The organism is Streptomyces qinglanensis (assembly GCF_900111245.1).
GTDB lineage: Bacteria > Actinomycetota > Actinomycetes > Streptomycetales > Streptomycetaceae > Streptomyces > Streptomyces qinglanensis.
The window spans coordinates 113,054-170,724 of record NZ_FOGO01000011.1; the positions used below are offsets into that span (position 1 = coordinate 113,054).

Here is a 57,671-nt window from a genome sequence, read left to right on the forward strand (position 1 = left end):
CGCCCTGCTCGTAGAGGGCGAAGCCGGCCGCCGTCCAGGCGCACTCGAAGTCGGCCAGCTCCCGGTGGGCGCGGTCCATGGCGGGCTCCGGGATGCCGTGCGCGACCGTCACGTGCGGGTGGTACGGGAAGTGCAGGACGCGGTCGAGCGGGCCCTGCGGGTCGCGGACCTGCTCCTGGAGCCGGGAGCAGGCCGTGGCGCCCTCGACGACCTGCACGAAGACCACCGGTGAGAGCGGCCGGAAGGTGCCGGTGCCGGAGAGCCGCACCGGGAAGGCCCGTCCGGCCAGCGCCACGGCCGCGAGGTGCGCCTCGATCTCGGGCCGGGCGGAGGCGGGCACCTCGGTGGGCGGCAGCAGCGTGATGTGGGTGGGGATGCCATGGGCGGCGGCGTCACCGAAAGAGGCCCGCTGCGCCTGGAGCAGTGTGCCGTACGGCTCCGGGACAGCGAGCGATACGCCGAGGGTGACGGTCGCTCCCGCGCCCATAGGTTCTCCCTTCACTGCCTGCCGGGCACGAGGCCCACCTTGTCGTACACGGTCCGCAGCGTCTCGCTCGCCACGGCCCTGGCCTTCTCCGCGCCGTCGGCCAGGATCTTGTCCAGCGCCGCCGGGTCGTCCATGAATTCCTGCGTCCGGGTGCGGAACGGTGTCACCCAGTCCGTGACGATCTCCGCGAGGTCCGTCTTCAGCGCACCGTAGCCCTTGCCCGCGTACTTATCCTCCAGTTCCTGGATTCCGGAACCGGTGAGCGTGGCGTAGATCGTCAGCAGGTTGCTGATGCCGGGCTTCTTGTCCTGGTCGAACCGGATGACGGTGTCGGTGTCGGTGACCGCGCTCTTGATCTTCTTCGCGGTGGTCTTCGGCTCGTCCAGCAGCTCGACGAGGCCCTTGGGGGTGGACGCCGACTTGCTCATCTTGACCCCGGGGTCCTGGAGGTCGTAGATCTTCGCCGTCTCCTTGAGGATGTATGCCTCGGGGACCGGGAAGGTGGCGCCGTACCGCCCGTTGAAGCGCTCGGCGATGGTGCGGGTCAGCTCCAGGTGCTGGCGCTGGTCCTCGCCGACCGGGACCTGGTGGGCCTGGTAGACCAGGATGTCCGCGACCATCAGCGCGGGGTAGGTGAACAGCCCGACGCTGGTGTGGTCGGTGCCCTGCTTGGCCGACTTGTCCTTGAACTGCGTCATGCGCGCGGCCTCGCCGAACCCGGTGAGGCACTCCACGATCCAGCTCAGCTGGGTGTGCTCGGGAACGTGGCTCTGCAGGAAGAGGGTGCACCGCTGCGGGTCCAGTCCGGCGGCCAGGAGCTGTGCTGCGGCCAGCCGGGAGTTGTCACGCAGGTCGGCCGGGTCCTTGGGGATCGTCAGGGCGTGCAGGTCGACGACCATGTAGAAGGCGTCGTGAGTCTCCTGGAGGGCCACCCACTGGCGCACGGCGCCGAGGTAGTTGCCGAGATGGAACGAACCGGCAGTGGGCTGGATACCGGACAGCACACGAGGACGATCATTGACCATGCCGCCATTCTCTCAGGTGTCCGGACCGGCCGGTGCCCCCGTCCCGGGTGACCTGGGGCACGGGAGCGGTCCGCGGGAGCATGCGGGCCCGGCACGGAGGCACGGAGGCACGGGGGCTCACGGCCCGGGCGGGGGCGCGCGGAGGAACTGATCGGGCGCTCCCACACCCACCGCCTGCCGAGGGACGATAGAAAGGTGCGGCCCCACCGGGCAGGTACGCCGGTATGCACGGAGGAACGGAGACGACGATGTCGACGCAGCCCACCCTCTCAAGCGCCTCGAGCGCGCAGAGCATCGCCACAGCGGAGGCTCACAGCGCGCACAATTACCATCCCCTCCCTGTCGTCATCGCCACCGCGGACGGCGCGTGGGTGACCGACGTCGAGGGCCGCCGCTATCTCGACATGCTGGCCGGTTACTCGGCGCTGAATTTCGGCCACCGCAACCCGCGCCTGATCGAGGCGGCCAAGGCCCAGCTCGACCGGGCCACCCTCACCTCCCGCGCCTTCCACAACGACCGCTTCGCGGACTTCGCCGCGCAGCTCGCGGAGCTGTGCGGCATGGAGATGGTGCTGCCCATGAACACCGGCGCCGAGGCGGTGGAGACCGCGGTCAAGACGGCGCGCAAGTGGGGCTACCAGGTCAAGGGGGTCCCCGACGGGCAGGCGAAGATCGTCGTCGCCGCCAACAACTTCCACGGCCGCACCACGACGATCATCAGCTTTTCCACCGACGAGGAGGCCCGAGCCGACTACGGACCGTACACGCCGGGCTTCGAGGTCGTCCCCTACGGCGATCTCGCGGCGCTGGAGGAGGCCGTCGACGCGCACACGGTGGCCGTCCTCCTGGAGCCGATCCAGGGCGAGGCGGGCGTTCTGGAGCCTCCGCCCGGGTACCTCGCCGGGGTCCGTGAGCTGACCCGCTCCCGCGGGGTGCTGTTCATCGCCGACGAGATCCAGTCCGGCCTCGGCCGCACCGGCGCCACCTTCGCCTGCGAGCAGGAGGGCGTCGTCCCCGACATGTACGTGCTGGGCAAGGCGCTGGGCGGCGGCGTGGTGCCCGTCTCGGCCGTCGTCTCCACCCGCGAGGTGCTGGGCGTCTTCCGCCCCGGCGAGCACGGCTCGACGTTCGGCGGCAACCCGCTGGCCTGCGCGGTGGCGCTGGAGGTCCTGGACATGCTGCGCAGCGGCGAGTACCAGCAGCGCGCCAAGGACCTGGGCGAGCACCTGCACCGGGAGCTTCGCGGGCTCCCGACCACGGCCGTCCGCGAGGTCCGCGGCCGCGGCCTGTGGGCGGGGGTCGACATCGACCCGTCGTACGGCACCGGCCGCGAGATCTCCGAACGGCTGCTGGCCCGCGGGGTCCTGGCCAAGGACACCCACGGCTCCACCATCCGGCTGGCCCCGCCGCTGTGCATCTCCCGGGAGGACCTGGACTGGGGCCTGGACCAGCTCAGGTCCGTGCTCACGAGCTGACCCCGCTGCCGCGGCCGACACGGCCCGCACGGCACGGCGCCGCCGCCCGGTCCCTCCGGGCGGCGGCGCCGTGTGCGTCGCGGGTGACCTGCTGGGTCACTCCTTGAACGTCGTGGTGTGGCAGATGTTGCCGGGGCCGTTCCAGCAGATCACCATCTTGTACGTCCACGGGTGGGTGATCTCGCGCTTCATGTAGTCGCACCCCGCGTCCCCGCCGTCGTCGACGGTGCCCATCAGCGCCCACGGCCCCTGGTCGATGTAGAGCCGCCCGGTGACGCCGTAGCCGTCCTTCTGCGTGTCGCAGATCTTGAACGTGTCCGGGTCGGGGTCCAGGTGTGCCATGTAGCCGACCTGGTGGCCGTCGATGTCGCTCAAGATGTTGTACGTGTCCCCGGCGGCGGCCGACCCGGTCACCCCGATGACCAGCCCCACAGCGGCACATGAGACAGCGAATGCACGGGCCACTCGTCTCCTGAGCACGTTCGAACTCCTCCCGGTCAGCTGAAATCTTGTCGGGAACACAACATCATCTACACGTGTGCGTCAAGAGTGTGCACAGACAGTGAAGACCGTCGGAGCCGACTCTCATCCCCGACACCGCAGACGACCCGAACTGCACCGGGAGGCACGGGACTTCGTGACTGCCCGACGGGCAGGGCCGCCACCTGCGGCGCTCCTACGGACCGCCCGACCCGCACGCCAGCGCCCCGCACAGGGCGTCCAGCGCGGCGGTGCAGGCGTGTTCGGGCGGGGTGCCGTAGCCGACCACCAGCGCCGGGTCCGGCGGCGGCTGGGCGGGGGCCGCCGGGTGCCGGAAGGCGGACAGCGGGTCGAGGGCGACCCCGGCGCGGTGCAGCGCGCGCAGGGCGTCCGCTTCCGTCGTGCCCGGCGGCAGACGGAGGAGGGCGTGCAGGCCCGCGGCGATACCGGTGGCACGCACCTCGGGGACGCGGGCGGCCAGTCGGCCGACGAGTCGGTCGCGGCGTGCGCGGTAGCGCTGCCGCATGGCGCGTACGTGACGGTCGTAGGCGCCGCGTTCCAGGAAGTCCGCGAGCGTGAGCTGGTCGAGGGCGCCGGTGGTCCACTCCGCAGGCGTCTTCGCCGCCAGCACCGCCTCCACGAGGTGGTCGGGCAGCACCATCCAGGCCAGCCGCAGAGCCGGCGCCAGGGCCTTGCTGGCGGTGCCCAGATGGACGACCCGGTCGGGGTCGAGCCCCTGCAAAGCCCCCACGGGCTCCCTGTCGTACCGGAACTCGCCGTCGTAGTCGTCCTCCAGCACCAGCCCGCCGGTCCGCCCGGCCCAGTCCACGACCGCCGCCCTGCGGTCGGGATGCAGCGGGACGCCGACCGGGTACTGGTGCGCGGGGGTCAGCAGCACGGCGCGGACGCCGGCGAAGCGCGGCTCGGAGTCCAGCAGCGGGGTGCGGGCGCCGTGCGCGTCCACCGGCAGCGGACGGGTGCGGCCCGGGGCGGACTCCAGCAGTTCGCGGTGGAAGGGCAGCCCGTACTCCTCGACGGCCAGCTCCCCCGGCACCGCGCGGGCCAGCAGCGCCAGCCCCTGCCCGAAACCGGCGCACACCACGATGCGTTCCGGCGCCGCGCGCACCCCGCGGGACCGGGCCAGGTAGTCGGCGAGGGCCCGCCGCAGCTCCGCGGTGCCGCGCGGATCGCCGTGCGAGAAGGCGGCCGCGGGCGCGGCGGTCAGCGCGCGGCGCGCCGAGGCCAGCCAGGCCGAGCGCGGGAACGCCGAGACATCCGGCGCCCCGGTGCGCAGATCGTGCCGGGGGCGCTCAGCGCAGCGCCGGTACCGCGAGAGCACACCGCTTCCGGCGCCGCCGGGCCGGTGCGGGGTGCGCGGGCGGCCGGGCGGCAGCGGCTCCGCGCGCTCCGCCACCCGGGTGCCCGACCCCTGCCGCGCCGACAGCCACCCCTCCGCGACGAGTTCGGCGTACGCGGCGGCGACCGTGTTGCGGGCCAGCCCGAGGTCGGCGGCGAGCGCGCGGGAGGACGGCAGCCGGGTGCCCGGGGTGAGCCGTCCGCTGCGGACCGCGTCGCGGAGGGCGGCCAGCAGGGCGGCGCGAGGCCGGTGCGTGCCGGAATCGCCGGTCGGGCCGAGGGCCAGGTCCAGGTGGAGGTCGCTGCCGGTGCGGGGCGCGCGGGATGCGCGAGACGCCCGGGAGCCGGCCCCGGAAGAAGAATTGGCCCACGAATCTGCCATGGAAGTGGACCATACACATGAACCACTTCCGCATAGGCTCGCAGCCATGACGACCACACCGCGGATGGACATCTGGCAGACCGCCCCCCGGATGATGAAGGGCATGTACGCCTTCCAGCAGGCCGCCTCGGCGGCGGGGCTCGAACCCGTGATCGGCGAGCTGGTCAAGATCCGCGCCTCGCAGATCAACCGCTGCGCCTACTGCCTGGACATGCACCTCGCCGACGCCCGCAAGGCGGGCGAGTCGCAACTGCGGCTGGACCTGCTCGCCGCCTGGGAGGAGAGCGGCGACCTGTTCACGGAGCGGGAGCAGGCCGCACTCGCCCTGACGGAGGCCGTCACCGAACTGACGGACGGCTTCGTGCCCGACGCGGTGTACGCGCGCGCCGCCGCGCACTTCGAGGAGGCCGAACTCGCGGCGCTGATCGGGCAGATCGTGGCCATCAACGCCTGGAACCGGTTCAACGTGACCGTGCGGGGCCTTCCGCAGAGCCTGCACGACAGCGGTCGGACCGCCTGATGCGCACCGCGGACCACGCTGCGGCTGCGGCCCGGCTCCGCCGCCTGCACCACGACCGGAAGCCGGGCGAGGCGCTGGTGCTGCCCGGCGCCTGGGACCCGGCCTCCGCCCGGATCTTCGCCCAGGCGGGGTTCTGCGCGCTGGCCACCCCCAGCGCCGGGGTGGCGGCCTCGCTCGGACACGAGGACGGCGCATGCCCCGCCGACGAGATGTTCGCAGCCGTCGCCCGGATCACCCGCGCCGTCACCATCCCGGTGAGCGCGGACATCGAACGGGGATACGGGCTGCCCCCGGCCGAGATCGCCGCGCGCCTCCGTGCCGCCGGAGCTGTCGGCTGCAACCTGGAGGACTCGGCGGACGGAGTGCTGCTGCCGACCGAGGAGCAGGCCGGCTTCCTGGCGGACGTACGGGCCGCGCTGGGCTCCGCACCCTTCCTGAACGCACGGATCGACGTCTACATCCGGGGCGCCGAGGAGCCGCTCGCGGAGGCGCTGGCACGGGGCAGCGCCTACGTCGCGGCGGGCGCGGACGGGGTGTATCCGATCGGCGCACCGACGGAGGACCTCGCGGTCCTCGCCCGCGCGCTGCCGGTGCCGGTCAACGCGCTGGCCCAGGAAGACGGCCCCCACCCCGCGGAGCTGGCCGCCGCCGGTGCGGCGCGGGTCACCTTCGGCGGCGGCCTCGCGGCCCGCGCCTACGCGGGCGTCCAGGCCCTCGCGGACCACCTGCTCGCCTCCTGACGCCGGGCGCCCCCTTGCGGGGGCGCCGCAACGGACGGTGTTGCGGCGGTCTCCTCTCGCGTCCGTCCCGATGCGCTGAGGACCACGGACGAAGTTGGCGCTTGCCGCACCCAACTCCTTCCGCAGCAGGCCCGAAAGGCTCCGGAGCGCGGCGCGGATGTCAGCCGCCGCAGCAGCTCTCGCGGAGTGCGAGGCGACGTTCCCGCGATGCGCACTCCGCCCACTGACATCGCGCAGGGGCTGTACAGCAGACCCGGATCGTTCCCCCCTCGGTATGCAACTCGCGTCTGTTGTCTGCGAGCAAAAATTTCCGAGCGGAATGTGTGCGCCCTCTGGATCTGAGTCGCCACGGTGTGGAACCGTCGCAGGCGCTTCCGGCCAGAGCGGTCGGGGGCTGATTCCCAGGGGGGAAGATGCTGTTACGTGCTTCAGGCACGTCCATGTGGCGTGCCCGAAAACAGTCCAGACGTTCCGTCACTGCCGCGATCGCCCTGCTGGCGGCTACCGCGACCGGCGCGGCGGCGCTTCCGGCCACCGCGAGTGCCGCGGCCCCGGCGAAGGGGGCGCCGGGTTCGGCGTGGGGCACGAGCCGGCCGGACGCAAAGGTCCCGCCGGTGAAGGTGGGAGAGACCGAACCGGCCGCCGACGAGGATGAGGCCGAGCCCTCCCCGGAGGTGGCGGCCTGGCGCACGGCGCAGCAGGAACGCGCCGATCGGCCGTCCGGCGCCACCGAGGAGAAGAAGACACGAAAGTCCGCAGCGGCCGCGTCGGACGTCGTACCGGAAGGACAGGGGGACGTTCCCTGGCACGGGATATCCGACTTCCGGATCACCGACTCCCTGGTGGCCCGGGTCAACTACTCGACCGGCAACCTGATGCTGGCGGCGACCGACTTCGACATCTCCGGCGTCGGCCGGAGACTGCAACTCACCCGCACGTACAACTCGCTCGACGCCCCCTGGGGCAGAATGTCGCAGCGCTGGTGGCAGGGGTATGAGCGCTACCTGCACCTCGCCGACGACGAGGTCGTCCTCTACGGCAAGACCGGCGAGAGTCTCCGTTTCGCCAAGGACGGCGACGCGTACACCACGCCCAAGGGCTACTCCGAGGATCTGGAGAAGAACTCGGACGGCACCTACACCCTCACCGACCGCAAGTCGGGCGTGAAGGACACCTACAACGAGTACGGCAGTCTGACGAAGATCACCGACAGGAACCACGGCGAGATCACCGTGGCCCAACACGACGAAGACGGCGAGAACAAGGGCTTCAAGCTCACCGGCAAGCGTTCGGGGCGCTGGATCGACCTGGTGAAGACGGACGCCTCGCAGTGGCAGGCCAAGGACCACACTGGCCGCACCGCCGTCTTCGACCTCAACAGCGCGGGCGACCTGGCCAAGACCACCGACACCGAGGGAAAGACCACCACCTTCGGCTACGACTCCTCCCGCCGTCTGACGAGGATCACCACGCCGGAGGGGCGGGTGACGGTCTTCACCTACGACGACCGGAACCGGGTCACCTCCATGCTGCGGGCCACCCACTTCAACGGTGACGAGCACGCGGGCCCCACCTACCGCTACAGCTACACCGCCGACGCCCCGGACAAGGCGGGCACCACAACCGTCACCGACCCGCTGGGCGACGCGACCGAGTACGAACACAACAGCGACGGCGAGGTCTCCGAGGTCACCGACCCGCTGGGGCACCACCGTTCCCGCACCTATGACGCCAACCGCAACCTGGCCACCGCCACCGACGCGATGGGCACCGGCGGCAACCCGGGCAACGTGACCGCCTACGGGTGGGACGGGCGCAACAACCCGACCTCGGCCACGCTGCCCACCGGCGCGACCAGTTCCCTGACCGGCTACCAGACCATCGCCGGGGCCGACCTGCCCGGCACGGTCGAGATGCCCGACGGCCAGGAGACGGAGTACTCCTACGACACCAAGGGCAACACCACCTCCGTCGCGGTATCCGGCGACGGCGGCGGCGAGCGCACCATGGACTACAACGAGACCGACCCGGACTGCGGGGGTTTCGAGGGCCAGGTGTGCTCGGTGACAGACGAGCGGGACAAGAAGACGAAGTTCTCCTACGACGACCACGGCAACCTGACCGAGGCCGACCCGCCCTCCCCGATGGGTGAGACGACCTACACCTATGACGAGAAGGGCCGCCCGGCCACCGTCACCGACGGCCGCGGCATCGAACTCACCTACAGCTACGACCAGCGCGACCGGGTCACCAAGGTCACCGGCCCCTCCAAGACGGTCACCTACCACTACGACGGGGACGGCAACCTGCGCCAGCGCGACGACAGCACCGGTGTGGTCAAGTACGCCTTCGACCCGCTGTCCCGTGAGACCGTGCGCACCCTCCAGGACGGCTCCCAGACGGTGCTGACCTACACCGCCGACGGCAACGTCGCCTCGTACGAGGACCCCGGCGGCACCACCCGGTACCGCTACGACGCTGCCAACCGCCTCACCGACCTGACCGCGCCCGACGGCAAGAAGACCACCTACGGGTACAACAACAACGACACCCGCACCTCCACCACCTACCCCGGTGGCACCGAGCAGGCCATCACGGTGGACAAGTCGAACCGTCCCACCCGGATCAAAGCCACCCACGGTGACACGACGCTGGTCGACCTGTCCTACACCTACAGCTACGCCTCGGGCGGCAAGACGGTCGACGGCACGAAGTTCCGCACCGTCACCGACGCCGTGGACGACCTGAAGCGCACCCACACCTACGACAGCGCGGGCCGCTTCTCCTACGCCGAGGAGACCAAGGACGGCGAGCGGAACAACTCCTGGCAGTACTGCTACGACCCGGCGGGCAACCTCACCTCACAAGGCATCACCGAAGGCTGCCCCCGCGGTACCACCTACGACTACAACGACGCCGGACAGATCACCCAGAAGAACGGCGACTACTCCGGCTGGTCCTACGACCGCGCCGGCAACGAAACCTCCGGCGCCCCCACCCCGCAGACCGCCCGCACCAAGGGCACCTGGTCGGAGTTCTCCCAGCTCACCTCCACCACCGTGAGCGGGAAGACCTACGACGGCCAGTACGCCTCCACGGACAACAGCGAGCGCGTCAAGATCGGTGCCACCTACTTCCACCACGGCCCCCTCGGCCTCTCAGCCACCAGCACCGGCGGCCAGGACACAGGATTCGTCCGCGAAGCGCCGGGCACGCTGAATTCCGTGACGAGGGGCGGGAAGAGCTACTACTACCTGACCGACGCGCTCGGTTCCACGGTGGCGATGGTCGACGAGCAGGGGAAGAAGACAGCCTCGTACTACTACAGCCCCCGCGGTGTCACCATCGCCGACGAAGACGACGGCAAGGGCCAGCCCTACCGCTTCGCCGGCACCTACCAGGACGCCACCGCGATGTACCACATGGGCGCCCGCTACTACGACCCCCGCATCGGCCGCTTCACCCAACCCGACCCCTCCGGCCAGGAAAAGAACCCCTACCTCTACGCCGAAGGCGACCCGGTCAACCGCATCGACCCTGGAGGGCTTCTCGATGTTCCAGGAGCCGTGGGCAAGTTTCAGGATGCAATGGACTTGGTCAGCATAGGAAAAGACCTGGCTTCCGGAGACTTCACAGAGGCAGCCAAGGGTTCTGCAAGTTTCACCGCTGGCTTCGTCGTCGGCACAGTGTGCACGGCAGCCACCGGCCCCGAGACGGGCTTCGTCTCATCCGTCGGCTGCTTTGCGGCCGGAGCCAACACCAGCGCCCTAGTGGAAAGCTGGCTATCCTAGAGAAGGGAAAGAAATGCCACGGCCGGACCTCCCGCCTTCAACACGGAGAGCAATGCTTCAAGTATTTCTGGCATTCGCACTCCTGTATGCCATCTGGTTCCTGGTTGCCGTGACCACCGGGGGTGACATTCTCTCTTCCCTCAGCGCACCTCTGATTCTGGTACCCCCGGGCCTCGGAATTGCCTGGGTGCGTTATCGGAACCTCAAACGCGACTGAGGAACCGGGGTGAGCAATTCCAGAGCAAGGCGGGCGAGAGCGTATATCTGATCTCGAATCAGGCACAGCAGGTCGACACTCGTGGTTGACCGACCTGGCCTGTGCCGGACCCGTCGGTCCCGGCCAGACCCAGGACTCACCAACGAGGAGAAATCGGGTGATCCAAACAGGAAGAGGAAGCCGAAGCTGCGCCGGTGTCGCCCCAACTCTTCAACCCGTCCTGGTCCCACCGGCAGTCCTGCTTGTCGCCACCGGACTCGTAGCCCTGGTTCTCGGACCGATCAGCCGGCAGAAGTGACAGAAGAAATGGGCGAGCCTCACGAGTTCCGGGGTCAGCCCGATGCGGCGATCGCTGGGGGACTTTCGACCGCGGAAGCACTCTTGGGCTGTGACGGACAGCATCTGGATTCTCCCCGCACCCAACGGGCCAGGAACTTGGTCCGGAGCACACGTGCGGAAAGGATCCGAGGGATGCGGCTAGGGGATTCTAAGGGGGCTCCGCCCCCTTAGCGGGGGGCCGAAAACAACAGGGGCGTGCCCCCACAACGCAAACGCACTCCGCGGAGGGGAACCGACCCCGCGAACACGCCCCCCGCGAAGGGAACGCACCGGCCCCCGCGACGACAAGCGTCGCGGGGGCCGGTAGTGCGTGCGGCAGCGGCGACAGCCGCGCCGCGGTGCGGGATCAGTCCTTGGGGATCCACTTCTCCCACGTGGACTTGTTGTCCTTGATCCACTTGGCTGCGGCGTCCTCGGGGTCCATCTTCTTCCCGGCGATCATTCCGGCGACCTCGTTCTGGTCCTTGGTGGACCAGTGGAAGTTCTTGATGAACTCGGCGGCCTTGCTGTCACCGGTCGCGAAGTCCTTGTTCATGAACTTCTCGAGCTGGTTGGTCTCGTAGCCGCACTTCGCCTCGGACGCGGGAACCTCGCAGCCCTTGGTGTACTTGGGGAGCGGAACCTCGACCAGGTCGATCTTCTCGTTCATCCACTGCGGCTCCCACCAGTAGGTGAGGAACGGCTTCTTGGCGTCGTAGAGCCGCTTCAGCTCCTTGAGCTGGGCCGCTTCGGCGCCGGAGGGGATGTGCTTGAACTTGAGCCCGAGGTTCTTGATGAGCTCCTTGTCGTGCTGCGAGTAGGACGGCGCGGCACCGATGAAGTGGCCCAGGTCGCCGCTCTCGGAGGTCTTGAAGTCCTTGTAGTGCTTGTTGAGGTTCTTGTAGCTCTTGAGGATGTCGGGGTGCTTGTCGGCGTAGTACTTCGGCACGAACCAGCCGATGTGGCCGACGACGCCGAGGTCGCCGCCGGAGACGACGGTCTTCTTCTCCTCGACGTACTTCTTCTGCTTCTTCGGGACGCCGTGCCAGTCCTCGAGGATGACGTCGGCCTTGCCGCTGTTGAGCGCGTCGAAGGCGACGGGCTCGTCCATCTGCTTGGCCTCGACCTTGACGTCGAGTTCGTCCTCGAGGAGCTTCTTGACGACGGCCGCGTTGGCGGTGGCGCCCACCCAGGACGGCTCGGCGAGGACGACCTTGTCGTCGCCGCCGCCGCTGGCCTTGGTGTCGGCGGCGCAGCCGGTGGTGAGGGCGAGCACGCCCAGCAGACCGACGCCGGCCACTCCGATGGTGCTTACGCGCTTGATTCTCATGCGAATTTCTCTTTCCTGTGGGACGGGATGGGGGGACCCGTCGGGGGGATCTCGGGGGACGGAGGTCTCAGTCGCGGCTGCGCTTGGCGGCCGGCTGGGACAGGCGGTCGAGCATGATGCCGAGGCAGACGATGGCGATGCCGGCGGGGAAGCCCTGCGAGAGGTCGCCCTTCGACAGGCCGCGGACCACCATGTAGCCGAGTGCGCCGCCGCCGATGAGGCCGGCGATGACGACCATCGACAGCACCAGCACGACGCCCTGGTTGAGGGCGACCAGGATGGATTTCCTGGCCAGCGGCAGCTGTACGCCGAACAACTGCTGCATGCCGGTGGCTCCCAGCGAGTTGGACGCCTCCATGGCGGCCGGGTCCACGTGCCGCAGTCCCTGCGCGGTGATGCGGATGACCGCGGGTGCCGCGTAGACGACCGCGGCGAGGATGCCGCCGGTACGGTTCTGGCCGACCAGCGCGATCACCGGGATCAGGTACACGAACTGCGGCATCGTCTGCATGGTGTCGAGCACCGGCCGCATGATCTTGTCCACCCGCTCGACGCGGGCGCACAGCACGCCGACGAGCACACCGACGACGACGGTCAGGACGAGGCCCGCGAGCACCTGCGAGAGGGTGTCCATGGCCACGTCCCACAGCCGCATCCAGCCGATCAGGGCCAGACAGACCACGCCGGTGAGCGCGGCGCGCCAGGTGCCGACGATCCAGCCGATCACGGCGACGAGCAGGGCCAGCGCCCACCAGGGGGTGGTCTGCAGGCCGTTGCGCAGCGGGTTGAGGACGATCTCGGTGAAGCCCTCGGCCCAGGTGATGGTGCCGCCGAGGAGGGGGATACCGGAGCCCAGGTGGTCGGTGAACCAGTTGACGGCCGTGTCGATGGAGTTGGTGAAGTCGACGACCCAGTTCTCGGGCCACTCGTCTCCGGCGACGGCCGTGCCGACCGCGGCGAACACGGCGGTCAGGGCGGCGATGCCGCCCCAGACGGCCAGCCGGAGCTGTGCTGCCGCGCGGGAGAAGCTCGTGGTGGCGACGTCGTCGAGCCGCTCACCGGCCGCGGCCGTCGTGCGGTCCAGCAGCACGGCCAGCAGCACGACCGCGACGCCCGCGACCAGCGCGTCGCCGATCTTCAGCGCGCCGAGCGCCTCGTAGACCTCGGAGCCCAGGCCGCCGGCGCCGATGAGCGAGGCGAGCACGACCATGGACAGGCACATCATGATCGTCTGGTTGAGGCCCAGCATCATCTGCTTGCGGGCCAGCGGCAGCCGGGCGGTCAGCAGCCGCTGCCGGGAGTCGGCGCCCAGCGAAGTGGCCGCCTCCAGCGCGGTCGGGTCGGCCTGACGCAGGCCGAGGGAGGTGAGGCGGGCCATCGGCGGCGCCGCGTAGATGACCGTCGCGATGAGCGCGGAGGGGACGCCGATGTCGAACATCAGCACCAGCGGCAGCAGGTAGGCGAACGCCGGCATGACCTGCATGGTGTCGAAGACGGGCCGCAGGATCTTCTCGAAGCGGTCCGAGACTCCGGAGGCCAGGCCGAGCAGGGCGCCGAGGAGGGCGGAGAGGATGATCGAGACGATCATCAGCGCCAGCGTCTCCATCGTCGGTTCCCACACGTCCAGCGCCCCGCACACCACGAAGACCGCGAGTGCCGTGCCGCCGGTGCGCAGCGCGCGGCGGGAGCGGTCGGCGCCGCCCGCGGCCCAGGCGATCAGGGTGCCGACGACGATGACGCCGACATAGCTCATCGACTCCAGCAGGCTCAGCAGCGTGTCGTAGGCGGCCTGCGCGAAGTTGCTGATGTGCAGCAGGAAGTACAGGAAGATCCAGTGCGAGTCGCGGTTGTCGACCAGCCAGTTGTCCAGGTCGTTGAGCGGCGACTCCACATCGGCGGTCAGCGAGCGCGGCCAGGTGCCGTCGCCGGTGACCAGTGCGCTGACCACGACGACCAGGGCCGCGACCAGCAGTGCGAGGGTCTTGGGGTTGCCGAGGAAGCGGGCGAGCGCCGAGGGCGGTGCGGCTTCCTGCGGGGCCTCGGCGGGCTCCTTGGAGGAGGGCGCGGGGTTCGCGGCCTCGCCCTTGGTGAGGGTCGGGGAACTCATATCAGTCCCCCGCCGGTATGGACCGCCTCCGCGGTGCTGTGACGTGTGGCGCTCATACCGCGGCCACCTCCCGTTCCGTGCCGTCCTCGGGAGCGGCGTCCTCGGGGTCGGCGTCCTTGTCGAGCCCGGCGACGACGATCAGCAGGCTCGCGTGGTCGACGACGCCGAGCAGCCGGCCGTCCTCGACGACGCGGCAGTGCTCGCCGGTGCGTGCGACGGTCTCGATCGCGGTCGAGACGAGGGTGTCGGGGGCGACCTCGGTGCCGGTCTTCGCCTCGGCGCCCTCGGCGGGGCGCATCGCGCGGCGCACCGAGATGACCTGCTCGCGGGGGACGTCGCGGACGAAGTCGCGGACGTAGTCGTCGGCCGGGTTGGCGACGATCTCCTCGGGGGTGCCGAGCTGGACGACCTCGCCGTCGCGCATCAGCGCGATGCGGTCGCCCAGGCGCAGCGCCTCGGACAGGTCGTGGGTGATGAAGACCATCGTGCGGCCCTCCTCGCGGTGCAGCCGGATGACCTCCTCCTGCATGTCGCGGCGGATCAGCGGGTCCAGCGCGCTGAACGGCTCGTCGAAGAGCAGCACCTCGGGGTCGACGGCCAGCGCGCGGGCCAGGCCGACGCGCTGCTGCTGGCCGCCGGAGAGCTGGCCGGGGCGGCGCTCGCCCAGGCCGTCCAGGCCGACCTTGGCGACCATCTCGGCGGCGCGTTCGCGCCGTTCGGCCTTGGCCATGCCCTGGATCTCCAGGCCGTAGGCGACGTTGTCCACGACGGTGCGGTGCGGGAGCAGACCGAAGTTCTGGAACACCATGGAGGCGCGGTGCCTGCGCAGCTCGCGCAGTGCGTCGGCGCCCATGCCGATGACGTCCTCGCCGTTGAACTCCAGCGAGCCGGCGGTGGGTTCGATCAGCCGGGTCAGGCAGCGCACCAGGGTGGACTTGCCGGAGCCGGAGAGGCCCATGACGACGAAGACCTCGCCCTGGTGCACGTCGAAGGAGACGTCGCGGACGGCGGCGGTGCAGCCGGTCCGCTCGCGCAGTTCGCTCTGCGACAGCTCGGCGTAGGAGGCGTCCCGGGGGATCCGGTCGGCCTTGGGGCCGAAGACCTTCCACAGGTTGCGGACGGAGATGGCGGGGCCCGCCTGGTCGCCGTGCTCGTGCGCGTTCTCGTGCTCGCCGGCTGCCGTGGCTTCAGCGGTCTCGGACATCAGGCAACACCTCCCGGTGCCGTAGTCGCTTGTTTGTCGGTCTGCGTGGGTCGGATGAGGTCGACCGCCTTCTCGCCGAGCATCAGCACCCCGATCATCGGGTTGACGGCGGGCATGGTCGGGAAGACGGAGGCGTCCGCGATGCGGATGCCCGTCAGGCCGCGGACGCGCAGCCGGGGGTCGACGACGGCGAGCGCGTCGTCCTCCGCACCCATCCGGCAGGTGCCCGCCGGGTGGTAGACGGTGTGCGCGGCCTTGCGCACCAGCTCGCTGATCTCCTCGTCGTCGGTCACCTCGGGGCCGGGGAAGACCTCCCGCTTGAGCCACTTGGCGAACGGCTCGGCCTGGGCGACCTTGCGGGCGAGCTTGATGCCGTCGACGAGCGTCTGGCCGTCGTAGTCGAAGCCGTTCGCGTCGGGCTCGAAGTACTTGAAGTCGAGCGCGGGCTTGACCTCGGGGTCGGCGGAGGTCAGATAGACGCGGCCGCGGCTGCGGGACTTGGGGATGTTGGGGGTCATCGACACGCCGTGCTCGGGGCGTTCGTAGCCCAGTCGCTCGGGGTTGTCGGTGAAGGGGATCTGGTAGAAGTGGAACATCAGGTCGGGGCCCTGGTGCTCCGGGTCCCGCTTGACGAACAGGCCCGCGTCGGAGTCCATCGCGGAGTTGTCCGGGATCGGTCCGTCGGTCTCCCACACGATCACCGACTCGGGGTGGTCGATGAGGTTCTCACCGACGCCCGGCAGGTCGTGGACGACCGGGATGCCCAGCTCCTGGAGGTCCTCCCGGCGGCCGACGCCCGAGTGCATCAGCAGCCGCGGCGTGTCCACGGCGCCCGCGCACACCAGCACCTCGCGGCCGGCGGTGAGCAGCCGCTCCTCCCCGTCCTTGCCGCGCACGTGCACGCCGCTGACGGTCTTGCCGTCGGCGCCGCCGATCTCCAGCTTGTACGCCCACGTCTCCAGCAGGATGTGCAGGTTGGGGCGGTCACCGGCCTCGATGTGCGGGTGCAGGTAGGCGACGGAGGCGGAGGAGCGCTTGTTGTCCTCCGGGTGGTAGGAGAGGTCGAAGAAGCCGACGCCCTCCTCGAAGGGCTGGTCGTTGAAGCCGACGACCTCGGGAAGGTCGAGGGCCTCCTTCGCGGCGTCGATCCAGTCCTGCGCGATCTCGTTCTGGTCCTTCTTGGCGACCCGCACCACGTTGTTGCGCAGCTTGCCGAAGTAGGGCTCCATGGCCTGGGAGCCCCAGCCGGTGGCGCCCGCGGCCTCCCACTCGTCCCAGTCGGAGGGCAGCGGCTTGAAGGAGATCAGGGTGTTGTGCGACGAGCAGCCGCCGAGCACCTTGGCGCGGCTGTGCAGGATGTGCGAGTTGCCGCGGGGCTGCTCGGTGGTCGTGTACTCGTAGTCGAGCTCCCCACCCAGCAGGCCCAGCCACTTGCGGAGGGTGAGGACCTCGGGCCGGTCGATGTCCGAGGGGCCGCCTTCGATCAGGGCGACGGTGACGTCCGGGTCCTCGGCGAGCCGCGAGGCGATCACCGATCCGGCCGTCCCACCTCCGACGATCACGTAGTCATAGCTGGGCATAGGGGTACTGCTCCTTGAGAACTTCCGGGGAGGGGACTGGCGGTCGGTACGGGTGCGCCGCGGCGGCTCGACCGGGCGAGCCGCCGTTGCGCTCTGTTCGGGTGTGCGCGGTGGGATGGGGCCGGTGGCCGGTCTCCTTCGTCGGCTCAGCCTGCGAACCAGCGGACCGGGGCAGGCCGCAGGTTCTCGTACACGTGCTTGGTCTCGCGGTACTCGGCCAGACCGTGGGGACCCAGCTCACGGCCGATGCCGGACTTGCCGAAGCCTCCCCACTCGGCCTGCGGCAGGTACGGGTGGAAGTCGTTGATCCAGACCGTGCCGTGGCGCAGTCGCGCGGCAACCCTGCGCGCGCGAGCGGTGTCGCCCGAGAAGACGGCGCCCGCGAGGCCGTACTCGGTGTCGTTGGCCAGCGTTACAGCTTCGTCCTCGGTGCTGAAGCTCTCTACCGTCAAGATTGGGCCAAAGGTCTCCTCGCGGATGACCCGCATCCCGCGGTGGCAGTTGTCCAGCACGGTCGGCGCGTAGAAGTAGCCGCTTTCGGGCCGCACCTCGGACGGCTGCGGGCGCTCCCCGCCGCACCGCAGCTCGGCGCCCTCGGCCAGGGCCGAGGCGACGTAGTCCTCGGTCTTCTCCAACTGCTGCTGGGAGACCAGGGGGCCGCACTCGACGCCGTCCTCGGTGCCCCGGCCGAGCTTGATGCGCTGCGCGCGGGAGACGAGCTCGGCGACGAAGCGGTCCTTGACGGACTCCTCGATGATCAGCCGCGCACCGGCCGAGCAGACCTGGCCGCTGTGGATGAAGGCGGCGTTCAGGGCCTGGTCGACGGCGGTGTCGAAGCCCTCCTCGGTGGCGCAGGCGTCGGCGAAGACCACGTTGGGGTTCTTGCCGCCGAGCTCCAGGGCGACCTTCTTGGCACCGGCGACGGCGGCGGCACCGGCCTTGGTGCCGCTGACGAGTCCGCCGGTGAAGGAGAAGAGGTCCACGTCCGGGTGCTCGGCCAGGCGCTGGCCGACGGGCAGGCCCGCGCCGGTGACGATGTTGGCGACCCCGGCCGGGGCACCGGCCTCGATCACCAGCTTGACCAGGTGGACGGTCGAGAGCGGGGTGACCTCGCTGGGCTTGATGACGAAGGTGTTGCCGGCCGCCAGCGCCGGGGCGACCTTCCAGCTCGCCTGGAGCAGGGGGTAGTTCCAGGGGGTGATCATGGCGCAGACGCCGACGGGTTCGTGCACGACCACGCTGTGCACATCCGGGCTGCCGGCGTCCACGACCCGGCCACCGGACTCGTTCATGACCAGGTCGGCGAAGTAGCGGAACGCGTTGGTGACGTCGTCCACGTCCACCCGGCCCTCTTCGAGGGTCTTGCCGGTGTCCCGGGACTCGGTCAGCGCGATGTCCTCCCGGTCCCGCTGGAGGAGGTCGGCGACGCGGCGCAGCAGCGCGGCGCGCTCCGCGGTGGGCGTGTGCGGCCAGGGGCCCTCGTCGAACGCGCGGCGGGCCGCGGCGACCGCCGCGTCGGTGTCCGATGCGTCGCCCTCGGCGACGACGGCGAGCGTGGTGGCATCCGCGGGGTCCAGCACCTCCCGCGTGCCGCCGGCTGCGGCCGTGCGCCACGCGCCATCGATATGAATGCTCTCCAGAACGGACACCTTCGGTACTGCCTTCCGTTACTTACTGCTTTCTCCGGGGTGACCCCGGTGCCCCGTTGGGGGCTTTTGCCACGGGCCTGGGCCAATGGCAATCGGGAACCCTGCCCCGTTCTTCCGGTTGCATGTCCAGAAACCGTCGCCAAGTGGCCTTCATCACGGGTCGAGGTGCGGCACCCCCCGGCGGACCGTACGGTGAGTACGTCTTTGTCCGTATTTGGCAGCCCGGCGTGCCGACACGGCGCCCCCGGACTCCCCTCCGGCGGATCGGAGCCAGCAATGCGTAAGCAGTACCGAACCTCACTGGTTGTAGCCGTTTGCGCTGCGGCGACGGCCTCCGGCGGACTCCTGGCCCCGGCTCATGCCGCCCCCACGGCCACACAGCGTGACGGACCGGATATCGAAGAGTTGTCGGGCGAGGAAATAGCGGAAAAAGCGTCGCACGAGCTGAATTCCGCACACTCCATGCGGCTCAGAATGAAAGCACCGGATCTCCGCCTCGACCTGACTCTCGACGAAAGGGCGAACTGCTCCGGAGAAGTCGGGGTCCCGGGCAAGGGCTCGATGCGGCTCATCAAGCGCGGCGGCACTGTCTGGATCAAACCGGACGCCGCGTTCTGGCGGGCGCAGCTCGGCCCGGAGAAGGGCGCGAAGGCGGCCGAGAAGTTCAAGGGGCACTACATCAAGAGCAGCGCGCAGGGCAGCGACAAGCTGGGCGGCGGGGGCCTGGCCACGGCCTGCGACCTGAACGCCTTCCGCGCCGCCTCCGGGGTGTCCGGCTCCTCCGGCCCCCGCTGGAAGCGGGGCCACGAAGGGGACGTGCACGGCCACCACGCCGTCCCCGTCACCCGCGCCCGGCAGCAGGCCCGCGTCACCATGCACGTCTCGACCGAGGGCAAGCCCTATCCGCTGCGCCTGGAGCGGAAGGCGGGCGGCAACCACGACGAGATCGATCTGGGCCGCTTCAACCGGCCCGTCTCCCGCGCCACCCCGCCCGCGGACCGCACCGTCTCCGTCGAGCAGCTCCGCCGGCACCTGGGCGGCTCCGGTCAGGACGAGCCCCCCTCGGAGTCGGTGTAGCCGCACCCGGGCGGCCGGGCGGCGGTGCCCGCGGCAGGGTCGGCGCCGGAGGCGATGCCGGGGCCGGCGGCGGGACCGAGGTCCTGCGCGGTCTCCCGCACACAGCGGCGCAGCCAGCGGTGGGCAGGGTCCTTCTCGTAGCGGGGATGCCACGCCTGTGCGATGGGGAGGGCCGGCAGCTCCAGCGGGATCTCGAAGGCGACCAGGCCGAGCCGGTCCAGTTGGGCTGCGCCCAGCCGCCGCCCGGTGCGGGCCACCAGATCGGTCTGCGCGACCACCATCAGGGCGGCGGCCAGCGTCGGGACCGAGGCGACCACCCGGCGCCGCAGCCCGCGCGCGGCCAGCAGTTCGTCGATCGGCCCGTGGAACCTGCCGCGGCGTGAGGCCGTCACGTGGTCCGCAGCGGCGAACCGTTCCGCGGTCAGCTCTCCGTCCAGCAGCGGATGCCCCCGGCGGACGACGCCGACGTTGGTGTCGGTGAAGACGTGTTCCACCCGGGTCTCCGGCGTCGGTGCGTCCACTACGCCCAGTTCCAGGTCGGCGACGCCCTCGCGCAGCGCCGTGGAGTCCCCGGGCCCCTCCGGGAGCAACCGCAGCGAGACGCCCGGCGCCTGCGCGCGCATCCGCTCCAGCAGCCGCATCCCGACCAGCGTCAGCAGCGCGTCGTCGGCCAGCAGCGTGAACGTGCGCTCCAGCGCTGCGGGTTCGAAGTCGCCGTCCGCTCCGGGAGTGAGGACCGCCTCGGCGCGCTCCACGATCCCCCGCACCTCCCCGGCCAGTTCCAGCGCACGCGGCGTGGGCACCATGTGCCGCCCGGACCGCACCAGCACCGGATCGTCCAGCGCCCGCCGCACGCGGGTCAGCGTGCGGCTCATGGCGGGTGTGGACAGGTGCAGGCGCCGCGCGGCTCCGGTGACGCTGCCCTCGGTGAGCAGCGCGTCGAGGGCGGTGAGCAGGTTGAGGTCCAACGACGGGGCCGAGCCGCGGGGCGGCGGGTAGCTGGATTGCACGCGAGGCAACTTTCCCTTGCAGAGGTTGCAATTGAAGTAATCCGGATGAGCTGCCTACCGTACTGGTGCACGCCGGACGCCCCCACCGGACGGTGCGCCGACAGCCGCCGCGGCCGCGCGGCAGGGCGCCCGCATCCGCGTCCGCGTCCGCGTTCCGCGCCCGGTTCCCTTCCTCTCTCTTCTCTCTTCTCTCTTCTCTCTCCTTCTGTCTTCTCGCTTCTTCTCTCTTCCTTCCTGCTTCCTGCCTTCCGCCTCTCCTCACGCCTCTTCGGGGGACACCCATGCCTGAACACACCCAGCGGCCCGCGGCCGCCCCGGCGCGCCACAGCACCGTGCTCGGACTGATGTCGGCGTGCGTCGTGCTCGCCGTCGCCCTGGTGGCCGCCGTCAACCTGGCGCTGCCCGATCTGCGCGCCGGCAGCCTGCACCCCAGTTCCGCGCAACTGCTGTGGATCGTCGACTCCTACCTGCTGCTCTTCGCCGGACTGCTCATCCCCGCCGGGGCGCTGGGCGACCGGCGCGGTCCCAAAGGCGCCCTGCTGTGCGGACTCGGCCTCTTCACCGCGGGCTGCCTGCTGACGGCACTCGCCCCGAACGTGACCGTCCTGGTCGCAGCGCGCGGGCTCGCCGGTGCCGGCGCGGCGCTGGTGATGCCCGCGACGCTGTCCCTCGCCGTGCGCACCGCACCGCACGGGCGCCGCGCGCACGCCGTCGCCGTATGGACCGGTGCGACCGGCGTCGCCGGGCTGCTGGGCAACCTCGGCGGCGGCCTCGTGCTCCAGTACCTGCCCTGGCAGGGCCTGTTCTGGGTCGCGGCCCCCGCCGCGCTGCTGCTGCTGGCGCTGACCGCCCGGCTGACCCCGCGGCTCGCCGCCGCTCCGGCCGGGCCGACCGATCCGGCGGGTACCGCACTGCTGGTGCTCGGCTCCCTGGCGCTGCTCACCGCGCTCATCGAGGGCCCCGGCCGCGGCTGGGACTCCCCTCCGGTGCTCGGCTCCTTCGCGCTGGCCGCACTGCTGCTGGGCGCTCTCGCGGCACACGGGATGCGGGCCCGGAACCCGCTGGTGGACCCGCGGCTCCTCCGGTCACGGCCGCTGCGGGCGGGCGTGCTGGGAGTGTCGGCCATCTTCTTCGGGATGTACGCCCTGTTCTTCGTCAACGCCCAGTACCTGCAGTACGCCAAGGGCTACTCCCCCGCCCTCGCCGGGCTCGCGATCGGGCCGCTCGCCGTCGCCATGCTGGTGGTCTCCCGCCTCAGTCCCCGCCTCTCCCTGCGGATCGGGCCACGCGCCACGGTTGCGGCCGGACTGGCCTGCCTGGCCGCCGGGCTCGGCCTGCTCTCCCTCGTCGACGGCGCGACGCCCTACCCGCCCTACGCCGGCATCCTCCTGGTACTGGCCGTCGGAATGGGGCTGGCGACGCCGTCGCTCTCGCTGACGGTGATCGGCTCGCTGCCCGCCGAGCGTGCCGGGCTCGGCTCCGGACTCAACGGCGCGGCCCGGGAGTTCGGCAGCGCCCTCGGCGTCGCCGCGATGGGCACCGTGCTGGCTTCCCGCACCGGCGGGTTCACGGACGGCATGTCCGCCGGGTTCCGGCTCGCGGCAGCCGTCGTCGCGGTGCTGGGCGCGGTCACCGTGGTCTGGCTGCGGCCCGTTCCCGGCAGGGCGGAGAGCGGCTCCGGCCCTGCCGGGAACGGACGGGAGGCGGCGGCGGACCGGGACGCGGGGAACGGACGGGACGCGGCGGCGGACGGTGACGCGGGGAACGGACGGGACGCGGGGCGGGGTCAGGACGCGGCGGAGGGGCGGACGGACGCGGAGCCGGGCGCCCGGTCCTCGTCGTCCGGAGCGCAGGCGGCGGCGACCGCCACCCCGTCCTCGTAGAGGTGGTACCGCACCACCAGTCCCTGCTCGACGGTCAGCCGCAGCGCGAAGGGGGCGAAGAACTCCTTGCCCGTCGCGCGGACCCGGCCGGCCAGGTTGCCGGTCACGACCGCCTCGTCCCCTTCCACGACGAGCGCCTCCAAGGGCCGCCCGCGGGGCGCCATCGGCTCCACCCCGGCGGCCAGCTCACGGAAGTGCGCGGCGACATCCGCACGAGTCGGCCGCGGACGCACCCAGGGCACCGTGGGGTTCTCGGCGATCATCCAGTCCACCTGCTCGGCGAACAGCGCGGCGACCCGCTCCGGGTCCCCGGCGCCGACACGGGAGAGGAATTCCTCGACCACGGCCCGCGTGTCCGGGGCGGGGGTTGTGGCGACGGAGTCTGCCGGGGTCGCCGGGCCGCTCTTCTGGTCGGCGACCGGGCCGGTCTTCGGGGCGGCTGCTGCGGGCGTGGGGACTGTCTGCGTTCCGGTCATGCCTCAATAGTGGCCGCCCGGTGCTGGGGACGCGATTACCTGCCGGGTCATCGACGGGCACCCGGGGGTGCCGGCTCCGGCGGCCGCCGCCCCGGCCGGGCCGTCACTCCTGGGCCCGCAGCAGGCCCTCGCCCGCGGCGGTGCGATGGTAGAGCACCGAGCGGCCCGCCCGGCGCCCCTGGATCAACCGGGCGTCCCGCAGCACCCTCAGGTGGCGGCCGACCGAGCCCAGCCCCTGCCCGGTGAGCGCGACGAGCTGCGTGGTGCTCTTCGGGGAGTCGAGGAGCACCAGGACCGCGGCCCGCGCGGGACCGAGCAGCGCACCCAACGCCTCCGGCACGGCCGGATGGCCGGAGTCGGCGAGCGCTCCGGAGCAGGGGTAGACCACGGCGTAGCGGGGCCGGACCCCGGTGGGCGGACGGGCCCGGCCCTCCGGCACGCCGACTGGGAGCGCCTCCCAGCTCACCCATCCGGTGTGCGGTGTGACGGGGACGAACATCAGCCGTGCGCCGTCCAGTTCGCGCGGCGGATAGTTCCGCGCGTTGATCTGGAGGCGGCTCCCGCCGAGCCAGCGCATGCCCGGCCGCATGTTGCCGAGCGCCGCGGCCCAGCCGGCCCGGCCGAGTTGGGCGGTGCGCGCCACCACGTCGGCCTCGATGATCCGGCGGCGCCGCGGCCAGTACGGCAGCACCGTCTCGCGCCACACCCACTCCAGGGTGTCGGCCGTGCGGAGCGGCAGGTCGTCGCGGTGCAGGACGCCGGGCAGCGGACCCGAGCCGCCCAGCGACACCAGCAGGTCGGTACGGGCCACCTCCGGCGGGGTCGCGCGCACGCACGCGAGTTCCTCCTCGAAGGACGCGGCGGCGGCACCCCGTGCGTCGGGGTCGGGCGGCGGGGTGAGGAAGTCCGCGTTCCAGGTGGGGCCGAGCGCGGCGCGGATGAGCTGTTCGGTGACCGGGTCGGCGGCCTGGCGGGCGCGGTAGGCGGGCCGGTGGGCAGCGAGCCAGGCGCGTTCGCCGGGGTGGGCCGCGCTGCCGCGCTCCAAGACCTTGAGGCCGGCGATCGTCTCCGCCAGCGGGGACACCACGAAGCGGCTGCCCGCCAAGGTGTCGGCGCTGACCTGCCACCATCCCATGTCCCCCGCCGCCCCCTGCCGATCCGCTCCGGCGACCCGATCCGGCGACCCGATCCCATCCGATCCGGGGACCCGATCCGCCGATCCGATCCGGTCCCGCCGTCGCCGTCGTCGTCCCTGTCGCCGCCGTCATCCCGTCGTCCCCGTCGCCGCCGTCGTCCCGTCGTCCCCGCCGCCGCCCGTCCCGAGCGGGCGTCCGCGTCGAGGTTTCGCTCTGCCGCGAAACAGTAACCGGCCGCCGCCGTCCTCCCGAGACTTCCCGGCATGCGCACCTACCGCGAACTCTTCCGGACTCCCGAGTTCCGTCCGCTCTTCCTCACCAGCACCTTCCAGGTGGCCGGACAGACGGTGAGCGGCCTGGCCCTGGGGACCCTGCTCTACACCGCCACCGGCTCCCCGCTGCTGTCCTCGCTCGCGATGTTCGGCCCCTCGCTGGCCCAGCTCATCGGCGCGACGACCCTGCTGTCGGCCGCCGACCGGCTGCCGCCCCGCACCGCGCTGGCCGGGCTGCTCCTGGCGTTCTCACTCGGTACCGCCGCGCAGACCCTTCCGGGGCTGCCCGTCGCGGGATCGTTCGCCCTGCTGCTGATACTCGGGATCCTGGCCTCCCTGGGCGGCGGGGTGCGCTACGGGCTGCTCTCCGAGATCCTCCCCCGGGACGGCTACCTCCTCGGCCGCTCCGTGCTCAACATGTCCAGCGGCATCATGCAGATCGGCGGTTTCGCCCTCGGCGGGCTGCTCGTCACCCTCCTCTCGGCGCGCGGCACCCTGCTGGTCGGGGCCGCGCTGTACCTGGCGGGGGCGGTGGCGGCGCGGCTCGGCTTCGGGCGGCGTCCGGCTCGCGCCGCGGGCCGCCCCTCCCCCGCCGAGACCTGGCGGACCAACTCCCGGCTGTGGTCCTCCCCCGCCCGCCGGGCCGTCTACCTCGGGTTGTGGGTGCCCAACGGTCTGGTGGTGGGGTGCGAGTCGCTCTTCGTGCCGTACGCGCCGCGGGAGGCCGGGCTGCTGTTCGCCTGCGGAGCGGTGGGCATGCTGGCCGGGGACACGGTCGTCGGCCGCTGCCTGCCGCGGTCCTGGCGGACAGCGCTGGCCGTGCCGATGCTCGCGCTGCTCGCCTCCCCCTATCTGCTGTTCGTGCTGCACCCCGCGGTGCCGTTCGCGGCGGGACTCGTGATGCCGGCGTCCTTCGGCTTCGGTGCCAGTCTGCTGCTCCAGGAGCGGCTGATGGAGCGGACGCCGGAAGAGCTCAGCGGCCACGCGCTGGGCCTGCACTCCTCCGGAATGCTGGCCATGCAGGGCGTGGGGGCGGCCCTCGCGGGGGCCGTCGCGGAACGGACCTCTCCCGCGACCGCCATGGCCCTGGTCGCCGCCCTCTCACTGACGGTGACGCTCTCTCTCGCTTCTGCGCTCCGCTCCCGCTCCGAGCAGCAGGCCGGGACCCCGCGCAAAGCGTGACCGGACCCCCACTCGCGAGGGATCTCGGGCCGCCTGCTCAGACCGGCTCGCCACCCACCCCCGAACGTCCCGCCGGAACCCCCACCAGCAGCACCGTCACCCGTCCCCGCACCCGCTCGCCGAGCACATTGGCGACGGCGTCGGTGATCGCGGATATCAATCCGGCGGGGGCTTCGGCGAAGTCGGGATGGTGGAAGAACCCCTCTCGGGAGCGCAGGGTGACGACCGGCGACGGCTCGTCGGTGACCTTCCCGCCCACGCCCCACCTTCCGCGGGGAATACCGAAGATCTCGACGCCGACCATCTCCCGGAACGGCTCCGGATAGACCGTCAGCGCGGCCTCCGTCAGCTCCTTGATGAGCTGCCCGCTCACGGGCGCGTCCTCCCCACCCAGTACTTCCTCGTGAACTTGCACCTCGAAGTGCGGCATGACGACCCTCCGATCGGCAAGGTGAAGTCCCGGATCGCTACCATCGCGAGACGAATCACCTTTGACAGCAAAACATCTTTGACAGCAAAGCTAATGGAGGTCCGTCGCCATGTCAATGGACGGTCACAGAGGGAGACGGGGGCAGGAAAAGGGGCGACGAGGGACCAACCAGGCGGCAACCCATGCAGCCCAGGAGGCCGACTCGGCGACCGGCGGGGGAAGCGGCGCCGGTGAAGGGGCCGACACCGGCGAAGGAGCCGAACGAGAGGCCGCTCAGACGGCTGTTCCGGAGGCAGCAGTTCCGGGGATATCGTCGAAGCCGGGAGCAGCGGCCACGCCCCCGGAGACAGGCGACCGGCAGGCGCCGATGGGCCGGCAGCGGGAGCTGGCCGAGGACGACGCCGTTCGCGCGCTCCTGTTGCTCATGCCGCGCATCGTCGGCCGGGTCAAGCGCATCCCCGTACCCGAGGAGCTGCAAGCCCTTGCGCTGGCTCCCCGTCATCTGTCCCTGCTCTCGTACCTCCTCTTCGACGGTCCGATGACCGTCAACGAGCTCGCCACCCGCCTGGAGGTCGCCCCCACCACGGTCAGCCTCCTGGTGAGCGAGCTGAGCCGGAAGGGCGTGCTGGAACGGCAGGAGGACGAGAACGACCGGCGCCGTCGTATCGTGAGCATCACTCCGGCCCACAAGCCCACCATCTCCCGCTGGCTGGCCCGCGGTGCCGGTGCCTGGCGCCAGGTGCTGGGCGACCTCTCCCCCGCCGAGCGCGCCCTGGTCGTCGCCACCCTGCGCGCATACGAGGACGCGATGGCCGAGGAGGACGGCAACGGCGAGGACTGACGCGGCCCGCGCGGGCCGCCGGGTGACGCGCACAAAGCGTCCGGAACGCGTCCCCGGAAAGCCCCGAGGGCCCGTGCGGATCAGCTGGATCCGCACGGGCCCTCGGGGCGGTGCGTGGCGGTGTCGCGGTCGGCTCAGACCAGGCCGAGGCCGCTGACCGCGTCCCGCTCCTCGGTCAGCTCCTGGACCGAGGCATCGATGCGGGTGCGGGAGAACTCGTTGATCTCCAGGCCCTGGACGATCTCGTAGGCGCCGTCCTTCGTGGTGACCGGGAAGGAGGAGATGATGCCCTCCGGCACGCCGTAGGAGCCGTCCGAGGGGATGCCCATGGAGGTCCAGTCGCCCTCGGCGGTGCCGTTGACCCAGGTGTGCACGTGGTCGACGGCGGCGTTCGCGGCGGAGGCGGCCGAGGAGGCGCCGCGGGCCTCGATGATGGCCGCGCCGCGCTTGGCGACGGTCGGGATGAACTCGTCGGCCAGCCACTTCTCGTCGTCCACGAGCTGGGCGGCGTTCTTGCCGGCGATCTCCGCGTGGAAGATGTCCGGGTACTGGGTGGCGGAGTGGTTGCCCCAGATCGTCAGCTTCTTGATGTCGGCGACGGTCGAACCGGTCTTCTTCGCGAGCTGGGTGAGGGCGCGGTTGTGGTCCAGGCGCGTCATGGCGGTGAACCGCTCGGCCGGAACGTCCGGCGCCGCCGAGCGGGCGATCAGCGCGTTGGTGTTGGCCGGGTTGCCGACCACCAGGACCTTGATGTCGTCGGCAGCGTGGTCGTTGATGGCCTTGCCCTGCGGCTTGAAGATGCCGCCGTTGGCCTCCAGCAGGTCGCCGCGCTCCATGCCCTTGGTGCGGGGCCGGGCGCCGACGAGCAGCGCCACGTTGGCGCCGTCGAAGGCGACGTTCGGGTCGTCGGCGATGTCGATGCCCTGGAGGAGCGGGAAGGCGCAGTCGTCCAGCTCCATGGCGGTGCCCTCGGCCGCCTTCAGCGCAGGGGTGATCTCCAGCAGGCGGAGCTTGACGGGGACGTCGGGGCCCAGCAACTGGCCGGAGGCGATCCGGAACAGCAGCGCGTAGCCGATCTGGCCTGCGGCGCCGGTGACGGTGACGGTGACGGGGCTGACGGGAGTGCGGGTCATGGCGTTCTCCGTAGTACCTGACGTGGCTGGCGGGTGGCCGGAAGTCTCTCTACGTCAAGAGACCCATCGGCCAGGCTATCCGACCCCCCGTCCCGCGCACCCCCGGGTCCGCTCAGCGCACCTTCTTGCCCGGCACCGTGCAGCCCTTGCCGCCCGCCGCCAGCGTCGCGCAGGCCCGCGCCTCGTCCTGCGTCCCGACGGAGACCATCTTGGTGTAGGCGTCGTTCGTGCTCGTCACCTCGTCGCTCTCCGCCTGGCCGCCCGGACCGCTGATCCGCAGCGCGTCCCCGGACTTCGCGCTGGTGATCCGGGCCCAGGACGCCTTGCACACCGTGCTGTGCCGGACTTCGACGAAGCTGCGGCCGACCCAGGCCGAGCTGCTGGTGGCGGCGTGCTTGCCGCCGCAGCCCATGGCCTCCGGGTCCTTGCCGGAGCAGTCCTCGCCCGAGCACTTCACCCCGGCGGGAAGCTGCGGCGCCGTCCGGCTGGGGGTGGGCTTCGGCTCCGCGGCCTCCTCCTCGCCGTCTTCGCCGGTGCCGAAGAAGAGGACGGCACCTGCGGCGACGACGAGGACGGCCACCAGGGAAGCGAGCAGCACGGTGACCCTGCGCCGTCCGCCCGACGCCTGCGCGGCGCGGTCGCCCTCGGCTCCCCGTACGGCGGCCGGCGCGGTGGCGCCCGGTACGCCGCCGCCCGCGGCCGACGGCTGTCCGGTGCCGCCCGGTGCGCCGCCGGTGCCCCGGTCGCCGACCGGGCCGGTGGGCCGCCCGCCGGTCGCGGGGGCGGGGGTGCCCCAGTCGGTCGCGTCCGACCGGTGGCGCCGCTCCCGCTCACGCGCCTTGTCCGCGCGCGCCCCGTCCAGGCGCGCCTCGTCCGGGCCCTGCCGGTCCCCTGCCGCCCTGTCGGCGCGCGCCTTCTCGCCCGCCGCGCGGATGGCGTCCGTGCGCAGGACCGCCGTCTCCACGTCCTGGCCGCCAGGGCCGCCGGGGCCGCCGGGGCCGCCGGGAGGATCTTGCGGGGTGCCGTCCCGGCCGGGCGTCGCGCCCTGGCCCGGTGTCGCGTTCCGGCCAGGCGTCGCGCCCTGGCCGGGGGCACCCCGCTGCGGGGGCACCCCGTGATCGGGCCCGAAGTCCTGGCGCGGCGGGGCGGACTGGTGCGGCGGGGCGGACTGGTGCGGCGGGCCGGACTGGCGCGGCGGGGCGGACTGGTGCGGCGACGCCGCTTGGTGCGGCACCGCGGGGGTGCCGCCGTCCGCGGCGGGCTCCTGCGCGGGAGGGCCGGCGTCGGGGGCGGCACCCTGCGCCGGGCCCCTGCCCCTGCGCCGCTTGCGCCCCTTTCCGGACGCCTGCTCCGATGGCTCGTCCAACGCGGCCCGCGCCTGGGCGATCTGAATGGCCTCCAGCGTGGTGTCGCGGCGCATCTCGCTCCGGCTCCACGCGCGTTCGGCCAGCTCCCACATGGTGCCGAGGTGCCGCACATCCGTCCCGGTCACCTCGGCGAGGGCCTGGGTGGCGCCGCGGGGCGGCAGCAGCCTGCCGTTCAGGTAACGCTCCCACGACGACTTGCTGTACCCGGTACGGTCGGCGAGGGTGGCGACACTCAACCCGCTGCGGTCGACGAGCCGCCGCAACTGGCTGGCGAACTCCCGGATCTGCGGGTCCAGATCCTCCGGTAGCGACCTCCAACGAGGCATGGCCTCCCCCTTGTCCGCGAGTGCGCTCTCAGCATTCCTTCCCCCGTGTCGCGCCACGGCCTCAGGTGCTCGTTCGCGCAAACGCCCCCTAGTCTGCCAGCCCGTCCGGACACCAACGGTCCACGCACCGCCTCCGGGTGACCCGTCCTGCCCGACGGCGCGTGCGGCACGTGCTCTCGGCACCGTACGGACGGCACCCTACGGACGGCACCGGAAGCCGCCTGCCGCCGGGCCGACAGTCGGGGCAACCGGCGGACCGGCCGGACCGGCGGACCGGTCGGACCGACAGATCGGCGGACCGGCGGACCGGCGGACCGGCGACGTGACGGTTCGCCCCACGAGGGTGCCGGGCGGACCGACCGTCGCGGGGGCGGGGCAGCGGCGCCACGCCCCCGACGGAGCGCCCGTCAGCGCACGGTGAAGTGCACGACGGTGTCCAGGAACGGCAGCGAGAGCCATGGCTTCGGCTGGGCCATCAGGGCCAGCAGCACGATGGCGAGGCCCAGCACGCCGTAGGTGATCATGTCGGTGAAGCGCGAACGCACCGCCAGCATGCCGACCGACGGCTTGCCCCAGCGCAGCAGCGCCCCGCCGACCAGGGACAGGCCGATGACGAGGGTGCCCGCGCGGAACTCCGCAATGGTCACCAGCAGTCCGGCCAGCACCCCGAGGCACACGGCCAGCAGCGGCCACTGCCGATACGGTGCCGGGCGGTGCCCTCCTATGGCGCGCCCTCCGCCCTCGGGACGCGCGGTGTCCCGGGTCAGCACCGGGAAGCGCCGCGACGCCTTCCTCGGTGGAGCCGCCTCCTGCCCCGCCATCGCGGAGTCTCCCTTCAGTCCGCCGTCCGCGGTGCCGTTCCCGGCCCTGTTCCCGGTCCCATTCCCGTCGCCGGTTCCGTCGTCGGTTCCGTCGTCGGTTCCGTCGTCGGTTCCGTCATCGGTTCCGTCATCGGTTCCGTCGTCGGTTCCGTCATCGGTCGCGGCGCCGGTTCCGTCAGCGCCCGCGCCACCGCTCCGGTCGCCGCTCGCGCCCTCGTCGCCACCGGTCCGGTCGCCCCTCCGGTCGGCGTGGCCACCGGTCAGGCCCTCGTCGCCGTCCGCGGCGGCGGTGCGGTCGCCCTCTTCCATGGCGGCATTCTCCCCTGCCGCGGCGCTCAGCCGGCCGCCGTCTCGGCCGCCTCCACCACGTTCACCAGCAGTTGCGCCCGGGTCATCGGGCCGACACCGCCCGGGTTGGGCGAGATCCAGCCGGCGACCTCGGCCACCCCGGGGTGCACGTCGCCCGCGATCTTGCCGTTCTCGTCCCGGCTGACCCCGACGTCCAGGACGGCGGCGCCCGGGCGGATGTCCTCCGGCTTGACCAGATGCGGCACCCCGGCCGCCGCGACCACGATGTCCGCCTGGCGCAGCAGCCCCGGCAGATCACGGGTCCCGGTGTGGCACTGCGTCACCGTGGCGTTCTCGCTCCGCCGGGTCAGCAGCAGCGGCAGCGGGCGGCCCGCGGTCACCCCGCGTCCGACCACCACCACGTGGGCGCCGTTCAACTCGACGCCGTAGCGGCGCAGCAGCACCACCATGCCCTGCGGGGTGCAGGGCAGCGGTGCCTGCTTGTTGAGCACCAGGCGGCCCAGGTTGGTCGGGTGCAGGCCGTCGGCGTCCTTGGCCGGGTCCATCAGCTCCAGCACCCGGTTGACGTCGATGCCCTTGGGCAGCGGGAGCTGGACGATGTAGCCGGTGCAGGCCGGGTCCTCGTTCAACTCGCGGACGACCGCCTCGATCTCCTCCTGGGTCGCCGTCGCGGGCAACTGCCGCTGGATGGAGTTGATGCCGATCTGCCGGCTGTCGCGGTGCTTGCCCGCGACGTACTTCTGGGAACCGACGTCCTCACCGACGAGCAGAGTGCCCAGGCCGGGCGTGACGCCCTTCGCCTTGAGCGCCTCGACACGGGTGGTCAGGTCGGACTTGATCGCGGCGGCGGTGGCCTTGCCATCGAGAATCTGGGCGGTCATGCGCCCCATCCTCGCGGATCCGGGGCCCTGGTCTCCACTCAGGTGCCGCCGACCCCGCCCAGCGGTGCGCAGCGGGGCCGCCGGGCCGTGCGCGAGGGTCCGTACCCGGGGTGCCGGGCGCGCGGGTCGCACCCGGGGTGCCGGGCGCGCGGTGCCGCCGTGCGCTCCCCGTCGCGCGCGGTGCGATCCGGCGTCACCCTTGTGGCGTCCTGTTGGCAACGGGACGGCAAAGGTCGGTTCATGTACCCCTCTGCTCCCCCTACGCTCCGTTGCGAATGCGCACGGAGGGTCAGTAGCGTGCAGGACGTGTTCAGCGTGATCATCGTCCCGGACGGGTGCCGGGGACTCGAGGGGCAGTACCGGCTGGAGCCGGGCCATACGCTGCGCTTCGGGCGCACGGCACCCACAGGCACCGGCCTGGCACTCTCCCACCCTGCCGTCGCATGCGCGGCGGGGGAGATCACCGCGACCGGCGCCTTCTGGATACTCACCAACTTCAGCAGCGATCAGACCTACCTCGTCGAGAATCCCGAGGGCGCGGGGGAGCACATCAGGGTCGCGCCCGGCCGCGCGGACGCCCCGGTCCCCTTCGAGTTCGCACGCGTCCGCCTGTGCGCGGGCGAGGCGGGGGCCGGGTGCGGGTTCGACGTCCTGGCGCCGCGCCACGACTACCTGGCGTCCGCCGACTCGCTCGTCGCCGGCGCACGGTCCCGTGCACAGCGCGCCGCCACCCTCCGTCCCGACGCCGCGCACGGCGAGGGGAACCGGCGCGCGGACCGGACCGAAGACCCGTCCGCGAGTATGACGGAGAACCCGGCCGGGGGCGGGGCAGGGGACCCGGCCGAGGACCGGACGCAGGACTGGCGCTTCGACCCCTTTCCGCGCCCCTACCCACTGGACCACTCCTGCCACTACTTCCTCGTCCTGGCGGCACTGTGCGAGGCGTCCCTGCGCGGGGACGCGGCGGCCCCGGTGCCGGATGTCGTGGAACTGACGGAGCGGCTGCGCCCGGTGTGGCCGGATGCCTCCCCGGCAGCCGTCGCCTGGAACATCGACTACCTCCGGCTGAAGCTGCGACTGCGCGCACCGGACGCCGCGGAGAGCGTCCGCGAGGCCCTGGTGCGGTTCGCGCTCCGGTTCGACCTCGTGCAGGAAGCGCATCTGGCGGTGCTGGACGGCGGGTTGGCCCACGCGGGTGCGGGGCGGGAGAGCCGGGCGGGGGCGGCCCCGGCATACTGAGCGTTGCGACTTCGCCACAGTCGGGGAAGTCGGCTGGACAGTCGGACAGTCGGACCAGCAACATTGGTTCACGGCGTCGGGCAGTGCAGGGAGGGCCGACGGTGCGGCGCCGTACCGGGGGGCAGCGACATTGCTGAGGGCAGGCCGTGATTCTCCGGAATTGCTCGGCCCCATCCGCTCCTCGACACCGTCGGAGGAACCAGCCCGTGAGCTACCCGCCGCCACCCGGCCAGCAACCCAACCCCTATGCGACGCCCCAGCAGGGCAGCCAGGGCGCTCCCTACGGATACCCGGGGCAGGGCGCCGGTCAGCCCGGCTACGCCCAGCCCGGTTACAACCAGCCCGGCTACGGCTACCCCGGCGGCGTGCCGCCGTACCCGGGCGGTCCCGGCGGAGGCATACAGCCGACCGTCAGCATGCCGGGCCAGGTCGTCACGGCCCGCGTGCTGCTGTTCGTGGCGGGCTCGTTTTGGGCGCTGCTGGCCGTGATCGTCTTCTTCGTCGGGCTGGTGGCCAACGACGCTGTCAGCGACATCCCCGGAGTGGACGCGGCGGGCGGTGCAGCGCTGGGCGCCGCGTTCATCGGACTCCTGATCTTCGGCGGCCTCGCGGCGCTGCACATCGTGCCCGCCTCGATGTTCGGGAAGGGCCGTATCGGCACCCGCGTCACCGCGATCATCGCCGCGTCGGTCAACGCCCTGCTGCCGCTGCTGCTTTGCTTCGGCGCCCTGGGCAGCGCCGTGGGCGGCGAGGACGCGGCGAGCATGTTCTTCTGGTACATCCTGTGGCTGGCCACCGCGGTCTTGACACTCGTCTTCTGCTGCCTGAGCCCGGCGAGTCAGTGGTTCAACCGGCCGCAGTACTGAGCCGACGGCCCGCCGCCCGCGGTGCGGCGGGCCGCACTCGCAGGCAGGAAAGGGCGCCTAGAGGCGTGAAAGGGGTCGGGCCCCGCACCGCGGTGCGGGGCCCGACCCCTTTCACGTGCCGGACCGGACCCTTGATGTACCGGACCGGACCCTTCGTGTGCCGGGTCCGGTCCGGATGCGGGGTACGGCGCCGGCGCCGGGTGCGGCGCTGGTGCCGGGCGCGGCGCTGGTGCCGGGTCCGGCGCGGCGCTCAGTGGAAGAAGTGCCGCGTCCCGGTGACGTACATGGTCACGCCCGCCTTGGCCGCGGCCTCGACCACCTGCTCGTCGCGGACCGAGCCGCCCGGCTGGACGACGGCGCGCACGCCCGCCGCGGTCAGCACCTCCAGCCCGTCGGGGAAGGGGAAGAACGCGTCCGACGCCGCGTAAGCGCCGCGCGCCCGCTCCTCACCCGCGCGCTGGACGGCGAGCCGGGCCGAGTCGACGCGGTTGACCTGGCCCATGCCGACGCCCACGGTCGCGCGGTCCTTGGCGAGCAGGATCGCGTTGGACTTCACGGCCCGGCAGGCCCGCCAGGCGAAAGCGAGCTCGGCCAGCTCGTCGGCGCCGAGCGCCTCCCCCGCGGCCAGCGTCCAGTGCGCCGGATCGTCACCGGCCGCCTGGAAGACGTCCCTGGCCTGGGCGAGGACACCGCCGTCGACCGGGCGGAACTCGACCGGCGCGGCCGGCGCCTGCGGACAGCGCAGCACGCGGATGTTCTTCTTGCGGGAGAGCGCCTCCAGAGCCCCGTCCTCGTAGTCGGGGGCGATCACGACCTCGGTGAAGATCTCCGCGACCTGCTCGGCCATCGCCCGCGACACCGGCCGGTTCACGGCGATCACGCCGCCGTACGCGGACAGCGGGTCGCAGGCGTGGGCCTTGCGGTGCGCCTCGGCGACATCCGCGCCCACCGCGATGCCGCAGGGGTTGGTGTGCTTGATGACGGCGACGCACGGGTCGGCGTGGTCATAGGCGGCGCGGCGCGCGGCGTCGGTGTCGACGTAGTTGTTGTACGACATCTCCTTGCCGTGCAACTGCTCCGCCTCGGCCAGTCCGCCGCCGCCCGATGTGTAGAGCGCGGCGGGCTGGTGCGGGTTCTCGCCGTACCGCAGCACGTTCTTGCGCTGGTAGGTGACGCCGACGAAGGACGGGAACGCGTCGTGCTCCCGGGCGGCCTCGCCCGTCCCCCCGGACTCGGCAGCCGCACCGGAATCGGCGGTCGCACCGGAATCGGCGGCGTCGGCGTAGCCGGAGAACCAGCCGGCCACCGCGACGTCGTACGCCGCGGTGTGCTGGAACGCCTCGCCCGCCAGCCGCTTCCGTGCCGCCAGGTCGAAGCCGCCCCCTTCGGCGGCCGCGAGCACCTCGCCGTAGCGGTCCGGATTGACCACGACTGCCACGGACGGATGGTTCTTGGCCGCGGCGCGGACCATCGAGGGCCCGCCGATGTCGATCTGCTCCACGCAGGCGTCGTCGGAGGCGCCCGAGGCGACGGTCTCCGCGAACGGGTAGAGGTTGACGACCACCAGCTCGAACGGCTCGACGCCCAGCTCGCCCAACTGCTCGCGGTGCGCCGCCAGCCGCTGGTCGGCGAGGATGCCCGCGTGCACGCGCGGGTGCAGCGTCTTGACCCGCCCGTCCAGGCACTCGGGGAAGCCGGTCAGCTCCTCGACAGGGGTGACCGGAACCCCGGCGTCCGCGATCCGCTTCGCCGTCGAACCGGTCGAGACGAGCTGCACCCCGGCGGCGTGCAGCCCCCGCGCCAGCTCCTCCAGCCCCGTCTTGTCGTACACACTGACCAGCGCGCGGCGGATCGGCCGCTTGGCGCCCAGCGCAGCATTCTCACTCATGACCCAGTCGTACCCTTCTCATGTTCGGCCCCTCGAGGGTGTAGCCGTGGCGGGCGATACGCCCCACCACCTCGACGAGCAGCCGTCGCTCGACTTCCTTGATCCGCTCGTGCAGGGCGGCACCCTCGTCGGTGTGGTCCTCGTCCCGGATCTCGACCGCGCGCTGCGCGATGACGGGACCGGTGTCGACGCCGTCGTCGACGAAGTGGACGGTGCATCCGGTCACCTTCGCGCCGTACGCGAGCGCGTCGCGTACGCCGTGGGCACCGGGAAAACTGGGGAGCAGCGCGGGGTGTGTGTTGAGGACCCGCCCGCCGAACCGCGCCAGGAACCGGCTGCCGACCACCTTCATGAAGCCCGCCGAGACCACCAGGTCCGGTGCGTGTGCCTCGGTCGCCCCGGTGAGGGCGGCATCCCACTCGGCGCGGTCGGCGAAGTCCTTGACCCGGCACACGAAGGTGGGGATCCCGGCCCGCTCGGCCCGTGCCAGCCCCTCGATGCCGCTCCGGTCGGCCCCGACGGCGACGATCTCGTACGGGGTGCCGACCGCGGGGTCGGCCGCAGCGTCGAGCAGCGCCTGGAGGTTCGTGCCGGAACCGGACACCAGGACGACGAGGCGCACAGGGGCGACGGGTCGGAAGGACTGCGCGTCCACGGCGGGGCTCTCTCTCACGGGGAGACGGATTTGTGCGGTCGTACAAGTACGTGGACCCGAGGATTCCGGGGAACTCTACGAAGCGTCCGACCGTCGGCAACGATACCGGCACTCGGAACGGCCCCCACGGGACGGGGGCGCATGCGGAAGGTAGCGTCAGGGACACGGTCTCCTTGGGTTCCCGCGGGGGCTCAGGGGCCGCAGGGCCGTGGAAGCGACGCGGAAGCGATGAGGAAGACACACACCAGATGACCGACCGACGCCGCCGTGCGGCCGCATCCGACAGCACCTCCCGCGAGGACAACCCCTTCGCGCCGCCGCCGGAGGGGCAGCCGGACCGGCCGTGGGAGCCGCGGGTGCCGCGCGAGCGCGACACCGGTGAGTCACCGGGGGCTCGCGGGACCGGTGGGCCGGGTTCGGCGCCCTCTGGATCGTCCGGATCGTCCGGCCAGGGGCCGGGCACGGGCGGCGGCTCGGCTGACGGCAGCTCGGCTGACGGCAGCTCGACCGGCTCGACGGACGGCTCGACCGGGGGCGGACCGCAGGGCGGAGACCGCGAAGGCACCGGGGACTCGAACGGTGAGCAGCAGTCGTCGGGCTGGGGCAGTCAGTGGAGCGCCCGGCAGCCGGGGCGGCAGAGCGGCGGGTTCGGCGGCGGCCCCGGCAAGGCGGACAGCGGCAGCGGGAACGGCCGGACCAACGGCGACCAGGGGCCGTCCGGACCGGGCGGTTCCGGCGGCCCGGACGGCCCCGGCGGCACTCGCGGGATGCGTTGGGACCCCACCGACCCCCTGCAACGCCACGCCCGCTACTCCCTGCACGCCGGGATCTGGGGCCTGTTCTTCGCGCTGCTGAGCGTGCCGCAGGTCGCCCTGCTGCTCGGGGCGCTCTCGCTGTACTGGGGCAGCAACGCGCTGCGCGGCAAACTGCCCGCTTCCGCAACGAAGGCGGGGGGCAAGTCCGCCACAAAGGCCACGAAGAAGGACAAGGGCGGCAGGACCGGGCGCAAGGGTGCTGCGGCCACCGCGGAGGACGTGGCCGGCACGGCACGCGGCGCGGAGCAGAACGGCACCGCCGAAGACGCCGACGGCAAGCCCCGGGTACCGCTGGCCGTCACGCCCGCCCAGGCGGACAAGGCCAAGCGGACAGCGGCCATCAGCGGCCTGGTCACCGCGAGCCTGACGCTGGTGATCGTCGGGGCCACCTTCGCGTTCCAGTTCGTGTACAGCGACTTCTACGCCTGCCAGAACGACGCACTCACCCAGTCGTCCCGGGATGACTGCACCCGGCATCTGCCCGAGGAGCTGCGGCCGTTCCTGGAGGACCGCTGACCCCGGCCGACACCGCGGCACCGGGCACCCCCGGCATCTCCACGGTGCGGACGGGCGAACCCCGTTACCCTGCGGATCACTTCGCCGGGACCGCCTGAACCGTCTCGTCCGGGCGGGCCGAGGCGTCGGCGGAGGGCGAGAGGTCGTCCCGGGGCGAGGTGCCTGCGGGGGACGCGACGTCCGGGCCGGGATCCGGCGCGGATCCGGGCTTCCGGTCGGCATCGGTACGCGGTGCGAACGGGGGCGGGCTGCGCCGTTCCCGTTCCGTCTCACCCGTTCCGGAGCGTTCGAGGCCGCGGTCTCCGTCGAAGTCGTCGGGCGCGAAATCGGGCATCAGGCCGCCGGAGGCGGCCTTCATCACGGACCAGCGTGCGCGGCGGACCTCGTCGGTGTGCCAGGCGGGGTCCGGGCCGTGGCCCTGGGCGGCGAGCACGGCAGCCTGCACGGCCTGCGCCGCGGCGGCTGTCGCCCTGCGCGCGCGGTACCGCGTCCACCAGCCGACCCACAGCGCGGTCGGCAGCCCGACGGCGGTCGTCCAGGCGCACGCCGCGCCTCCGGCCTGCCACCAGTACGGCCCCACATGAGCGAGCGTCCCGTTGCCGAGGGGGCCGCTCGCACTCGCGGTGAGCAGCGCCGTGACGGCCCCGCACAGCACGGCGGCGAGCAGCACGGTCACGACGGTGGCGCGCCAGCCCGGTGCGCCGCGCAGCGCTCTCCCGGGTCCGGGCCCGAGTCCGGGGCCGGCGCCGGGTCGGGGTTCGGGGCCGGGTCGGAGTTCGGGGCCGGGTCGGGGTTCGGGGCCGAGACCGAGTCGGGCCCCGGGTCCGGGTCCGACAGCCACTTCGGAACGCCCCACCCACCAGCCGCACAGCAGACCGCCCAGCAGGGGGACCAGGCCCGTCAGGCACCACTGGGGAACGCTGCCGGAGCCCTCCTCCGGCACGGCGGCCAGCAGCGGGAACGGCGGGAGCAGCGGGGCCGCCGTCGTGCCGAGCGGGCCCGCGACGCTGTCGGCGCCCAGCGTGAAGCCGGGACCCAGGGCGTAGGACGTCGCCCACAGCGCCGCGTTGGGCAGCAGCGCGACCGTGAGCAGCAGCAGCCCGAGGTGGCCCGATGCGCTTCCGGCGAGCTGCGGAAACGCGCCGAACGCCGCGCGGGCGTTCCAGACCAGAGCAGCCGCCAGAAGTGCCGCACCACCGGCGCACAGCACCACGGTGGCCGTACCGGCAGCCTGTACGGCCACGACAGCCCGCTCCCGGGTGACGAGGCGGAGGGCGCCGCGCACCCGGGAGCGGGCCGGATCCGGCAGCCGCGCGAGAAGTGCGGCCCAGCTCCTGGCGAGCGCGTGGGGCGGCAGGCAGCGGACCGCGCAGAACCCGGTCACCAGCACGGCGAACAGCGGCAGACGGCAGGCGGCGCTGACGGGGTCCGCCTCGAACGGACCGCCGGAGGCGGAGGCCAGCACGGCGGCGGTGACCAGGAGATAGCCGCCCGACACCCACACCGCCACCTCCGGTGGCCCGTAGTCGTCGTCCGTGCTCGGCCGGGTATCCATCGCCTCCCGCGTCGCGCGCCACAGCAGCCAAACGGGTACCGCCGTCAGCAGGAGGGGTGTCACCCCCACGGGTGCCACCGGGCCGGTCAGTGTCTCCTGCCGCACGAGCTGCGCGCCGTGCGCCAGCAGCCACAGGTCCGCCGCCGTACGCAGGGCTTCGTCCGCACCTCCGACGGGATACGGCGAGACGGTCCACAGCAGCAGGACGACGACGACGGACAGGCCGAGCCCGAGCCCGGCGGCCACCGCACCGCCCAGCAGCCATCCGCTGGTGAGGGGCAGGAGACGGGGGTGGCGGCGGCCCGAGGAGAGCGACGGACCGCGGTGCGTCAGGGGGCTCACAGCGCCATGCTGCCAAGAACACCCGTTTTGCCCTAGTAGCAGGCATTTTGTCGCTGTGTCGCACAAGCTAAGTGGTATGCCTCTCTCCCCCTCCTCCGACGACGCCCCGAACACGGCCCGGCCCCGCTCCTCGGAAGCTCCCGACGCGCCCTCCCTCCGAGGCGCACCGGCTGCGGAGACTCCGGCGGAAGCGCGGCCCGGGGCTCCGGCGGATGCTCGGACGGACGCCCGGACGGAAGGCCGGACGGAGAGGACCCCGGCGAAGGGCGGGGAGAGGAGCGCGGAGAAGGCGGCGCACCGGACGAGGAACCGGAAGACCCGGCAGACCCGGAAGAGCCGGCAGAGCCGGGAGAGCCGGGAGAGCCGGGAGAGCCGGAAGCAGGAGAAGCGCTCCCCCGGCGGCCGGGCGACGACTGCCGCCGCGGCGCACCCGGCCGCTGAACGCCGCCCCGAGGGGGAGCCCGGTGCGGCCGAGGCAGCGCAGCCCCCAGTGTCGGCACGGGACCCGAAGGCGTCGGGGCACGCCGCGAAGGCCGCACCGGCTCCGGACGCGCCGACCCAGGGTCCGACGGCGGCTGCACCGGACCCGGAAGCCGCCGTGCTGCCCTCGGAGTCGTCGAAGGCTCCGCCCGCACCCGAACCCACGGACGAACCCGAACCCGAACCCGGCCCCGGGCCCGAACCAGCGACCACACCGGGTCCCGCCGACCCCGCACCTACGGCCACGGCCGAGGTGGCCCCGGCCGAGCAGGAGCGGGCACCGGAGCAGACAGAGACGACGGCACCGGCACAGGAGCAGGCACAGACACCGCAGCCGCAGGCACAGACGCAGACGGAGCCGCAGGCACAGACACAGACACAGACGCCGCAGACACAGACGCCGCAGACACAGACACAGGGCGGGGACGAAGGGGAACTCGTCACACCGACCCCGCGGACCGAGCCCCAGCCGCAGACCGGCTCGCCGCGGGTTCCGGCTCCGGCGCCGCGGAGCGATCCGGAACCGCGGGTCGAGGTGGTGGCGGAGGTGCCCGGTCCGGTGCAGGACTTCGTCCGGTCGGCCCGGCGGACCGCGGTGCTGCCGGACGATCCGGTCGCCGCGTTCGACGAGCTGTACCTGTGGCAGGCGCGTGCGCTCACCCGCCAGGCCCTGCTGCTGTGCGGGCACCGCCGGGTGGCGGAACGGGCCGTGCGCTGGGCGTTCCACCAGGCGTGGCAGCACTGGCCGAAGGTGTTGGCAGGGGGCGATCCGACCCGGACGGTGCGGGCGACGGTGTACGAGTACGCGCTCTCACCCTGGCATCAGTTCCATCCGAGACACCGCAGACCTGAGGTGTGCCGGGGTTCGTCGGTCGACAGCGCGGTACTGGAGTCGTTCCTGGAGCTGCCGCGCAGCTACCGGGCCGCGCTGCTGCTGCACTACGGGCTGGGGCTGAGCCTGACCGAGACGGCCGCCGAGGCGGAGTGCAGCACCGAGGCGGCGGCCGGGCGGATCGCGCACGGGCGGGCGGCGCTGGAGGAGAACTGGCCTCCGCTGGCACGGTCGCCGCGTCGGCAGCGGGGCGCCGTGCTGGCCCGTACCCTGCGCGAGCTGGCCGCCGCGCAGCCGGTGCGCCCGGTCCCCGCCCAACTGGTGCGGGGCGGCAGCGCGCGGACGACGCGGCTGTGGACGCGCGCTTCGGTCGGTCTGACGGCGGCGGTGGCCGCGGCGACCGCGTTCACCCTGCTGACGACCCAGACCGGCGACAGCGCCCCGGCGCAGGAGCGGGAGCGGGCACCGCGGGGGACGTTCGCCCCGGCGACGCTCCCGGGCGGGCCGGAAACGGGGGCGGGGATGGGGGCGGGGATGGGAGCGGGACCGGGGGCGGGAGCAGGGGCGGGGGCGGAGACACGCACGCACTCCGCTCCCACGAGTGAGCGGGACAGCGCGGGCTCCTCCGTCCGGACACCGGCCGGCGGAGCAGGGCAGGCGTACCTTCCCCAACTCCGGTCCACCAACACCCGGGGGCATCTGCACGACTTCCCGTAGCCCGGGACCGGCGGGCCCTGCGTTCCGGACGGACGGGGCCGGACACGCCGACGGGCCCGCACCCCGGAGGGTGCGGGCCCGTCGAGCGGCTGGAGCCGGGCAGCCGGCCCGCTGCCGGACGCCGAGGCGCCGGACACCGAACCGTTGCCCGCCGGCCGTCCCCGCCGAGGCGTCGGACGCCGGTCCGCTCAGGTACGCGGCGCCGGTCCACCCAGGCGTCAGGCCCGCCCGAGCATCAGGCCCGCCCGAGCGTCAGGCACGCCCGAGCGTCAGGCACGCTCAGGCGTCAGGCGCTGAGGCGCTCCCGCGCGAGCCGCGCGGTCTCGGACGGGGTCTTGCCGACCTTCACGCCCGCGGCCTCCAGGGCCTCCTTCTTCGCCTGCGCGGTGCCGGAGGAGCCGGAGACGATGGCGCCCGCGTGGCCCATGGTCTTGCCTTCCGGCGCGGTGAAGCCCGCGACGTAGCCGACGACCGGCTTGGTCACGTTCTCCTTGATGAAGTCGGCCGCACGCTCCTCGGCGTCGCCGCCGATCTCACCGATCATCACGATCAGGTCGGTGTCCGGGTCGGCCTCGAACGCCTTGAGGGCGTCGATGTGGGTGGTGCCGATGACCGGGTCACCGCCGATGCCCACGCAGGTCGAGAAGCCGATGTCCCGCAGCTCGTACATCATCTGGTACGTCAGCGTGCCGGACTTGGAGACCAGGCCGATGCGGCCCGGCTTGGTGATGTCGGACGGGATGATGCCCGCGTTCGACTGGCCGGGGGTGATCAGGCCGGGGCAGTTCGGGCCGACGATCCGCGTCTTGTTGCCCTTCTGGGCCGCGTAGTCCCAGAAGTAGGCGGTGTCGTGGACGGCGATGCCCTCGGTGATCACGACGGCGAGGCCGATGCCCGCGTCGACGGCCTCGATGACGGCGTCCTTGCTGAACTTCGGCGGGACGAAGATCACGGTGACGTCGGCGCCGGTGGCCTCCATGGCCTCCTTGACGCCGCCGAAGACGGGCACCTCGGTGCCGTCGAAGTCAACGGTGGTGCCCGCCTTGCGGGGGTTCACACCGCCGACGATGTTGGTGCCGGAGGCCAGCATCCGCTTGGTGTGCTTCTGGCCCTCCGAGCCGGTCATCCCCTGGACGATGACCTTGCTCTCCTTGGTGAGGAAGATAGCCATGGTGTGTCGGTGTCCTCGTTCGGTCTCGTCCGGGCTTACTTGGCGGCCAGCTCGGCGGCCTTGTCGGCCGCGCCGTCCATGGTGTCCACCTGCTGCACGAGCGGGTGCGCTGCGTCGGTCAGGATCTTGCGACCCAGCTCCGCGTTGTTGCCGTCGAGGCGGACGACGAGCGGCTTGCTGACGTCCTCGCCCTTGGACTTGAGCAGCTCCAGCGCCTGCACGATGCCGTTGGCGACGGCGTCGCAGGCGGTGATGCCGCCGAAGACGTTCACGAAGACGGACTTGACGTCCGGGTCACCGAGGATGATCTCCAGGCCGTTGGCCATCACCTCGGCGGAGGCGCCGCCGCCGATGTCGAGGAAGTTGGCCGGCTTGACGTTGCTGTGCGCCTCGCCCGCGTAGGCGACGACGTCGAGGGTGGACATGACCAGCCCCGCGCCGTTGCCGATGATCCCGACCTGGCCGTCGAGCTTGACGTAGTTGAGGTTCTTGGCCTTGGCCGCGGCCTCCAGCGGGTTGGCCGCCGCCTTGTCCTCCAGGGCCTCGTGCTCGGGCTGGCGGAAGTCGGCGTTGGCGTCCAGCGACACCTTGCCGTCCAGCGCGATGACCTTGCCCTCGGCGGTCTTGACCAGCGGGTTGACCTCGACCAGGAGGGCGTCCTCCTTGACGAAGACGTCCCACAGCTTGATCAGCACGTTGCTGATCTGGTCGACCAGCTCGGCCGGGAACTTCGCGGCCTCGGCGATCTCGCGGGCCTTGGCCTCGGTCACGCCCTCGATGGCGTCCACCGGGATCTTGGCCAGCGCCTCCGGCTTGGTGGCCGCGACCTCCTCGATCTCCACGCCGCCCTCGACGGAGGCCATGGCCAGGAAGGTGCGGTTGGTGCGGTCCAGCAGGAAGGAGACGTAGTACTCCTCCTGGATGTCCGCGGTCTGGGCGAGCATCACCTTGTGGACCGTGTGGCCCTTGATGTCCATGCCCAGGATCTGGCCGGCCTTCTCGACCGCGTCCGCCGGGTCGGAGGCCAGCTTGACGCCGCCGGCCTTGCCGCGGCCGCCGGTCTTGACCTGCGCCTTGACGACCGCCCGGCCGCCGAGCCGCTCGGTCACCTCGCGCGCCGCCTCGGATGTCTCGATGACTTCACCGGCCAGCACCGGTACGTCATGCTTGGCGAAGAGGTCCCTCGCCTGGTACTCGAACAGGTCCACGCGCGTCCGTCCCCTTAATCAGTGGTCTCGCGGTCGATGTCAGCGTGGGCGTGCCGCAGGGCCGCGGCGTCCACGGGTCGCGCGGCATGTCCGCCTTGCAGGTTAGCCCTGCGTGCGTGCGGTGCCTAAATCGCACCTCACACATCCGCGGTGACAACGGTCACAGCGCACACCCGGAAGGTGTGCGGGGCACCGATCGCCACCGGTCCCGCACACCCGGGAAAGCTCGGGGACACCCGGGGACGCCCGGCGACACCCGGGGACACCCCGGGGCGGGCTACTCCGGTACCGGCAGCGGACGTTTCTCTATCGCCGCCGCCATCACCTCCGGGAAATGGTCGGGTGTACAGGCGAAGGCAGGCGCGCCCAGCGCCGCGAGCGCGGCCGCATGATCCCGGTCGTAGGAGGGCGCGCCCTCGTCGGAGAGGGCGAGGAGGGTGACGAACCGAACACCGGACGCCTGCATCGCGGCGACCCGCTTGAGCATCTCCTGCCGTATCCCTCCCTCGTACAGATCGCTGATCAGTACGACGACCGTCTCCGCCGGTCGGCTGATCCGGGACTGGCAGTAGGCCAGCGCCCGGTTGATGTCGGTGCCCCCGCCCAACTGGGTACCGAAGAGCACGTCGACGGGATCGTCGAGGGCTTCGGTCAGATCCACCACGCTGGTGTCGAAGACGACGAGCCGGGTGTCGAGCGTCCGCATCGACGCCAGCACCGCGCCGAACACGGAGGCGTAGACGACGGAGGACGCCATCGACCCGGACTGGTCGATGCAGAGGATGACCTCCTTCTTGACGGACTGCGCCGCCCGCCCGTACCCGATCAGCCGCTCGGGGACGACCGTTCCGTACTCGGGCAGGTAGTTCTTGAGGTTGGCGCGGATGGTGCGGTTCCAGTCGATGTCCCGGTGCCGGGGGCGGTTGATCTTCGCGGAGCGGTCGAGCGCACCGGTCAGGGTCGAGCGGGTGCGGGCGGCGAGCCGCTTCTCCAGCTCCGCGACCACCTTGCGCACCACGGCACGCGCGGTCTCCCGACTGGTCTCGGGCATCGCCTTGTTCAACGACAGCAGAGTGCCCACCAGGTGCACGTCCGGTTCGATCGCCTCCAGCATCTCCGGCTCCAGCAGCAGCGCGGAGAGCCCGAGCCGGTCGATCGCGTCCCGCTGCATCACCTGGACGACGGAGCTGGGGAAGTAGGTGCGGATGTCACCCAGCCAGCGCGAGATCCGCGGGGCTGAGGCACCGAGCCCGCCCGAGGTCCCGGCACCGGTGCCGCCGCCGGCCGGACCGCTGCCCCCTGACCCGCCGTAGACCGCCTCCAGAGCCCCGTCCATCCCACTGTCGGCAGCGCCCAGCGCGCAGCCGGTGCCGTCCGCCGCGCCCCCGCCCAGCACCAGCCGCCAGCGCCGCAGCCGCTCGTCCGCCTCGACTCCGGTGAGCTGCGCCCCGCCGGACTCCGCCGCCTCTTCGCGGACCGTCATACCCGCGCCCCCTCCCGCTCGTGGCTCCCGTTCGCCGCACCTGTGCCGTCCCCGGCGGACGCCGTGCCGAGCAGCAGCCGCACCGTCTCCAGCACGGCGTCGGCCCGCCGCACCTCCAGCCCGGCACCGAACCCGGGCAGCCCCGCGCTCTCGCCGCTCCCCCGGCGGCTGCCCTCCCCCGCGGGACCGCGGCGCACCAGTTCACCGAGCGTGCGCCGTACTCCCGCCTCGTACTCCGCGAATGTCCGCCGCAGCAGCGGCAGCACATCCGTGAACGCGTCCGCCGGCACGCCCGTCAGCCAGCGGTCCACGAGGGCCAGCAGCCGCTCGTCGTGGACCAGCAGCATCCCGCCGCCCGCGAGGAACCCCTCGATCCACGCCGCGGCCTCCGCCGGAGGCGTTCCCGGCGACAGCGCCAGGCCCACCAGCCGTTCCGCCTCGGCGTCCGCCAACTGGCCGTCGTCCAGCAGCAGCCGTGCGCAGCGGCCCCGCAGCAGGCCGGGGACCCGGTCCCGGCCTGCGAGGGTGCGCAGCACCGTCCGCCACCGGTCCAGCAGATTCCCGGCCGCCCCGCCCTCGGTGTCCGGCGCCGCCGCGCCGCCCGCGTCCGGTGCCGCCGCGCCGTCCGCTGTCGGCACGTCGCGGGCGAGCAGGTTCACCGCCTGGTGGGCGGCGTCGAGATGGCCGCGCATCTCGCAGGCGCCCTCGTCGTCCAGCCCCGCGCAGGCAGGCGGCAGGCCGACCCGGACACGCTCGGCCATCCCACCGGCCACCTCCGCCAGCGCTCCCGCGTCGGTGCCCCGGACATCGCCGTAGCGCAGTGTGCGCACCAGCGCCGGAAGGGCGCGTGCCAGGTGGCCGACGTCGGACTCCAGCGCGGCCCGGTCGGCCAGCACCCGCATCACCACCGGAAGCGCGTCCGGCAGCCGGGCCAGCAGACACAGTTCGGCCAGGGCGGTGATCTCGGCCAGCGCGGTGCCGGGTTCGACCGCCCGGGACCGCGCCTTGGCGGTGGCCGCCTCGCGCACGGTCGTGCCCCAGATCCCCGCTTCGGCCACCCGCACGGACAGCTCCGGCTCCCAGCGCAGCCGCCAGCTCTCCCGGAACGTGCCGGTGCTGCCGCTCCGGGAGCGGGCGGGCTCGCCCCAGCCGATGCCGAGCAGCCGGAGCCGGTGCAGCAGCCGGCTGCGTGCCGCGTCGGTCTCCTTGCGCAGATCCAGGTCGAGCTCGCGCTCTGCTGCGGACGGCTTCAGCCGCACCGCGCGCTGGCAGCGGGCGAGGTCGCGCTGGAGGGGGACGGCCGGGCCTCCCTCGGGCACCTCGCCCAGCACGTCTCCCACCACGAGCCGGTCCCGGATCAGCTCCAGCGGCACGTCGGAGCCCTCGCACAGGACGGACCGCACCGCGTCCGTCGTCTCCGTCAGCCCGGCCAGCGGGCGGCCGCGCAGCGTGGCCAGCGTCTCGGCGAGCCGTACGGCCTCGATGAGGTGCGCGGAGGAGACCTGGTGGTCCTGCGCCCGCAGCAGCCCGGCCACGTCGGTCATCCACCGCTCCACCGGCCGGTCCGGGGCGGTGAAGAGGTGGCGGTACCACCCGGGCGAGGCGATGCCCGCGCCGTACCCGGACCGGCGTGCCAGCCGCCGGTGCGTCCAGGGCACCCAGGTGACTTCGGCTTTCACCTTGGGCAGCCCCTTGAGGGCCCGCCGGTCGGCGGTGACCGTCGCGGCCTGGGTGAGCGCCGGTACGTGCCAGGCGCCGCAGACCACGGCGGTGGCCGCGTCCCCGAACTCCTTGCGGGCCTCGCGCAGCCGCAGCCGCATGTGCGCCTCGCGGACGAGGTCGCGCTGGTGGCCGCCCGCGCCGTGCACCGCGCGCAGTTCGGCCATCGCCTCGCCGAGCGCCACGAACGGCTCGTACGGGTCGGCACCGGGAGCTGCGCCGCGCCGGTGCTCGACGGCGTCCTCCCACCAGCGCTCCGGATCGTCGTACCCGGCCGCCTCGGCGAGCGCCGCCAGCGGGTCCAGTCGCACTCCGCTCCCGCCCTCGGACGCGGATTCGGGACCCGAATCGGGATCGGGGCCCGAATCGGAGCCGGGACCCGAATCGGGATCGCGATCGGCGTCCCCGGCGGCACCACCCCCGTCGGTGCCGCCGGGGACCGTCTCCTGCTCGCCCTCGCTCATGGCGAGCGTGTGGGCGGCGGGCAGGTCGATGAAGCGGACGGGGACCCCGCGCCGCACGGCCCAGCGGATCGCCACCCATTCCGGTGAGAACTCCGCCAGCGGCCAGAAGGCGGCCCGGCCCGGCTCGTCGACGGCGTGGGCCAGCAGCGCCACCGGCGGGACCATGCCGTCGTCCCCCGCCGCCGCGGCCACCGCGTCGGCCTCGGGAGGGCCCTCGATCAGGACGACGCCCGGCTCGTACGCGTCCAGCACGGCACCCACCGCCCGGGCCGAACCGGGGCCGTGGTGCCGGACCCCCAGCAGCAGCGGACCTGCCGCGCCCCCTGCGACACCCGTCATGCGGACACCTCTCGGCAGGCCCGGTAGAAGTCCTTCCAGCCGTCCCGCTCGCGGACGACGGCCTCGAGGTACTCCTGCCACACCACCTGGTCGGCGGACGGGTCGCGGACCACGGCACCGAGGATGCCGGCGGCCACGTCCCCGGCGCGCAGCACTCCGTCCCCGAAGTGCGCCGCCAGCGCGAGCCCGCCGGTCACGACGGAGATGGCCTCGGCCGTGGAGAGCGTCCCGGAGGGGGACTTGAGCTTCGTGCGGCCGTCGCCCGTCACTCCTTCGCGCAGCTCGCGGAAGACGGTGACCACCCTGCGGATCTCGTCGAACCCCTCGGGCGCGGGCGGCAGGTCGAGGGAGCGGCCGAGCTGGCCGACCCGGCGCGCCACGATGTCCACCTCCGCCTCGGCGGTCTCCGGCAGCGGCAGCACCACGGTGTTGAAGCGACGGCGCAGCGCGCTGGACAGCTCGTTGACCCCCCGGTCCCGGTCGTTGGCCGTCGCGATCAGGTTGAAGCCGGCGACCGCCTGCACCTCTTCGCCCAGTTCGGGGACGGGCAGGGTCTTCTCCGAGAGCACGGTGATCAGCGTGTCCTGCACGTCGGCCGGAATCCGGGTCAGCTCCTCGACCCGTGCCGTCATGCCCTCGGCCATGGCGCGCATCACCGGACTCGGCACCAGAGCCTCGCGGCTGGGGCCCTGGGCGAGCAGTTGCGCGTAGTTCCATCCGTAGCGGATCGCTTCCTCCGCGGTGCCCGCCGTGCCCTGGACCAGCAGCGTCGAGTCTCCGCTGACGGCCGCCGCCAGGTGCTCGGACACCCACGTCTTGGCCGTGCCGGGCACGCCGAGCAGGAGCAGCGCGCGGTCCGTGGCCAGGGTGCTGACCGCGACCTCGACGATGCGGCGCGGGCCGATGTATTTGGGGGTGATGACAGTGCCGCCGGGGAGCTCGCCACCGAGCAGGTAGGTGGCCACGGCCCACGGGGACAGCCGCCAGCGGGCGGGCCGCGGGCGGTCGTCGGCCGCGGCGAGGGCCGCCAGCTCCTCGGCGAAGGCTGTCTCGGCGTGCGGCCGCAGGGCGGCGGCGGGAGCGGCCGGGCCGGAGGCCGGCTCTCCCGCGGACTCGGCAGCCGGATCCGCGACATGGCTCTCGGTCACAATTCCCCCTCGAAGCAGACCGGTTCTGGAAAAAGACAAGGGAATGGCCAAGGAAGGGAACCCCCGCGCCGCAGCGCCTCGGCCGATCCGTGAACCACTCTGCACCCCGGCACTGACAATCGCTCTGACCTGCACCTTCGCCCGCTCGACGGGGGGTTGTCAGTGGCGCCGCCTACCGTCTTCGGCATGGGTGGACAGGCGGTCCGCTGGACGGCGGAGCAGGTAAGGGCGCTGGCGCCTGACGACGCGTCACGTCGCGCGGGAAGCAAACTCTCGGCACCCGGGCCGTGGACGGAGGCCGGGTGGGGCAACGGCGCGCTCTGGGGGCAGTGCAAGGGCAGTGGAAGCAAGCCGTACCAGACGGTGGTGGATCTCGACGGCGGCCAGGGGCCCGGGTACCGGTGCTCCTGCCCCAGCAGGAAGTTCCCGTGCAAGCACGCGCTCGGTCTGCTCCTGCTGTGGGCGGGCGGCGAGGCGGTGGTCGCGGAGGGGGGCGATCCGCCGGAGTGGGCCGACGGCTGGCTCGGCGACCGCAGGCGGCGTGCGGAGCGGAAGGCCGCACGCGGCCCGGCCGGTGCGCCGGAGGGGACGAACGCCGGGCAGGCGGCGGCAGGCACGGGGAACGGTGCGGACGAGCGGGCACGGGCCGAGGCCGCGCACCGCCGCGCGGCGCAGCGCGCCGAGCGGATCACGGCCGGTACCCAGGAGCTGGAGCAGCGGCTGGCCGACCTGCTGCGCGGCGGACTGGCGGGCGCGGAGCAGCGGGGGTACGCGCCGTGGGAGGAGATGGCGGCCCGGATGGTCGACGCCCAGGCTCCGGGCCTGGCGGCCCGGATACGCGAGTTGGGTGCGATACCCGGCTCCGGCGAGGGGTGGCCAGGACGGCTGCTGGCCGAGTGCGCGCTGCTCCACCTGCTGGCCGTCGGCTGGCGGCGGGCCGCGGAGCTGCCCGCGCCGCTGGCCGACACCGTCCGCACCCGGGTGGGTCTGACCTTGGAGGCGGCCGACCTGCTTTCGGACAAGCAGGCGCTGGTCCGGGACAAGTGGCTGGTCCTGGCCCAGCGGGACGCCGACGAGGGGCGCCTGACAGTCCGCCGCGTGTGGCTGTACGGCCGGTCGGCAGGACGGCACGCCCTGCTGCTCTCCTACGGCGCGGGCGGCCGCGCTCCGGAGCTGGCGCTGCCGGTGGGTGCGGCATTGGACGCGGAGCTGGCCTACTACCCGGGCTCCGGTTCGCTGCGGGCCGCCCTCGGCCCGCGGTACGGCGCACCGCTGCCGGGCTTCCAACCCCCGGGCACAGGCGTCCGGGAGGCGCTGGAGGGCTATGCGCGGATGCTCCGGGAGGATCCATGGGCCGAGGGCCGGCCGTGCGTGCTGGAGCGCGTGGTGCCCGTGCCGCCCTCCGACGCCGGCACGGCGGGCGGCACGGCGGGGGCGAGCCGCGGCGGTGCCGGGCCGGGTGCCGCCGGTTGGCACCTTGCCGCGGCCGACGAGGAGGTCGCACTGCCGGTGGCGCCGGGCACCGGTGCGGCGGCCCTGTGGCGACTGCTCGCGCTCTCCGCGGAGGGTCCGGTCACGGTCTTCGGTGAGTGCGGCCACCGCGGCTTCGCCCCGCACACGGCCTGGCACCAGGGCCGGGTCGTCCCGCTGTGAGGGAGGGACAGGCATGCCTCGGTCGGAGCGGCGCAGGGGCCGCCCGGCCGGGGCGGAACGGGACCCGCGTGGTCGGTGCAGTGCCGGGACCCGCGTGGTCGGTGCAGTGCCGGGATCCGCGTGGTCGGTGCAGTGCGGATCAGGACCGTCCGGTCGGAGCGGAGCGGGGCCACCCGGTCGGGGAGGGGAGCAGGGCCGCAAGGCCGGAGCGGAGCCGGGGCTCCGGGTCGGGATGGGCGGCGAACGGCAGGCGGACGAGCGGCAGGCGCGACGGGAGGGGCGGACATGACGGTCGGCACAGGGACGGGACGGCACCCCCGCGAGGCGCAGCCGTCGAACGGCGGCGCCCGCGAGGAACAGGAGGACCACGGGCACGTGGAGTACCGGGAGGATCGGGAGAAGCGGGGGAACCACGAGGAGCGGGAAGACCGGGGGAACCGCAAGGAGCGGGAGGAGCAGGAGGGCTGGGGGGAGTTGGTGGCCGCGGCGCTGCTGGGAGCCGAGCGGCGGCGGCCGCCGGGCGGGAGCGTGACGGCGCTGCTGGACGCCGCGGCCACCGAGACGGTACGCCGCCGGGCCGGTGCGCGTCCCGCCGTTCCCGGGCAGCGGCCCGCGCACGCGCCGGCGGACGGGCGGCCACCGCTGCCCGGCGCGGCCGAACGGCGGCTGGCGGCGCTGCTCGCGGATCGGGCACCGGGCGGAGCGGGGGCGGCGTCCGGGCGGCGCGGTGCGGGTCCGGATCTGGGCGAACTGCTGCCGCAGTGGCTGGCGGAGGCGAATGCCCACGGCTACCGGGCGCCGACCGCCCTGCTGCCCGCCCTGCTGGACGCGGCACGGGCCCGTACCGACCTGCGGGCCGAGACGCTGGCGTTCGCCGGTCCGCGAGCGCTGTGGCTGGCCCGGTACAACGCGGACTGGAAGTTCGCGCTGCGCGACGGTGTCCGCCGCCGGGCACCGGACGGCCGGCCGGACGAGACCGAAAAGGTCTGGCAGGAGGGCCTGTTCGCCGAGCGGGTCGCGTTGCTCACGGCCGTTCGCAGGCGCGATCCGGACGCCGCGACGGCGCTGCTCGCCTCCACCTGGCAGACCGAACGGGCCGAGGACCGGCTGATGTTCCTGGACTCGCTGCGCGAGGGACTCCGTCTCTCGGACGAGCCTTTTCTGGAGCGCGCGCTGGCCGATCGCAGCCGAACCGTACGGGCGACGGCGGCCGAGCTGCTGACGGCGCTGCCCGGCTCCGCGCTGGCTGCCCGGATGGCGGACCGCGCCCGCGGCTGCGTGACCCCGGACCGGACGGGTGGCAGCGGCGGCATCGCGGTGACGGCTCCGAGCGCGTGCGATGCGGATATGCAGCGCGACGGGATCGCGCCCAAGCCCCCGTCGGGCCGGGGCGAACGGGCCTGGTGGCTGGGCCAACTGGTGGAGGCGGCCCCGCTGGAGGTGTGGGGCGAGCAGTTGGGCGGGGCGACTCCGGCCGAGATCATCGCGCTGCCGGTCGCCGACGGGTGGCGGGACGATCTGCACGCGGCGTGGTGCGGTGCCGCCGTGCGGCAGCGGAACGCCCCGTGGGCGCGTGCCCTCATCGGTGAGCCGACCGATCCGTTCGCCGAAGGGCCCGGCGATCCGGCCAAGCTGCTGTCGGTGCTGCCAGAGGAGGAGCGCGGTGCGTGGGCCGCGCGGTTCGTGGCGGCGCACGGGCTGTCGGAAGCCTTCCGGGTGCTGGGGATGTGCGGGGTGCCGTGGCCGCTGCCGCTGGGGCGGGCGGTGGTGGACGCGCTGGAGATCGCCCGGGACGCGGGCAGCTACCCGTGGAGCTTCAGCGGGGTGATGGGGCTGGCCGAGCGCTGTCTGGACCCGTCGGACACCGAGCGGCTGGCGCCGCTCGCCGCGGTGCCCGACGAGAAGGAAGGGGAGTCCCCAGGTGCGGGCGCGTACTGGGCGGAGTCCTTCCAGCGGCTCCTGGCCACCCTGCGGCTGCGTTCCGTGATGCTCGCGGAGCTGCGGAACGAGGTGCCGGACAGCGGGCCGGAACTGCCCGCGCCGAACGGCTGACGGAGATGTCCCCGGCGGTGGCCGGGTCTTCCCGGGATGCGCCGCCGCGGCTCCGAGGCCGCTGTCCCCGCGGCCGGGGGCCGGGGGCACCGGGGCCCGCGAGTACGGGGTCCCCGAGGTCCGGCGGTCCCAGGCCGAGCGGCCCGGGAGCCCGGCGGTCCCAGGGTCGGGTGGGGATCTCGGAGGCCGGGTGCGGGGGCGCAGGTCCCGATGGGCCGACTGCCGATTCCGGGGGCCGCCCCTCCGGTCGGACGGCGAGCGGCGGGCGGCGGGCGGCCAGGGGCCGCCGGTGGTCTCAGGCTGCGACCGGGCCCACGTGGGTGCGGATCCAGTCGACGACCTCGGTGGTGCTGGCGCCCGGGGTGAAGATCTCGGCGACACCCTGCTCCTTGAGCAGCGGAATGTCGTCCTCGGGGATGATGCCGCCGCCGAACACCTTGATGTCGGTGGCGTCCCGCTCGCGCAGCAACTCCAGTACGCGGGCGAACAGCGTGTTGTGCGCGCCGGAGAGGATGGAGAGGCCGATGGCGTTCGCGTCCTCCTGGATGGCGGTGTCCACGACCTGCTCCGGTGTCTGGTGCAGCCCGGTGTAGATGACCTCCATACCGGCGTCGCGCAGAGCCCGGGCGATGACCTTGGCACCGCGGTCATGGCCGTCGAGTCCCGGCTTGGCGACCACCACGCGGATCGGACCCGTCACATCCATCACTGCCTCCCTCAAGGACGACCTCCAGGCCGGAACGGGCCCCGGGGTGTGAACGCACGTTATCTCCAGCATCCCGCACCCGTCCCGTTCCCCGCTCGCAAGGGAGGGGGAAATCACACACGGCCACCGGATCCCCCGGCTCCGGCCTCCCTCCGCTTGCTTCCAGGACGACCTCCTGACCCCGACCGCCCCCCTGCGTCCCGCAGCCGCCGTAGTCACCGGGGGCTGCACGGCGGATTGCGCACACCGCTCGGGAGCAGAATGCGCGGGCGCACTCCCGTCACGCGGAGCGCACCAGCTTCGCGCGCGGCCTCGACAGTTCCGCACGCGCCGGGCGCTCGGGGCTCCTGCACTCCCTGCTCCGCGCCGAGTGCGCCCCTGCCCCGTGCCTGTCCCGTGCCTGTCCCGCCCCTGCTCCGTGCCAACCCCGCCCCTGCTCCGTGCCTGTCCTGCCCCTGCCTCGTCGTTCGCCGCGGGAGACCACCGGCCGACGAGTCCGAGCGGGCGACAGGCATACGCGGCAGCACACCAGGTCCCGGCTCCGTCGACGCGCCGCCCACGCCGCATCCGCATCAGCGGCGCCGCACCGGCCGGTGGCCCCCAGGCCAGAGACTCCAGAGCACGACGCCTCCTCGCCCCACCGCACCCTCTGCCCGAAGGGGCTGCACGCTCTGGCCGAAGAGTCGGGCCGAGGTTCCGACCGAAGTTCCGACCGAGGTTCCGACCGAGGTTCCGACCGAAGACCGGAAACGAGCGGCGCGGTTTCTCGGATCAAGGGTGTTCGGGGGCGATGACGGCGGTGTCGGTCATGTGGCGCTGCCGGTGGATTACGGTGTCTCCGCCCGGTTCCGGGGTGAGTTGGAGGCAGGGGCGCACCGGTGGCGATGATCGTCAGATCGGGCACCGGGACGACGGATGGGGCCGTCCGAGCGGCTCACTCTTTCGAACGAATTTCGAACTCAGCCTCCGCGGCCGGTCCGTAGTCCGCCGAAACACGGCCGATTGCCCTTTTCCTGCGCCGCCAAAACCTGCCGAAGATTGTGGCCGTCGCATACCCCCGGGTACAGTCGCCCGCATTGCTCCGCCCCTGTCGCCGAGGCGAAAGAGAAGTTGGTGGTGAACGACCGTCATCCGTCGGGAGTCCCGAATCCCGACGACCCCGGTTCCGGCTTCTCGTACGGCACTTACGGCGTGGACCACGGACAGTCCGCGTATGGCGCCTATCCGCAGGAGAGCTACCAGGCCGGTCCGCACGACGCGTACTCCGCCGGTACCTACGCGCCTCCCGGTGACTCCTACCCGGGCGGGTCGTACCCCTCCTACGGCGACGATCCGCTCTTCGGCACCCTCCCGGGCAACGACACCGGCAGCGCCGCGACCGGCTCCTGGGACACCACCGCTTGGGGCACCGGGAACTACCAGCCCGACGCGATGACGGGGCCGGACGGTTCCGTCGGCGCTGCTGCCGCCCCGGGTTTCGGCCAAGGGCACCCGGTCCCGGGCGACGGCACCGGCCAGTGGACCTTCGGCGTGCAGGAGACAGGGAACTGGGAGACGACCTCCTGGGGCACCGGCGGCTGGGAGGCCGCAGCGCCGCAGTCCGGTGACTGGACGACCGACGGCCGGGGCATGGCGTTCGGCCACGACGGCCGGCCCGGCTACGACGGCCATGCCGGGTATGACGGCCGGCCCGCACACGGGGGCGCCGCATACGACGGATTCGAGCACGCGGCGTACGACACGCCCCAGGCTTACGACGCGCACGCCGGGTTCGGCGGCTACGACCAGCCGCAGGGCGACCAGGGCGGCTACGGCGTCCCCGGCGGCCACCTCGCGCAGGACGGCTACCACCAGGACGGCTACCACCAGGGCGGCTACGAAGATCACGACGCCTTCCGCAGCGCGGAGGCCGATTACGGGAACGGGACCGCACAGTTCGGTTTCGACCCCGGTCATGCCCCCGCTGGAGAGCATCCTGAGCAGGGGCAGGAAGTCACTGCCCAGTGGAACTTCTCCGTGCTGGCGCAGGACGAGGCCGCACAGGGCGAGCACGAGCAGGCCGATGCCCTCGGCTACGAACCGCTGCACGAGCACGGGCTCGACTCCGCTGAGCCCGACTTCCTCGTGGAGTCGGCGTCGGAGGACGTACGGGATGTTCGCCACGACGCCCCCGCCGCGCTCGGCGGCGGCGGTGGCTCGCACGGGCGCGGGCGGCGACGCTCTCCCAAGCCCCGCCGCCGGGCGCTGATGACCGTGGCGGTTCCGTCCGTCGCCGTCATGGGCGTCGCGGGCGCGGCGGCCGCGAGCGTGATGGGCGACGACGGCAAGGACAAGGACAGCACCACCACCGTCGCGGCCCCGGACGCCTCCCCCGTGAAGCCTTCGAACGTCAACAGCAAGCTGGACACCCAGCTCCAGGGCCTCTCCGCGGACGCCGACGACTTCGCCGACCGCGCCAGCCGCACCCAGGAGCGCATCGACCTCAAGCAGCGCCAGGAAGCGGAGAAGGAGCGCAAGGCGAAGGAGGCGGCGCGCAAGGAGGCACTGCGCCCCAAGTTCGTCATTCCCGTCAAGAACCACACGCTCAGCGCGCGCTACGGCCAGGCAGGCGTCAACTGGATGTCGATCCACACCGGGATCGACTTCCCCGTCAGCTACGGCACGCCCGTGATGGCCGCGACCGACGGCACCGTTTCCACGAAGCACAGCGTGGCGTACGGGAACATGGCCATCGTGACCGCGAAGGACGGCACCCAGACCTGGTACTGCCACCTGAGCAGCAACAAGCTCCGCTCCGGCTCGGTCAAGGCGGGCGATGTGATCGCCTACTCCGGCAACTCCGGCAACTCCACGGGACCGCATCTGCACTTCGAGGTCCGTCCCGGTGGCGGCTCGGCGGTGGACCCGATCCCGTGGCTGCAGAGCAAGGGCCTCAGCATCAGCTGAGAATCCGCCCCCGGGCCCCGAGCCCCGGGCCCGGCACCGGCACCAGGCGTGACTCCCGGGGGGTGTGACCCCCCGGGGCATGGCCCGGCGCCCGGACCGTACGGTCCGGGCGCGAACGCGTCGGCGCTCTCGCCTTACAGCTTCTCCACGGGCGCGTAGCGCAGCAGCAGCCGCTTGGGCTTCTCCCCGCCGAAGTCGATCGTCGCCTCGGCGTTGTCTCCGCTTCCCTTGACCGACTGCACCGTGCCGAGCCCGAAGCTGTCGTGGGTGACACGGTCGCCGATCTGGAGGGCGACCACCGGACGGTCCCCGGCCCGCCGGGTCGCGAACCCGGAGGGACCGCCCCGGCGGGCGGCGGCCCCGCTGGTCGAGGAGAGGGTCACCCCGATCCCGGCACCCGTCGCCGCACCCGTCCCGCTCGCGCCCAGGCCGCCGCCCCCGCTGCCGGTGCGCTTCCAGTCGAGGTACTCGGTGGGGATCTCCTCCAGGAAGCGGGAGGGCGGGTTGTAGGAGGGCTGACCCCATGCGCTGCGCATCCCGGCCCGGGTGAGGTACAGCCGCTCCTGGGCGCGGGTGATGCCGACGTAGGCGAGCCGGCGCTCCTCCTCCAGTTCCTTGGCCTGGCCGAGGGCCCGCATGTGCGGGAAGACGCCGTCCTCCATGCCGGTCAGGAAGACCACGGGGAACTCGAGGCCCTTGGCCGTGTGCAGGGTCATGAGCGTCACGACGCCCTCGTCGTCGCCCTCCTCCGGGATCTGGTCGGAGTCGGCGACCAGGGCGACCCGCTCCAGGAAGTCGGCGAGAGTGCCCGGCGACTCGTCCTCGCCCCGCTCCTGCTCGAACTCCAGCGCGACAGCGGCGAGTTCCTGAAGGTTCTCGATGCGGGTCTCGTCCTGCGGGTCGGTGGAGGACTGGAGCTCGGCGAGGTAGCCCGTCTGCTCCAGCACCGCCTCCAGGACCGTGGCCGGACCGGCGCCGGACTCCACGACCGTGCGCAGCTCCTCCATCAGCGTGTTGAACCGCTTGACGGCGTTGAGGGAGCGCGCGGCCATGCCGTACGCCTCCTCGACCC

The 57,671-nt window shown here is 72.7% G+C and carries 42 protein-coding genes (2 of these 42 running past the window's edge); 15 read left to right on the forward strand and 27 right to left on the reverse strand.

The window, feature by feature from the left end:
• Together BMX65_RS22140 and trpS are read right to left on the reverse strand one after the other, a co-directional pair.
• Positions 1 to 487: the 5' portion of a 2'-5' RNA ligase family protein gene (locus BMX65_RS22140; RefSeq protein WP_075002107.1), read on the reverse strand. 200 nt of this gene lie to the left of the window's left edge; 487 of the gene's 687 nt are visible here — the first part of the coding sequence; its start codon is at positions 485 to 487; its stop codon lies beyond the left edge, outside the window.
• Positions 488 to 498: 11 nt separating this feature from the next.
• A complete protein-coding gene (trpS, locus tag BMX65_RS22145; RefSeq protein WP_037705876.1) occupies positions 499 to 1,512 on the reverse strand; it encodes a tryptophan--tRNA ligase in 1,014 nt (337 codons plus the stop codon).
• A gap of 248 nt (positions 1,513 to 1,760) precedes the next feature.
• Here trpS and rocD point away from each other — a divergent pair, with 248 nt between their 5' ends.
• The gene (rocD, locus tag BMX65_RS22150; protein ID WP_075002108.1) at positions 1,761 to 2,987 is read left to right on the forward strand and encodes an ornithine--oxo-acid transaminase; all 1,227 of its coding nucleotides are present in this window, start codon (positions 1,761 to 1,763) and stop codon (positions 2,985 to 2,987) included.
• Between the two features lie 96 nt (positions 2,988 to 3,083).
• On the opposite strand, the gene BMX65_RS22155 is transcribed toward rocD, so the two are convergent.
• Entirely contained in the window at positions 3,084 to 3,419 is a 336-nt protein-coding gene (locus tag BMX65_RS22155) for a hypothetical protein (RefSeq protein WP_239502085.1), read from the reverse strand.
• Between the two features lie 244 nt (positions 3,420 to 3,663).
• Positions 3,664 to 5,205, reverse strand: a complete 1,542-nt coding sequence (gene pdxR / locus BMX65_RS22160) for a MocR-like pyridoxine biosynthesis transcription factor PdxR (RefSeq protein WP_107437553.1) — start codon at positions 5,203 to 5,205, stop codon at positions 3,664 to 3,666.
• A gap of 46 nt (positions 5,206 to 5,251) precedes the next feature.
• On the opposite strand from pdxR, the gene BMX65_RS22165 reads away from it, so the two are divergent.
• From BMX65_RS22165 to BMX65_RS22175, 3 genes are all read left to right on the forward strand, one after another.
• Positions 5,252 to 5,725: a carboxymuconolactone decarboxylase family protein gene (locus BMX65_RS22165; protein WP_075002110.1), complete on the forward strand. Its 474-nt coding sequence runs from the start codon at positions 5,252 to 5,254 to the stop codon at positions 5,723 to 5,725.
• Positions 5,725 to 6,465, forward strand: coding sequence for an isocitrate lyase/PEP mutase family protein (locus tag BMX65_RS22170; RefSeq protein WP_075002111.1), 741 nt, complete (start codon positions 5,725 to 5,727; stop codon positions 6,463 to 6,465). Before BMX65_RS22165 ends, BMX65_RS22170 begins: the two co-directional genes overlap by 1 nt.
• A gap of 614 nt (positions 6,466 to 7,079) precedes the next feature.
• Entirely contained in the window at positions 7,080 to 10,256 is a 3,177-nt protein-coding gene (locus BMX65_RS22175; RefSeq protein WP_075002112.1) for an RHS repeat-associated core domain-containing protein, read from the forward strand.
• 902 nt (positions 10,257 to 11,158) lie between these two features.
• On the opposite strand, the gene BMX65_RS22180 is transcribed toward BMX65_RS22175, so the two are convergent.
• From BMX65_RS22180 to BMX65_RS22200, 5 genes are all read right to left on the reverse strand, one after another.
• Positions 11,159 to 12,121, reverse strand: a complete 963-nt coding sequence (locus BMX65_RS22180; RefSeq protein ID WP_075002113.1) for a glycine betaine ABC transporter substrate-binding protein — start codon at positions 12,119 to 12,121, stop codon at positions 11,159 to 11,161.
• Between the two features lie 67 nt (positions 12,122 to 12,188).
• Positions 12,189 to 14,228, reverse strand: a complete 2,040-nt coding sequence (locus BMX65_RS22185) for an ABC transporter permease (RefSeq protein ID WP_075002114.1) — start codon at positions 14,226 to 14,228, stop codon at positions 12,189 to 12,191.
• A gap of 52 nt (positions 14,229 to 14,280) precedes the next feature.
• A complete protein-coding gene (locus BMX65_RS22190) occupies positions 14,281 to 15,432 on the reverse strand; it encodes a quaternary amine ABC transporter ATP-binding protein (protein ID WP_079172027.1) in 1,152 nt (383 codons plus the stop codon).
• Entirely contained in the window at positions 15,432 to 17,012 is a 1,581-nt protein-coding gene (locus BMX65_RS22195; protein WP_075002115.1) for a GMC family oxidoreductase, read from the reverse strand. The genes BMX65_RS22190 and BMX65_RS22195 overlap by 1 nt, the downstream gene beginning before the upstream one ends.
• A 146-nt stretch (positions 17,013 to 17,158) precedes the next feature.
• On the reverse strand, positions 17,159 to 18,661 hold the full coding sequence (locus BMX65_RS22200) for an aldehyde dehydrogenase family protein (protein WP_075002116.1): 1,503 nt from the start codon (positions 18,659 to 18,661) through the stop codon (positions 17,159 to 17,161).
• Positions 18,662 to 19,135: 474 nt separating this feature from the next.
• Between BMX65_RS22200 and BMX65_RS22205 the strand changes: the two genes are divergently transcribed.
• Positions 19,136 to 19,738 carry a hypothetical protein gene (locus BMX65_RS22205; protein ID WP_079172028.1) on the forward strand — a complete coding sequence of 201 codons (603 nt, stop codon included), beginning with the start codon at positions 19,136 to 19,138 and terminating at the stop codon, positions 19,736 to 19,738.
• On the opposite strand, the gene BMX65_RS22210 is transcribed toward BMX65_RS22205, so the two are convergent.
• Positions 19,708 to 20,748: a LysR family transcriptional regulator gene (locus BMX65_RS22210; RefSeq protein ID WP_177214324.1), complete on the reverse strand. Its 1,041-nt coding sequence runs from the start codon at positions 20,746 to 20,748 to the stop codon at positions 19,708 to 19,710. The genes BMX65_RS22205 and BMX65_RS22210 overlap by 31 nt on opposite strands.
• A 281-nt stretch (positions 20,749 to 21,029) precedes the next feature.
• Between BMX65_RS22210 and BMX65_RS22215 the strand changes: the two genes are divergently transcribed.
• Positions 21,030 to 22,631 (forward strand): MFS transporter, encoded by a 1,602-nt coding sequence (locus BMX65_RS22215; protein ID WP_075002118.1) that lies wholly within the window; start codon positions 21,030 to 21,032, stop codon positions 22,629 to 22,631.
• On the opposite strand, the gene BMX65_RS22220 is transcribed toward BMX65_RS22215, so the two are convergent.
• Both BMX65_RS22220 and BMX65_RS22225 read right to left on the reverse strand, forming a co-directional pair.
• Positions 22,535 to 23,107 carry a nuclear transport factor 2 family protein gene (locus BMX65_RS22220; RefSeq protein WP_079172029.1) on the reverse strand — a complete coding sequence of 191 codons (573 nt, stop codon included), beginning with the start codon at positions 23,105 to 23,107 and terminating at the stop codon, positions 22,535 to 22,537. The two genes, BMX65_RS22215 and BMX65_RS22220, sit on opposite strands and share 97 nt — an antisense overlap.
• Before the next feature lie 103 nt (positions 23,108 to 23,210).
• Positions 23,211 to 24,242: an ArsR/SmtB family transcription factor gene (locus tag BMX65_RS22225; RefSeq protein WP_075002119.1), complete on the reverse strand. Its 1,032-nt coding sequence runs from the start codon at positions 24,240 to 24,242 to the stop codon at positions 23,211 to 23,213.
• A 264-nt stretch (positions 24,243 to 24,506) separates the two neighbouring features.
• Between BMX65_RS22225 and BMX65_RS22230 the strand changes: the two genes are divergently transcribed.
• Entirely contained in the window at positions 24,507 to 25,697 is a 1,191-nt protein-coding gene (locus BMX65_RS22230) for an MFS transporter (protein WP_075002120.1), read from the forward strand.
• 37 nt (positions 25,698 to 25,734) lie between these two features.
• Here the strand turns inward: BMX65_RS22230 and BMX65_RS22235 are convergent, their stop codons facing one another.
• Complete coding sequence (locus BMX65_RS22235; RefSeq protein WP_239502084.1) at positions 25,735 to 26,070, reverse strand: tautomerase family protein; 336 nt, start codon at positions 26,068 to 26,070, stop codon at positions 25,735 to 25,737.
• A 424-nt stretch (positions 26,071 to 26,494) separates the two neighbouring features.
• Between BMX65_RS22235 and BMX65_RS22240 the strand changes: the two genes are divergently transcribed.
• A complete protein-coding gene (locus BMX65_RS22240; RefSeq protein ID WP_075002122.1) occupies positions 26,495 to 26,968 on the forward strand; it encodes a MarR family winged helix-turn-helix transcriptional regulator in 474 nt (157 codons plus the stop codon).
• Positions 26,969 to 27,102: 134 nt separating this feature from the next.
• On the opposite strand, the gene BMX65_RS22245 is transcribed toward BMX65_RS22240, so the two are convergent.
• The 4 genes from BMX65_RS22245 to BMX65_RS22260 form a co-directional block, all read right to left on the reverse strand.
• The gene (locus tag BMX65_RS22245) at positions 27,103 to 28,101 is read right to left on the reverse strand and encodes a malate dehydrogenase (RefSeq protein ID WP_075002123.1); all 999 of its coding nucleotides are present in this window, start codon (positions 28,099 to 28,101) and stop codon (positions 27,103 to 27,105) included.
• Positions 28,102 to 28,213: 112 nt separating this feature from the next.
• Positions 28,214 to 29,794 carry an XRE family transcriptional regulator gene (locus tag BMX65_RS22250; protein ID WP_075002124.1) on the reverse strand — a complete coding sequence of 527 codons (1,581 nt, stop codon included), beginning with the start codon at positions 29,792 to 29,794 and terminating at the stop codon, positions 28,214 to 28,216.
• A gap of 407 nt (positions 29,795 to 30,201) precedes the next feature.
• On the reverse strand, positions 30,202 to 30,924 hold the full coding sequence (locus BMX65_RS33000; RefSeq protein ID WP_079172030.1) for a DUF3017 domain-containing protein: 723 nt from the start codon (positions 30,922 to 30,924) through the stop codon (positions 30,202 to 30,204).
• A gap of 26 nt (positions 30,925 to 30,950) precedes the next feature.
• A complete protein-coding gene (locus BMX65_RS22260; RefSeq protein WP_075002125.1) occupies positions 30,951 to 31,805 on the reverse strand; it encodes a bifunctional methylenetetrahydrofolate dehydrogenase/methenyltetrahydrofolate cyclohydrolase in 855 nt (284 codons plus the stop codon).
• A gap of 306 nt (positions 31,806 to 32,111) precedes the next feature.
• Here BMX65_RS22260 and BMX65_RS22265 point away from each other — a divergent pair, with 306 nt between their 5' ends.
• Positions 32,112 to 33,044 carry a hypothetical protein gene (locus BMX65_RS22265; RefSeq protein ID WP_398762740.1) on the forward strand — a complete coding sequence of 311 codons (933 nt, stop codon included), beginning with the start codon at positions 32,112 to 32,114 and terminating at the stop codon, positions 33,042 to 33,044.
• A 206-nt stretch (positions 33,045 to 33,250) separates the two neighbouring features.
• Entirely contained in the window at positions 33,251 to 33,910 is a 660-nt protein-coding gene (locus tag BMX65_RS22270) for a hypothetical protein (RefSeq protein WP_075002127.1), read from the forward strand.
• Between the two features lie 250 nt (positions 33,911 to 34,160).
• Here BMX65_RS22270 and purH read toward each other — a convergent pair whose 3' ends face one another.
• On the reverse strand, positions 34,161 to 35,798 hold the full coding sequence (gene purH, locus BMX65_RS22275; protein WP_075002128.1) for a bifunctional phosphoribosylaminoimidazolecarboxamide formyltransferase/IMP cyclohydrolase: 1,638 nt from the start codon (positions 35,796 to 35,798) through the stop codon (positions 34,161 to 34,163).
• Positions 35,791 to 36,453, reverse strand: a complete 663-nt coding sequence (gene purN / locus BMX65_RS22280; protein ID WP_075002129.1) for a phosphoribosylglycinamide formyltransferase — start codon at positions 36,451 to 36,453, stop codon at positions 35,791 to 35,793. Before purN ends, purH begins: the two co-directional genes overlap by 8 nt.
• Before the next feature lie 248 nt (positions 36,454 to 36,701).
• Here purN and BMX65_RS22285 point away from each other — a divergent pair, with 248 nt between their 5' ends.
• The gene (locus BMX65_RS22285; protein WP_075002130.1) at positions 36,702 to 37,784 is read left to right on the forward strand and encodes a hypothetical protein; all 1,083 of its coding nucleotides are present in this window, start codon (positions 36,702 to 36,704) and stop codon (positions 37,782 to 37,784) included.
• Between the two features lie 76 nt (positions 37,785 to 37,860).
• Here the strand turns inward: BMX65_RS22285 and BMX65_RS22290 are convergent, their stop codons facing one another.
• Positions 37,861 to 39,681, reverse strand: coding sequence for a cell division protein PerM (locus tag BMX65_RS22290; RefSeq protein ID WP_075002131.1), 1,821 nt, complete (start codon positions 39,679 to 39,681; stop codon positions 37,861 to 37,863).
• A gap of 1,039 nt (positions 39,682 to 40,720) precedes the next feature.
• Between BMX65_RS22290 and BMX65_RS32560 the strand changes: the two genes are divergently transcribed.
• On the forward strand, positions 40,721 to 41,710 hold the full coding sequence (locus BMX65_RS32560; protein ID WP_143081878.1) for an RNA polymerase sigma factor: 990 nt from the start codon (positions 40,721 to 40,723) through the stop codon (positions 41,708 to 41,710).
• 286 nt (positions 41,711 to 41,996) lie between these two features.
• On the opposite strand, the gene sucD is transcribed toward BMX65_RS32560, so the two are convergent.
• The 5 genes from sucD to BMX65_RS22320 all read right to left on the reverse strand — a co-directional run bounded on the left by sucD (position 41,997) and on the right by BMX65_RS22320 (position 49,242).
• Positions 41,997 to 42,881: a succinate--CoA ligase subunit alpha gene (gene sucD, locus BMX65_RS22300; RefSeq protein ID WP_075002133.1), complete on the reverse strand. Its 885-nt coding sequence runs from the start codon at positions 42,879 to 42,881 to the stop codon at positions 41,997 to 41,999.
• 35 nt (positions 42,882 to 42,916) lie between these two features.
• Positions 42,917 to 44,089, reverse strand: coding sequence for an ADP-forming succinate--CoA ligase subunit beta (gene sucC / locus BMX65_RS22305; protein WP_075002134.1), 1,173 nt, complete (start codon positions 44,087 to 44,089; stop codon positions 42,917 to 42,919).
• Positions 44,090 to 44,366: 277 nt separating this feature from the next.
• Positions 44,367 to 45,572 (reverse strand): VWA domain-containing protein, encoded by a 1,206-nt coding sequence (locus BMX65_RS22310; protein ID WP_075002135.1) that lies wholly within the window; start codon positions 45,570 to 45,572, stop codon positions 44,367 to 44,369.
• Positions 45,569 to 48,094, reverse strand: coding sequence for a DUF5682 family protein (locus tag BMX65_RS22315; RefSeq protein ID WP_075002136.1), 2,526 nt, complete (start codon positions 48,092 to 48,094; stop codon positions 45,569 to 45,571). Before BMX65_RS22315 ends, BMX65_RS22310 begins: the two co-directional genes overlap by 4 nt.
• Entirely contained in the window at positions 48,091 to 49,242 is a 1,152-nt protein-coding gene (locus BMX65_RS22320; RefSeq protein ID WP_075002137.1) for an ATP-binding protein, read from the reverse strand. Before BMX65_RS22320 ends, BMX65_RS22315 begins: the two co-directional genes overlap by 4 nt.
• 186 nt (positions 49,243 to 49,428) lie before the next feature.
• Here BMX65_RS22320 and BMX65_RS22325 point away from each other — a divergent pair, with 186 nt between their 5' ends.
• Positions 49,429 to 50,895, forward strand: a complete 1,467-nt coding sequence (locus tag BMX65_RS22325; RefSeq protein ID WP_075002138.1) for an SWIM zinc finger family protein — start codon at positions 49,429 to 49,431, stop codon at positions 50,893 to 50,895.
• Between the two features lie 285 nt (positions 50,896 to 51,180).
• Positions 51,181 to 52,947: a DUF5691 domain-containing protein gene (locus tag BMX65_RS22330; RefSeq protein WP_239502083.1), complete on the forward strand. Its 1,767-nt coding sequence runs from the start codon at positions 51,181 to 51,183 to the stop codon at positions 52,945 to 52,947.
• A 295-nt stretch (positions 52,948 to 53,242) separates the two neighbouring features.
• Here the strand turns inward: BMX65_RS22330 and icmB are convergent, their stop codons facing one another.
• Entirely contained in the window at positions 53,243 to 53,653 is a 411-nt protein-coding gene (gene icmB, locus BMX65_RS22335; RefSeq protein ID WP_075002139.1) for a coenzyme B12-dependent isobutyryl CoA mutase small subunit, read from the reverse strand.
• 1,116 nt (positions 53,654 to 54,769) lie between these two features.
• Between icmB and BMX65_RS22340 the strand changes: the two genes are divergently transcribed.
• Entirely contained in the window at positions 54,770 to 56,599 is a 1,830-nt protein-coding gene (locus BMX65_RS22340; RefSeq protein WP_420856826.1) for a M23 family metallopeptidase, read from the forward strand.
• 134 nt (positions 56,600 to 56,733) lie between these two features.
• Here BMX65_RS22340 and BMX65_RS22345 read toward each other — a convergent pair whose 3' ends face one another.
• Positions 56,734 to 57,671, reverse strand: partial view of an ATP-dependent DNA helicase gene (locus tag BMX65_RS22345; RefSeq protein ID WP_075002141.1) — the 3' end only. The gene runs 1,636 nt beyond the window's last position; 938 of the gene's 2,574 nt are visible here — the last part of the coding sequence; its start codon lies off the right edge, out of view; its stop codon occupies positions 56,734 to 56,736.

What these genes read in the sequence shown, in the direction of transcription:
- BMX65_RS22215 (WP_075002118.1), top strand. Translation starts at nt 21,030, where the DNA reads ATGCCTGAACACACCCAGCGGCCCGCGGCCGCCCCGGCGCGCCACAGC.
- icmB (WP_075002139.1), bottom strand. Translation starts at nt 53,653, where the DNA reads ATGGATGTGACGGGTCCGATCCGCGTGGTGGTCGCCAAGCCGGGACTC.
- BMX65_RS22285 (WP_075002130.1), top strand. Translation starts at nt 36,702, where the DNA reads ATGACCGACCGACGCCGCCGTGCGGCCGCATCCGACAGCACCTCCCGC.
- rocD (WP_075002108.1), top strand. Translation starts at nt 1,761, where the DNA reads ATGTCGACGCAGCCCACCCTCTCAAGCGCCTCGAGCGCGCAGAGCATC.
- BMX65_RS22165 (WP_075002110.1), top strand. Translation starts at nt 5,252, where the DNA reads ATGACGACCACACCGCGGATGGACATCTGGCAGACCGCCCCCCGGATG.
- BMX65_RS22190 (WP_079172027.1), bottom strand. Translation starts at nt 15,432, where the DNA reads ATGTCCGAGACCGCTGAAGCCACGGCAGCCGGCGAGCACGAGAACGCG.
- BMX65_RS22245 (WP_075002123.1), bottom strand. Translation starts at nt 28,101, where the DNA reads ATGACCCGCACTCCCGTCAGCCCCGTCACCGTCACCGTCACCGGCGCC.
- BMX65_RS22170 (WP_075002111.1), top strand. Translation starts at nt 5,725, where the DNA reads ATGCGCACCGCGGACCACGCTGCGGCTGCGGCCCGGCTCCGCCGCCTG.
- BMX65_RS22330 (WP_239502083.1), top strand. Translation starts at nt 51,181, where the DNA reads ATGACGGTCGGCACAGGGACGGGACGGCACCCCCGCGAGGCGCAGCCG.
- sucD (WP_075002133.1), bottom strand. Translation starts at nt 42,881, where the DNA reads ATGGCTATCTTCCTCACCAAGGAGAGCAAGGTCATCGTCCAGGGGATG.
- BMX65_RS22325 (WP_075002138.1), top strand. Translation starts at nt 49,429, where the DNA reads ATGGGTGGACAGGCGGTCCGCTGGACGGCGGAGCAGGTAAGGGCGCTG.
- BMX65_RS22230 (WP_075002120.1), top strand. Translation starts at nt 24,507, where the DNA reads ATGCGCACCTACCGCGAACTCTTCCGGACTCCCGAGTTCCGTCCGCTC.
- purH (WP_075002128.1), bottom strand. Translation starts at nt 35,798, where the DNA reads ATGAGTGAGAATGCTGCGCTGGGCGCCAAGCGGCCGATCCGCCGCGCG.
- BMX65_RS22205 (WP_079172028.1), top strand. Translation starts at nt 19,136, where the DNA reads ATGAAAGCACCGGATCTCCGCCTCGACCTGACTCTCGACGAAAGGGCG.
- BMX65_RS22220 (WP_079172029.1), bottom strand. Translation starts at nt 23,107, where the DNA reads ATGACCGGAACGCAGACAGTCCCCACGCCCGCAGCAGCCGCCCCGAAG.
- BMX65_RS22240 (WP_075002122.1), top strand. Translation starts at nt 26,495, where the DNA reads ATGGGCCGGCAGCGGGAGCTGGCCGAGGACGACGCCGTTCGCGCGCTC.
- BMX65_RS22310 (WP_075002135.1), bottom strand. Translation starts at nt 45,572, where the DNA reads ATGACGGTCCGCGAAGAGGCGGCGGAGTCCGGCGGGGCGCAGCTCACC.
- pdxR (WP_107437553.1), bottom strand. Translation starts at nt 5,205, where the DNA reads ATGGCAGATTCGTGGGCCAATTCTTCTTCCGGGGCCGGCTCCCGGGCG.
- trpS (WP_037705876.1), bottom strand. Translation starts at nt 1,512, where the DNA reads ATGGTCAATGATCGTCCTCGTGTGCTGTCCGGTATCCAGCCCACTGCC.
- BMX65_RS22195 (WP_075002115.1), bottom strand. Translation starts at nt 17,012, where the DNA reads ATGCCCAGCTATGACTACGTGATCGTCGGAGGTGGGACGGCCGGATCG.
- BMX65_RS22260 (WP_075002125.1), bottom strand. Translation starts at nt 31,805, where the DNA reads ATGACCGCCCAGATTCTCGATGGCAAGGCCACCGCCGCCGCGATCAAG.
- BMX65_RS22180 (WP_075002113.1), bottom strand. Translation starts at nt 12,121, where the DNA reads ATGAGAATCAAGCGCGTAAGCACCATCGGAGTGGCCGGCGTCGGTCTG.
- BMX65_RS22185 (WP_075002114.1), bottom strand. Translation starts at nt 14,228, where the DNA reads ATGAGTTCCCCGACCCTCACCAAGGGCGAGGCCGCGAACCCCGCGCCC.
- BMX65_RS22225 (WP_075002119.1), bottom strand. Translation starts at nt 24,242, where the DNA reads ATGGGATGGTGGCAGGTCAGCGCCGACACCTTGGCGGGCAGCCGCTTC.
- BMX65_RS22250 (WP_075002124.1), bottom strand. Translation starts at nt 29,794, where the DNA reads ATGCCTCGTTGGAGGTCGCTACCGGAGGATCTGGACCCGCAGATCCGG.
- BMX65_RS33000 (WP_079172030.1), bottom strand. Translation starts at nt 30,924, where the DNA reads ATGGAAGAGGGCGACCGCACCGCCGCCGCGGACGGCGACGAGGGCCTG.
- BMX65_RS22315 (WP_075002136.1), bottom strand. Translation starts at nt 48,094, where the DNA reads ATGACGGGTGTCGCAGGGGGCGCGGCAGGTCCGCTGCTGCTGGGGGTC.